Raw genomic sequence first — 53,212 nt, 5'->3', positions numbered from 1 at the left:
TCGACCTCGACCTTCCCGCCGCCACGGCCCCCATGCCGGACCCCGAGACGCACTTCCACGGCCTCCGGGTGGAGCGCACCATCGTCTCGGCCGATCCCGTCGAGCCCTACTCCCCCGTGGCTCCCACGCTGGCCCGGCGCTGGGACGACCTCGGCGAGCGCTACCAGGCCATCGTGCTGGGGCTGCGCGACTACGTCGAGAAGAACGGCTTCAGCACCGTCCTGATGGGTCTCTCCGGCGGCATCGACTCCACGCTCGTGGGTGCCATCGCCGTCGACGCGCTCGGCGCCGACCGGGTGTTCGGTGTCTCCAACCCGTCGGGCTGGTCCACCGAGCACTCCAAGACCGACGCCGCCGAGCTGGCCCGCCGCACCGGACTGCAGCTCGACACCGTGCCCATCGCCCCGGTCTTCGAGGCCTACCAGTCCCTCCTCCACCTCGACGGTCTCGCCGAGGAGAACCTGCAGGCCCGCATCCGGGCGGTCATCTGGATGGGTCTGTCCAACCAGCACGGTCACCTCGTCCTGGCGTGCGGCAACAAGTCCGAGCTGGCCACGGGCTACTCCACCATCTACGGCGACGCCGTCGGCGCCTACGCCCCCATCAAGGACCTGCCCAAGACGCTGGTCTGGGAGCTCTCGCGCTGGCGCAACGACTGGGCCGACTCGCGCGGCGAGGGGCCGCCCATCCCCGAGAACACCATCAGCAAGCCCCCGTCGGCCGAGCTCCGCCCGGGCCAGCTCGACACCGACTCCCTGCCCGACTACGGCCTGCTCGACGCCGTGCTCGACGCCTACGTGGAGCGCGACCTCGGCGTCGCCGCAGTCATCGCCGAGGGGTTCGACCCCGAGCTCGTCGAGCGCGTGGTCACCCTCGTCGACCGCGCCGAGTACAAGCGCCGCCAGTACCCGCCGGGACCCAAGGTCAGCAAGCGGAACTTCGGCCGCGACCGGCGCGTGCCCATCACCAACGCGTGGCGAGAGTCACTCTGACGTCAGGCCTCCGCATGTGACACGCTGAGGACACATCCGTGGACCCCGTCAGGGGCTGCGAGAGCGAAAGGCGCCACCATGTCCGAGCCCACCTCCGTGCCCACGACCGAGGCCGAGGAGCCCGCCCCTTACGGGGCCGGTCCCACCACCTCCCCCGACGTCCGGCGCGTCCGCACCCACCACCTCGCGCAGTGGAAGGAGCAGGGCCACAAGTGGGCCATGCTCACCGCCTACGACCAGTACATGGCGGCCACCTTCGACGAGGCCGGCATCCCGGTCTTCCTCGTCGGCGACTCCGCTGCCAACAACGTCTACGGCTACGAGTCGTCGCTCCCGGTCACGGTGGACGAGCTCCTGCCGCTCGTGAAGGGCGTCACGCGGGCCACGAAGCGCGCCCTCGTCGTGGCCGACCTCCCGTTCGGCTCGTACCAGCGCTCACCGGAGCAGGCCTTCGACACCGCCGTGCGGTTCATGAAGGAGGGGCTGGCCCACGCCGTCAAGCTCGAGGGTGGTGCCGAGATGGCTCCCCAGGTGGAGCTCCTCTCCCGGGGCGGCATCCCGGTCGTGGCCCACATCGGGTTCACCCCCCAGTCCGAGCACAGCCTCGGCGGCTATCGCGTCCAGGGCCGCGGCGACGCGGCCCAGAAGCTCCTCGACGACGCCCTCGCCCTGCAGGAGGCCGGAGCCTTCGCGGTCGTCATGGAGATGGTGCCGGCGCCCATCGCCGCGCAGGTCACGCAGGAGCTGCGCATCCCCACCATCGGCATCGGCGCCGGCCCGGGCTGCGACGCCCAGGTGCTGGTGTGGCAGGACATGCTCGGCCTCGGCACGCGCAAGGGTCCGCGCTTCGTCAAGCGCTACGCCGACCTGCACTCCATCGTGCTCGGCGCGGCCCAGGAGTTCGCCTCCGACGTCGCGGCCGGCACCTTCCCCGGTCCCGAGCACTCCTTCGACAGCTGACCCCTCCGCTGAGTGTGACGTTTCCGGGGTCAGGAGCGGCTTTGAAGCCCCGAAACGTCACACCCAGCGGTCAGAAGGACCAGCTGAAGGCGACGACGCCGAGGGCGTTGACGGCGACCCACGCCGCGAACGCCTCGAGCGGGACCCACGTGGCCCGCACGGGGCGATCGCGCGAGAGGCGGACGAGCCGCGGCACGAACGCGGCCAGCACCACGAGGTGCAGCAGGACGCCCCACCACGGGGCGTAGAGCACCGTCGAGACGACGAGCCACAGCATGACGAACAGTCCACCGGCGCCGATCCACGGACCGGAGCGCTGGAGGTCGAGGTCCACCGGGACGTCAGTCCTTGCTCGGCGGGGTGTCGTTCCAGTCCGGGTCGTTGTCCCACGACTCGTTGCGCTCCTGGACCTTCTCGAGCGCTCGCTCGGCCTCGCCGTGCGTGGCGTAGGGACCGAGGCGGTCGGCGGCCTTGCAGCCGTCCTCGCCCTCGACGGTGTGGTGCTTGAGGCAGAAGAAGAACTGGCCGTCGCTCATGAGGTCATCCTGCACCACGGGACCGTTGCCGTCGCGTCGGTAGCATCGGCCGGGTGCCTACCCTGACCGCCGGACGCCTCTCCCCCACACGCCACGTGCCTTCGCACATCGACCGTCCGGAGTACGTGGGCCAGCCTGCTCCACTGCCGTACCGAGGACCGCTCGTGCGCAGTCCGGAGATCATCGCCGCCATGCGCATCGCCGGTCGGGTCGCGGCCCAGGCCCTCGACGCCGTGGAGGCCGCCATCGCCCCGGGCGTCACCACCGACGAGCTCGACCGCGTGGGCCACGAGTTCCTCGTCTCCCACGGCGCCTATCCCTCCACGCTCGGCTACCGCGACTACCCCAAGTCCTTGTGCAGCAGCGTGAACGAGGTCATCTGCCACGGGATCCCCGACGACCGTCCGCTCGAGGACGGCGACATCGTCAACATCGACATCACCGCCTACGTCGACGACGTCCACGGCGACACCAACAAGACCTACCTCGTGGGCGACGTCGACGAGGAGTCGCGCCTCCTGGTCGAACGCACCCACGAGGCCACGATGCGGGCCATCCGGGCCGTGAAGCCCGGTCGGCAGATCAACGTGGTCGGACGGGTCATCGAGGCGTACGCCGCGCGCTTCGGCTACGGGGTCGTGCGCGACTTCACAGGCCACGGCGTGGGACCGGCCTTCCACGACGGGCTGGTCGTCCCGCACTACGACGAGCCGACGGCCACCACCCTCATCGAGCCGGGCATGACCTTCACGATCGAGCCCATGCTCACGCTCGGGAGCACGGAGTGGGACCTGTGGGAGGACGGCTGGACCGCCACCACGCAGGACAAGAGCCGCACCGCCCAGTTCGAGCACACCCTGCTCGTCACGACCGACGGCGCGGAGATCCTGACGCTGCCGTGACCGTCTAGGGCATCTGCCCGATGTCCTGAGGCACCTCAGACGACGAGTCTTGACCCATGCTGTCCGAGCTCTCGACCACAATGGGGCACATGTCGGCCTCCACCACTGCGATCGTCGGGCGCGCCGCCGAGCTCGACGAGCTGGCCACCGCCCTGGGCCTGGGCACCGGTCAGCCGCGTGAGGCGGTGCTCCTCGGCGGCGACGCCGGCATCGGCAAGACCCGCGTCCTGCTGGAGCTCACCGCACGGGCCAAGGCGTCGGGCTTCCGCCTGCTGGTCGGCCACTGCCTCGACCTGGGCGACAACGCCCCTTCGTTCCAGCCGTTCGTCCAGGCCTTCGGCACGCTCGACGACGAGACCCGCGAGGCCGTCGGCCGCGCCGCCGGGGCCGAGACCCTGCTCGAGCCCGGCCGTGTGGGGCAGGACCGCTCCGACGTCCTGCTCTCGGTGGTTCGCGCCCTCGAGGTGCTGGCCGGGGACCAGCCGGTGCTGATGGTCGTGGAGGACGCCCACTGGGCGGACGCGTCCACCCGTCAGCTCCTGCGCCTCCTGCTCTCGCACGGCTTCTCCGCCCCGGTCGCGCTCGCCGTGAGCTATCGGAGCGACGACCTCCACCGCAAGCACCCGCTCCGGCTGGCCCTCGCGGAGTGGACCCGCCTCCCCGACGTGAGGCGCCTCGAGCTGGGGCCGCTGCCCGACCGCCAGGTCGCCGAGCTCGTGCAGGCCCGCGAGGCCGGCCGCATGAGCGGCGAGCGGGTCGACGACATCGTGCGTCGCGCGGCCGGCAACGCCTTCTACGCCGAGGAGCTGCTCGAGGCAGGCACCGGCGACGCGGTGCCGGAGGAGCTCGCCGACGTGCTCCTCGTCCGGTACGACGGGCTCGGCCAGGACGCCCGCACCGTCGTGGCCGCGGCGGCCTGCGCCGGCGGGCCGGTCGACGACTCCGTGCTGGCGGGTGTCACCGGTCTCGACGACGCGCTGCTCCACACGGCGCTGCGCGAGGCCGTCGACCGACGGATCCTGGTCCCGGTCGACGACGGGTACCGCTTCCGCCACGCCCTGCTGGCCGAGGCCGTCCACGACGACCTGCTCCCGGGCGAGCGCAAGCGTCTGCACACCCGCTTCCTCGAGGTCCTCCTCGCCGACGACGGCGCCGCCGCCGAGATCTCTCTGCACGCCCACGCCGCCGGTCGTCCCGACGTCGCGTTCGACGCCGACGTCCAGGCCGCCGCCGACTCCACCCGCATCGGCGGCTACCACGAGGCGGCCGTGCACCTCACCCGCGCGCTCGAGATCGTCCCGCCCGGTCACGACGTCGCCGGGCTCGTCTCCGACGCCGCCGACGCCTACGTGAAGGCCGGCCGGCTCCGCACGGCGCGGGCGCTGCTCGAGCAGCACCTCGAGGGACCTCTCTCCGAGCTCGACCGCGCTCGGCTCGTCCTGGCGCTGGGCGAGGTCGTCTACTACACCTCCCCGGAGGCCGAGGCCGACCTCGCTGCCGCGCACGCCCTGCGCACGGTCCGCGCAGCCGACGCCCCGCAGCCACTGCTGGCCAGGGCCCTCACGCTCGCCGCGGCGGCCGCCTCGTCGCTGCGTCGCGACGACGAGGCCCTCGAGCACGCGGAGCAGGCCCTGACCATCGCCGAGGCGGCCGACGACGCCGCCATCGCGGTGGAAGCGCAGACCATCATCAACAAGATCGTGGCCCGCACCGACATCGACCTCGAGAAGCCACGGCAGCGCTACACCGAGCTCGTGGAGTCGTCCCGACGCCGCGGCGACGTCCACGGCGAGCTCCGCGGCCTGCACCACCTGGCCTTCCTCCAGCACAACGCCGGCCAGCTCCGCGGGGCCGAGGAGGCGTTCCGCGAGGGCATGCGGCGGGCCGACGAGACCGGCCGCACCTGGGCTCCGTACGGCTTCGACGGACGCTTCTTCACCGCTCTCATCTGCTACCAGACCGGGCGTTGGGACGAGGTCGGCGAGCTCCAGGTCGACGACGACCCGTGGGCCACGCGTCTCGCTGTCGCGTGCATGCAGGCCATCGGCCTCCTGGTCTCCGCCGGGCGCGGCACGCCCGTGCCCGTGGAGGTCGCCGACGGGATCCGCTCGCAGTGGGAGCGCGACGTCGCCGTGGCCATCCACAGCGGCACGGCCCTCATCGAGCTGGCCCCCGACCTCGCGGCGGCCGAGCAGGTCCACGACGACCTTCTCGAGACCCTGGCCCGCGTGTGGCGGGAGGACCGGGGTGCCGTGCGCATCCGGATGTCCAGCCTCATGATCGACCGCATGGCCCGCGCTGCGCGCACCCTGCCGTCGGCCGACCGGGCCTCTCTCGTCGCACGCGGCCAGTCCCTGCACGACGAGGGCGTCGACGCCGCCGAGCGCTTCCCGCGGCTCGGGCTGGAGGGCCAGGCCTGGCTCCAACGGTTGCGCGCCGAGCTGTTGCGTCTGCGCTGGGCCGCCGACCAGGACGCCCCTGCCCTCGACCTGCTCGTCGAGGCGTGGCGCACGGCCCTCGAGGCGTTCGACCACTACGACGAGCCCTACGAGCAGGCGCGCACGGCTGTACGCCTCGCCGAGGTGCTCCGGGCACAGGGGCGCGACGACGAGTCTGCCGCGCTGCTCGCCAGGGCCCGGGCGGTCGCCGAGTCGCTCGGCGCCGGGCCCCTCCTGGCCGACGTCAGTGAGGTTGCACCCTCGGCCCGCGTCGCGCGGGCCAAGGTCGTCGCCCTGACCCCGCGCGAGCTCGAGGTGCTTGCGCTCGTCGCGCAGGGGCGCAGCAACGGCGAGCTCGCCCGGCAGCTGTTCATCAGCACCAAGACGGCGTCGGTCCACGTGTCCAACATCCTGGCCAAGCTCGGCGCCGCGAGCCGCACCGAGGCCGCCGCCATCGCCCACCGCGACGGCCTGCTCGACACCTGACAAGTCCGGCCCCGGGCACTTCCCGCGTTCGGCCCCACCGAGGCCGGTCGGTCACCTAGCCTGAGGATTCAGCACCCGTCACCTGTCAGGAAACACCTATGCGCCACTCCGTCCTCGCCGCGGCCCTCGCCGCCGCCGTCGTCCTCGTGCCCGTCTCGGCCGAGGCCGCCACGACGTACAAGAACTGCACCGCGCTCCACAAGAAGTACCCGCACGGCGTGGGGATGCCGGGCGCCAAGGACAAGACCTCCGGCACGCCCGTCACGAGCTTCAAGCGCAGCAAGGCCCTCTACCAGGCCAACAAGAAGTCCGACCGCGACAAGGACAAGATCGCCTGCGAGAAGAAGTGACCGCGGGTCAGGCCGCGGTGCCTGCGAGGCGCCCGACTGCCTTGTCGATCACGTCGTCGAAGGTGCTGCCCTCCATGGTGCGGTCCTCGGAGCCCGCCAGCGAGACGGCCGTGACCCAGGAACCCTCGCGCACCACCACGGTCGTGCTGGTGAAGGGCGTCCCGCGCAGCGTGGCCGAGAGCTTCATCGCGATCGCCTCCTCGCCGTGGTCCTTCACGTCGACCCGCTCGACCGTGTAGACCTGCTGGGCCGCGCCCTCGTCGAGGTCGATCGAGGTGCAGTCGTCGAGCGCCTCGTCCAGGTCGTCGAGGATCTCGGCCGGGTCCTCCGCGCTCCGCAGTGCCTCGGTGACGAACGGCCCGCTCGTGCCCTGCGCGAAGGAGACCTTCAGCCCGGGTGCGTCCGAGGACGGCACGGCCACGTCGGCGACGGCCATGCAGGCCTCGCTCGTGTCCCCCGCAGGCGCCGCGACCTCGAACGGGGCGACGTCGAACCCCTTCGGCAGGTCGGCCAGCGCCAGCAGGCGCGACCGGTCCACCTTCTGGGGCCGGCCCTGGTCGTCCGAGCCGTCGCCGGTGCACCCCACGAGGGCGAGGACCAGGGCGACGGCGGCGACGAGACGCATGATCGGACCCTACGGCCGTCGGACCCGGCCCGCCCGGCGACCGAGCGCAAGACGGCCGGGTGGTGGGCCGAGCCGTGGGTGCGAATGAGCCGGCCTGTAAGCCGGATACATCCCGTACCAATCCCCTGACCTGCGGAAACATCCCGGCGCCTGATATTCCAGCGTTTGTTGCGTTGGCTGGCGTTGGTTGATCCCGGTCGCTCTAGGACGTCTTGCGGACTAGTTGCGGACTGGGACCCCATCAAACAGGTGCCCCGGCGACGAGTGGAGTCGTCCCGGGGCGTGGATCGAACCCTTGAGGAGTTCAACCATGCGTAAGTCTATTCAGTGGAACCCGTCCGACTGCCCCGAGTGGTGCAAGGCCGGATCGGAGGAGTACCCGTGCCACGGCGAGCACATGCGACTCAGCAGCTCGCACGGCTGGGTGCCGGCGACCGGCGGCGTCTTCAACAACGCCGACGCTCTCACCCGTCCCGGCACCACGGTCAGCACCGGCCTCTACTGGGCCGAGGCGTGGGGCGGCGGCATCGAGGTGAACCTCAACATCAACAGCGAGGACGTTGACGAGCAGGCGAACCTCAAGATCGGGGAGGCTATCCGGCTGACCCGTGAGCTGGTCATGGTCATCGAGGCTGTCGCCTTTGAGGGGACGCTCTTCGAGGATGGGGAAGTCCTCGAAGAGATCGCCTCGACCGCCACCGACGTCGTTGCGTTCGTGAAGGCGAGGCGAGCATGAGCGGCCTCGTGTGCCCCGAGTGGTGCGACGGACCCCAGGACAGCACCGTGCACGCTGGAGGTGGCAGCACGCATATCGCAAAGGCGGGCGGACAGGGTGGCTACGGGACGACCATCTACCAGCGCGTCGACGACGGCCAGTGGCTGATGCCTGTCTCGTACAGCCTCCTCGCCGACCTGCAGTGGCGCGGAACGATTGCCCTCGACGACCTCACGGCCGACGACTGCCGAGAGATGGCGGCGGCTCTCAACGCGGCAGCCGACAAACTCGAGTCGGCAGTCCGACCGAGGGCGAGTGGGTCGCCGATGATCGCCCTCATGCTCGAGCGGTTCCGCATCTACCGAGAGGGCCAGTCCACGCTGCTGTTTGAGGCCAGCGAGGACGCAGCGTACAAGTGGATGAGGCTCCGGGGCTTCGGGAAGGAGCGCGCCGAGGACGCCGCGGGCTCGTGCGATGCCGTGGTCGTCATCGTGCTCAACGAGGACGGCGAGGAGCAGGACTCTGTGACCATCACGAGCGATGCCACGGTCCACGACATGCAGCGTTGCATCGACGCACTCACGACGCTGCGCGATGCCGTCGAGGCTGGGCAGGCGTTCGAGCGGTCGCAGGACGGGCCGGGGTCGACATGAGTCCTGTCCGCGTGATCGAAGTCGAGGATCTCGGATGGGAGGCGGCGCTGGTCGACATCGAAGGCGAGACCATCCTGCTGCTTGACGCCTTGGCAACCGATGAACAGCGCACCGATGCCATGTTGAAAGTCATGAGCGACACGTTCTGACTAGGCGGCTCGGGCGAAGGGGGTGCGGAGTTTGCACCCCCTTCGCTACCGTCTCGCGCATGGTCGACCCACTGCTCACACCGGACCACGTCGCCGAGTTGCTCGGTCTAAAAGACGGAGCTCAGGTTCTTCGAATAGCCCGCGAGCAGGACTGGCCCCGCGTCGCCCTCACGAACAAGAACATCCGATTCACCGAGGCTGACATCGCCGAGATCATCCGGCGCTCCCGCAAGGCGCATGAGAAGCCGCGGGGACTGCCCGGCCAGACGACTCGCTCAAGGGCGCGGTCCGGGTTGTGAGCACCCACTTCGCTTTCGCGCCGGCCGTCATGGAGAAGCCGATGGCCGCCTTCTACATCAGCGTCTCGACTCGCAAGTTCGAGCAGATGATCGCGCAGGGCCGCATCACGCCGTACCGCCTGGATGGCAAAAAGGTCTACAACCGCGACGAGCTCGACGAACTAGTGGCCGAACTGCCCGAGTGGTGAAACGGTCCTTCGCGGCGAGGCCCGCCAGTGTCAGCCTTGAGCGCATGAGAGAGATCGCAGCCGGACCGGACTTCACGGTTCGCGTCGACGGAACGAACGTCATCTGGTTCGGCGGAACTCGAGAGGCTGATCCCGAGGACGCTCGGCTGTACGCGGCAGCGCTCCTCGCGGCGGCCGAGAAGGCAGAGCGACGGCTCCAAGAGCAGCGGCAGGAGCGGAAGCTTGCCCGTGCGGCAGCCATCGATGCGGGGCCAAGCGAGAAGAGCTGGCTCGACGAACGGATCTGGCACTCGACCTCCACCGCTGCCGAGTACGCAGGCATGTCCAGCACCACCATCGTCAAGGCGCTGCAGTCGGGTGAGCTCACCGGGGTCCAGCGCACCCGGAACGCCCGGTGGCGCATTCATCGGGACGAGCTTGAAGCGTGGCTGTCTGGATCAACCTCCGGGCGGGTCGCTACCGACTCCTGGGGGCGACCGAAGAAGCGACGGTGATGGGCGACCCGAACGAGCAGGGCTGACGTCGGGAAACTTCTCGGAGCCGCGCTAAGACCCCACTCAGCGGGTCAGGTAATTGAAGGCCGTCCGGAACCGGGCCAGGACTGTAAGCAAAGTGAGCAGGAGATGATAAGCGAGCGCCACTACGACAGGCGACCATCCCCACGCCGTTCCGTTCGCCGGGTCGTCGAGCAAAGTGATTAGAACCAGGGTCGCGATCAACGCGAAAGCCACAAGGATGGCCCAGGTGATGTTCGCTCTGAGGTCTTTGATCGTCGCGAGGGTCGTACTTGCCTTCTTGCCCCCGGCGTTCTTGAGCGAAACCCCTACGTTGAATGTCAGCCCTAGCATTGCGAACATCAGAGCGGTAAAGACTGAGACTGCAGGCAGCAACTTGTCCGCCGCAGTCATCTCAAACCTCACAAAGACGAATACGCCGCCGGCCAAAGTCGGCCAACCGAAGTACCAGATGTAGCCGCGGATCAGGTCCATGCGCTGTGCCGCGCCGCTAGTTGCGCTCCAAGTGTCACGGTGGTCCCTGAAGATCGTGACGAGGCCGAACTTGACCGGGGGTGAAAGCACGCTGGTCACCAACCTCCTCCGCATCCGCTCATGCTCATAGCCTAGCCCTGACCAGAGACATCATGCTCAAAAACTATGGTTCGAGAAGATGCAATACCTTGTCGGCATGTGCATCCCAGGCGGTTTTGAGCTGAGCGTCCGAAAGGACTCCCTGGGTTTCGTAGACGAACTGAGGGACAGCCTCCCGGTCGACCGCGAATGTGCGTTCCGCCCGCCCATCCTCGCCTACCGCCACGTGCCAACTCTTGTGCTCCGCGTCATCCCGCTGGTCCCCGATGATGCCGCTGAGGAGGTCGGTGAGCGCTTGGTCCTTCTCCGCCTTCGAAAGGCTACTCAGTTCGTCGCTGAGCGCCTCGATCTCCGCCTCATCCTGGACGCTGAACGAGACAGTCTTGTCAATCTTCGAACGACGTTCACGCTCAGACAGCGACGCATACTTCGACGTGGCCTGAGCCTTCTCGACGCGCTTCTCTGCCCTTCGTTCGATCAAGCCGAAGACGCTATTGCTCGCGCGTGACACGAGGTGCCCCTTCACGCCGATCTCGACGACGGTCTCGTCGGGAGTGGAACCGTCGTCTGCCGTACTTTTTACGGAGAGGATTTCGGAAACTCGCACCGCTTCCTTGCCGTTCAACTCCCGGCGCCAGTCAGAGGATTCCGCGAAGCTCTCGAGTTTGATCACGCAATCCATACCGAGCGCGATCGGTTTGACGAGATGCGAGTACAGGACATCTCGAAGGTTGCGCCTGCCTGCCTTCTCTACCATCAGCACGCCATAGAAAGAGTCTTCGGGTAGATAGAAGCAGGCTCTCAGGCCGCTGAGCAACGCTTGACGCTCAGTCGTTTCGATCGTCTTGCCGGTGTCGAGGTCGTGCACCTCGCCTTTAGACCCTGCCGGGCCCTTATTGATCCTGACCCAGATTGTTCGCTCGGCTTTTCGAGCCTTGACTGTCCTGACCTTGTATCCCTCGGCGCTGCGATCGTCGGAATGATAGTCCTTGCCAAAGGCCTCGAGGCCCTGCTTGATCAGCTTGTACAAGTCATCGCCATCTTCGCCGACTGAATTCAGGCGCTGAAGTTCACGCGGCCGGTGGGGCGCGTTCGCACGAACCAGAAAGATGAGATATCCGTGCGTAGCCACCGACAACCTCCACTGAGAGAAATTTCACGACAGGCTAGCGCAGGCCAAGGTCTTGGTGCGGAGATTTTCGTGGTCGCCGGACCCAAAGTTTGGCGCATACGATCACCGCATGGCCGAGAACGAGATCACTACAGGCATTGAGGTGGGCCTTGGCTCGCCTTCTCCGATCCATCTGAAGTGGTCGGCGCAGGTCTCGCGTCGCTGGAGCGATCGAGGGGAAGCAGTTCTAAACCAGGTCGCCAGCGAGGTCGGCGGGTCGGACAGGTTGAGCGATTTGCTCGAAGCAAACCCCGACCTCGACGCACTGCTGATGCGCGCAGCCATGGCGGGCGCGGCGACTGCCTACGAAGACAAGCGCCGGGCCCTCGCTCGAGCCGTTGCGCAAGCTGCTATCGACAGCGCTGTGATCGACGAGTCAGCGCTAACAGTCGATGTGATATCCCAACTCGAGGCAGTCCACGTCCGAGCCCTGGAGTTAATCGCAAGCGCAGAGGAGCGGGCCAGGTCAGAAGGCGACTTGGGAGCGGTCGCCTTCGGCGCCGAGAAGCCGCTCACCCAGCAGGTCAGCCAAGCGGTGGAAGGCGTCCCCGATCCGGTGCTGCGCAGACTTCAGGGCGAAGGTTTGCTCGACGCCAGCATCAATTGGGATGGCCGGGCCCACGTCTCAGGTCTCACCTCGATGGGGCAGGCCATACTCGACGAACTTCGTGAGGTATCCCCAGAGGACTAGATTCCGGGTCGCAGAACCGCGTCCGCCACACTCTGGATCCGAGTACGCGCCGGCTCGTTGTGTGGGCGACCCCACTTAGGTAGAGCGACCGACGTACCGCCAAAGTTGATCTCGTACTGGGCGTCCCAGTTGATGTCGCTGCGGTTGAATCCCACGCCTTGCTGAGTCAATGCCACGACGTCAACGGCGCAGTCTTGCCCTAGCGGGAAGGCGCGAGACCGAGTGATGGTCGGCGTTCCCTCGAATGCGTGATCGTAAGTCCAGTATTCAGAATCGGCTGCTACTTCAACTTCGACGAGGGATTTCTCGGTCACGGCCACAAGATGCCAAGTTGTCACATTCTCGTCGACCTTCATCTCGACGAATTGCGCCCGGATCGGCTCGACGCCGCCGGTAAGAGCGAACATCGCCATGAGGGCGAATTCGGGCGGGACGTAGTCGCTCTTCCAGTCACGGCATGAACGCCAGAATTCGGTCGGAGTTTCGGGCAGCTTCATTGACTCTCCATTCCTCTTTGAAAACGTACTTCAGTCTGGAGGCCGCTGGAAGCGGCGCGCCGAACTCTGTCGGTCGCGAGCCCTACTCTCGGCCCATGGAGTTCTCGCCTACAGAACGCGAACGAGTCGAACCTTTCAGATACGGCAACAGCTTTCCGCCTCGCCCGATCTACCTCCGAGCCCTGACGCTTGTCGGAGGCTCCGAGATCCTCGCCACCTACATTGAGCGAAGCGAGGCCGCAGGGAGATCTACCTACGTCGCATGGGTACTGCTTCCAAAGAGCGTCGTGCGCGTTTACGGCGAGGGGCCGGCCGGATGGGACCTAACGCCGCGTGGCAAAGACCCGGACGAAGTAGCGGGAGAAGTCCGGCCGTTGAGCGACCTGATCGGCGTGGCCATCACGGACCTCGAGCAATGGGATGGCTTCTCCAACGACGTGAGTTGGTCAGCGGGATTGACGCTCAACTTCGGGTCCAGCGCGTTCGAGTTTCCGGCACTCGGATTGCCGGGCAACGACTACCTACGCGGGACCTTCGACGCCTTCACGCATAAGCTCTTGCGTGTCGTTAGCGGCTGACTCATCGCTTGGAAGTAACTCAGGATAGGCCCAGGGGGAGGCCCCCCGCCCCTCCCCACCAGCCGCACCTCCTGGCATTGGCGCTGTCTCTCCCCGAGAAGAGAAAAACCCCCTGGAGAGCGTGAGGGGGTCTACGATCCCACCGTGGCGGCTATCTGCAAGAACGGACACTTCATCTCCAGCACCAGCGCGATCTGTCGGCAATGCGGTGAGGGCGCGATGGGTAGCCGCAGCTTCCAGAGAGCCACAGCGCCAACTCCGAAACCCGCACAGACGCCGTGGTACGCGACGAAGGCCGGGGTCATCACGATCATCGTTCTGGCCTGTTTCGCCGTAGGCACCATTTGGTCCATCCAGAGCAACCGCGCAGACAAGAGCTTCTGCGACTCCTACACGTCTACGAGCCAGATCGACACCGAATATCTCTCCAGGTGCAGCGACGACTGACCGGACTAGGCGGCTTGCGAGTGGGTCGGCTTACTCGGATCCGGGGAGTAGTCCACCCACCTCGGGCTTTGACTAGAGACTGCTCGGGGCGAGGTAGATTTTGCAGCTCTTGGTGCCCGGTGAAACCAGCAGGTCCAAGTCGTCGGCAAAGACACCGTTCGGCGCGATCAGTTCCGGGAAGGTGTAGCCGCTGCCTGAGATGTTCTCGTCGGCGTCGTAGCAAATCGCTTTCACTGCTGGGCTCTTGAGCACCTCCCCGGTGGGATTGGTCAGCTTGATGTTCGCGACGGTCCCGCCATACTCGTCCGAAGCGACCTTTGCATCGACGGGCGCGTAGCCACTTGTATCGCCATCCACCTCACTGAATGTGCTTTCGTCCTCGACGAGCAGAGTCGCCTCGACGCTTACGACCTTCTCTTTCGCTTCCGCCTCGGTGACGACCGCGAGCTCCTGGCCGGGCCATCCGAAGCTGTCGACCTGCGACTCGGTGTTGATGACCTCGCCGGCCGCGTTCTTAAGGTTGAAGGAGACCGTGACGGTTTGGCCGGCGTGGTCCGAATTGTTCTTCACGACGGCGGCCAGGCCGACGTAGTCACGGTCCTTGTTCTGCCCGAAGCCGGACGCAATCAGCGTGCCCTGCTCCTTCTCGGGCTGCTTGGTCTTCTCGGACTTCGACTCGCTCGACGTCTGCTTCTCGACGACATCGGGCTCACCTCCGCACGCCGAGAGAGCGGTGAGGGTGACGGCTAGCAGGGCGATGCGCTTCATGAGGCGCGAGCCTAGTCCCGCGACAGTTCGCCTGTCCCGGAATCGTCGGAGGTCAGACAAGGAGCGGACAGTACGAGCAAGAGCGTCGGTGAAACGCATGACAGTTCTGTGCGGCCTGGACCGCCTGACATCTAGTCTTCCGGGCATGGAAATCGTGGCGCTGATGGTCGCCGTGTTGGCTCTAGGCATCAGCCTGGTATCTCTCATCGTCGATGGCCGGACTGCGAACGAAGCGGCAAGGTCGGCCGATGCTGCCGAGACTTCAGCGACGGAAGCTGAGCGATCGGCCACGGCGGCAGAGGACTCCGTGGAACTCACGCGGATGGAACGCGACAGGGCAACCGAGCGCGCGGACATCGAGTTTGTTCTCAAGCAGGAGGTCGGTGAGATTGTGCTTCGACATGTTGGAACCACTCCGGCCGCCGGAGTTGAAGGCGTTGTCACCGTTGCCGGCGTGCGAAGGACGCTCGATCTTGGGGACATCGCGCCCAATGAGCGAGTCGTGGTCTTCGATGCCACGGCCGAACGGGACGAGATGATCGCAGCCAAGAAGGCGTCCGACGAGTCCTTCCGCGCCGCGGGGTGGGCGGTACTCCGAGGAGGCGACGGCGGCTCGCTCACCTTCAAGGGCAGATTCACCTGGGTCAGTCCGAAGGGGACTCCGAACCTCCAGATCTTCGAATGACCGTCAGTCGTGCGAGCCGAAGCAGATGAGCGCGTACCTCTCGCCGCTCTTTAGCGCCGTCACGCGATGCAGTGTCTTGGCTGTGAAGCCGACGAGGTCTCCGCGGCCTGCATCTGCGAAGGTCCCGTGCTCGGTCTCGAGGTCGGCGCCTTCGTAGTCCACTCCCTGCTGCGAGAGGTGGACCGAGAACGACACGGTCCGGTTGAGTGACTGCGACTGCTTGGGGCTGTTGTCGATGTGCCAGTCCTGGGCCGCACCGGGGAAGTATCGCAGGACGAAGACGTTCAAGTACGCGACAGGCAGGCCGTAGTGCTCGCCGAGGGCTTGCGCGTAGGACCAACTCGGGACGCGAGAGATCCACGGCTCGGTCGCAGGCACCTCGACGAGTTCGGGTGCTCCCGGTCCCTCCTGCGTAGGAGTGGACCGTCGGTGAAGTTCGATCAGCTCGTCGCAGATCTCCGGAGGCAGCGCGTCGGAGATCATCGCCGGCTCGGCCGACTCGATGACTGGACGTTGGCCTCCGCTGCCGAAGAACTCGAGATCGTCCACGGGCACGCCGCAGAGATCTGCCACCTGGTCGGCGACTGGCACCAGCCAGTGGGCCGCGGAGACCTTGACGACTCGACCGCGGTGGATGAGGCATGAGCCGAGAGCAGCAAACTCGTCGCTGTGTGGGTCGGTCTGCCAGCGCTCGCCCTTGATGACGAGCCGGAGGGCAGCGAGGCCTGTGTGCTGCTGGATGAGTTGCCGGTTATGGTCCGATCGCTCGGGATTCTCGATCCAAGCGAAGGCATTCTCGATTACCCCACCGGCGCCGATGCTGACGAGCGAGCCGCGTTCGGGCGCAGCGAGGGCGATGGGTGTCTCGAACCCGGACTCCACGACTGATCGCAAGCCATCCTCTGCGGTGTTCGCTCGGTCCCAGCCTTCTTGCGCGGTGCAGCGCTGGCTTGCAGGCTCGTAGTCGGCCGGTACGACGCGCACGTAGCGGGTGAAAGATCGAGTTCTGGTGTCTGTGGGATTCACTGCTATGCCTCCGGTCGGGTGGAAAAAAAGCGGTAGAGAGAAGGCCGCCAATGCCAGGAGGTGCGGGGTCACCTGTGGAAGGGGTGACCCCGCCCTGGGGTCACCGAGCCGGCTGGAGGTAGTCGAGTTCGGAACGAGACGACAGCATGAAGTGCATCGCGTCCTCAAGACCCGACCCGGACGTGCGGTTGCCCAGTGCCTCGATGTCCGCCCTCAGCGACGCATCCTTCTCGGAGGTCTCGTAAAGAAACTTCGCCCATGTGCCGGAGCCCCACTGGCCTGTGTTTCGCTGGGTTGCCTCGAAGAGAATGGCCCCGATCAGGGCGCGGTCTCCGTTGGCCGTCGCCCGATCAAGCATCTGTCGAGCCTCGTCTGCACTTTCGAGCTTCGAGGCCCTATCCGACGCGTCACGCTGGCTGATGGCGTCAGCTCCCGTCATCGACTGCCGGCCGGCCAGTACACGCCGAGCTGCAGCGTCGCGGTCTCTTTCGGCAGCTTCACGGATCCCTGCCCTCAACGCGTCCATCCGATCCTTCGCACTGGCGTGAGCCTCATCGATCTTGCGCCGAAGGCCGTCAGCCGAAAGATCGCTGTCCGCCTTCAGGTCCCGCACCGTCCGCACGAGCGAGTTGCGGATCGACTCGGCCTCGCTTGCCACCTTTTCGCTGACTGTCATCTCTGGTCCTCTCATGCCGCTCTCGCGGCTCTGAAGTGTTCGTAGTCCTGCCGGTCGATCACGTAGCGGCCGCCATCGTTCTGCTGGGCCCGCAGACGACCGGCTCGGATTGCCTTGCCGACCGCCTGCGGGGTGATGCCCAACCCCTTGGCAACCTGTCCACTTGTCATCCACCTCGACTCTGACGCTGGTTTCCGGTCGGCGTCATCGCCGGTTTCCGACCCGGGAAACCTCGACGCCGGGTCCCACGACATGGCGAGAAGGCGGATGGCCTCGAGCACTTGTGAGGCCTCCGGGTCGACCCCACGGAGCTGCACACGAAGCTGGCTAATGTTTGTCCGGGCTTCGATCAGCGCGGCGACCCGCTCCGGCACCACGGCACTGTCGTGCCCCACTCGAAGCACGTAGGGATTTCGACGCGCGGTCACTTGCGCACCGCTTCAGATGGGATGCGGAACCCGCCTCGCGCTGGCACTCTCGGACGGTGTCCAGACGTCCGAACCGTCAGCAGGTCCTCACGTGGATCGCTGCTGTGGTTGCGGCCGGCGTGGTGTTCGTCGCGGGCCTCGCGCTTGGCATCGAGCCCGGGCCAGGGATGAAGTTCTTCGGCCTTGCGGTGTTCGGTCTGTTCGCCGCGGTCGCGTGGTGGATCGAACTGGGGCGTGACGATGACGACGCGTGAAGTGACCTCGTGAAGTGGGTTGTCCGAATCCTCGCCGGTGTCCTGATCGGAGTGCTGCTCTCGGTTGCCCTCGTCGATGACACAGGGCCCTCCTACGTCGACGACCGAGGGTACGCAGCAGGCGTCGTGCTGATCCTGGTCTTCGCAGGTTGGTTCGAGTCGAGGAACAGACGCTGACGTCGGGCGGGCTCTCACCGACTCGCCCCAGTTCGGTTGCGTCCCCGCCGCGGTGGGTAGATGGCTGCCCAGACGCCGCCGTCCTCGGGATGCAAGGCGACGTAGCCGCGGCAGGTATCGAGAGCGGGGCAGGTGAGGCAGGCAGTGACGGCTGCGTCCTGCATCTCGTCGTCGTCAGCGAGCCACCAGTGACCGATGGTCGGTCGGACGCAGGGCACGCGCTGGCCGTCCTGCTCGAGCCGGAAGATGCTGCCCATGAGGACGGCGAGGGCGTCGGTACGGTCAGTCATCGAGCACCCCCTGGGATGGGGTGTCACAACTGTTACTTGTGTAACTTTCGGAGGGAGAGAGATCGTCGTCGGTAACACTTGTAACGGTTGTAACGCCTTTGTAGAGACCGCGACCGAGCTTCTCGATCGAGCCACGGTCCACCAGTCGCTTGAGGTAGATCCGTGCGTTATCGATGCCCAGGCCCTCCTCGACCTCGCGAGGAGAGACTGCGGTCGGCTGCTCGTTGAGCCACTGCACGATCTCGGCAGACCGATCGCCGAGCCCTGACGTTTCGCGAGTGAGCTGAGCCTTCGCAGCAGCGTCGGCGAGCTCTTGCCCATCGAGCGTCCACGAGCCGTCTCGCGTGGTGACTGCGTACTCGTTCTCGGGCACGTCGCGGCCGGTCACGCGAAGGATTCCCTCGTCGCTGTTGCGCTGGCGGCTGACGTTGAGCGTGAAGTCCGCTGCGCCGTTCAGACCGTTCGTCCCAGACGTCGAGTCCATCCAGTCCTCACCCACGGCCTTGCGGACGTGATGCACGGCCAGGAGCGTGGCGCCGGGGTACTTGTCGACGAGCCCCTTGAGCAGCGAGCCGATCCGGTAGTCCCGGCTGTACGCAGACTCACCGGCCTTCGCGTCCGGCATGACCTTGCCGAGCGTGTCGAGCACGACGAGCGGTGCATGGTGACCGTGCTCCTCAAGCCAGCCCGCGATGATGTGCGTCGGGCTGACCGTGCTCATCTGGGTCACGAAATCCAGCAGTGGAGGAATCGCCACGCCCTCACCCAGGAGGGTGCGAGAGCGGCCCTGAAGCCGCCTAGGGCCGTCCTCGAGCGCCAGGTACAGCACCGGGCGGGCGTGGTTCACGGCGATCTTCCCAAGCGCTGGCTGTCCCCCCGAGACGGCCAGCGCTAAGCCTCCGACGAGCCAGCTCTTGCCGGCCTTCGGCGGACCAGTGAGAAGGCCGAAGCCTTCGGGGATGAGCCCGTGCACCGCCCACCTAAGCGGAGGGAAGGTGGTCGCGTCGAGATCGGCTCCGTTGAGGATGAGCGAGCGCCAGGCAGGGACCTCGATCGGGGCCGCCTCCTGGTCGTAGTACGCAGCATCCGCCGCGGCCCACGTCATGCCGCACCATCCCGCGGGCGGCGGTCAAAGATCGGATCACGCCGACCGTCGGGCAGTGGAGGGAGACGAAGGGCAGCAGCGCGCCGACGTCGCATCTGAGCGAGCGGAGTGTCTGCTGACGTATCCTGAAAGAAGTCGTCGGTTGCCAGCTGAGACTCTGAGGTCGCCCCTTCGCCCGGGCGGCCTCTCTCATGTCCTGGGTAGGTCATCCGGCCTCCGCCTCCTGCAGCACCTTGGACTCAAGCCAGGAGTGGACTTCGCTCTTCGCGTAGAGGGTCCGCTTCCCGACTTGCAGCCCGCGGGGTCCCGTTCCGTGATGCCGCCAGTAGCGAACGGTGCCGGCGCTAGTCCTGCAGAGCTTGGCTACCTCTTCGGTGGTCATGTACTCGTCCATCTCGTTCCCTTCCGGCCAAGTGCGTTGGTTGCTTAGGAACATTGTTGGTCGTGGGCTCTTGCGTTGGCTAGCCCAAGCGGGTTACTCTCGTTTCCACTTAGGAATGGAGCGGGAATGCCAAGACCGAACAGACCTCGCAGCATCGCTGGCGAGAGCACCCTTGCAAGGCGCGTCGAGATGGAGCGCGAGTCCCGTGGTTGGACTTACGAGAGCCTGGCTTCACGGATGGAGGAAGCCGGCTGTCCGATTCAGGCGTCAGCCCTCTACAAGATCGAGAAGAGTGGGCGGCGGATCACTGTCGACGAGTTGCTCGGGTTCTCCGCGGCGTTCGAGCTGCGAGTCGCTGACCTCCTTCGGCCGCGTGAGGTCGTTATGAGTTCCCGCCTCACGAGCCTCTTTGAGACCTGGGAATCCCTACGCCAAGAGTCCATCGCTCTTAGCCGCCGGCAGTCCGAGGCATTCAAGAAGCTGTCTCACTTCGTGCAGGAACATCACGCCGACACTCTGGAGCCCTTCTTCCAGATGGTCACCGCGTGGTCGGAAGAGAACGGTTCCACCGAGGCAGAGACCGAGGCCATCAGGTCAATCCTCTTGGCGACCAGTGTCCCGGTTGAGCCTTTCAAGAAGATGGAGCAAGAGGCCCTCGAGGCCCTGGCACGCGAGCGCGAAGGGCGACGGGACGATGGCGAGTAAGAGCATCGCGAAGCGCCCGAACAACCGCTGGCGTGCGCGCTACCGCGACGACGCCGGCAAGGAGCACGCCAAGCACTTCGACCGCAAGGTCGACGCCCAGCGGTGGCTCGACGAGGTCACGACGTCCATCGTGAGCGGGCAGTACGTCGATCCCAATGCCGGCCGGATGACGTTCCGGACCTACGCCGAGGAGTGGCGGGCCTCCCAGCCGCACCGGGTGACGACGCAGGCTCGCACGAAGAGCGCGCTCGAGAACCAGGCGTACCCGTGGCTTGGCGACCGGATGCTGAGCGAGATCCGCCCGAGCGAGGTGCAGGCATGGGTCGCGAAGCTCTCGGCCAAGAACCTCTCCCCCGCCACGGTGCACGTCATCCACGGCGTCGTGAGCGGCATCTTTAAGGCAGCTGTACGTGACCGGCGCGTGGCGTCCAACCCGTGCGAGGCGACGAAGCTGCCGCGCAAGGAGCGCAAGCAGGTCACCCCGATCACGATGGAGCAGCTTGACCGGCTAGCCGACGAGGTGCCCGAGCACCTCCGCGCCCTCATCCTCTTCACGGCCGGCACCGGGCTGCGGCAGGGCGAAGCGTTCGGCCTCACGGTCGACCGCGTCGACTTCCTGCGGCGGACGGTGCGCGTCGATCGCCAGGTGCAGCCGCTCGAGGGCGCCGGGTGGGAGTTCCGGCCGACGAAGACGAGCTCGAGCGTGAGGACGATCCCGCTCCCCCGCACGACGCTCGAGACGCTGAGCGCGCACCTGGCCGCCCACCCAGCCGGCCAGCACGGCCTCGTGTTCGGCGACGTCGACGGCGAGCCGCTGAGGCGGTCGTCCTTCGGCCAGACGATCTGGCACCCGGCACGCAAGCGCGCCGGCCTCCCTGAGGGCGTCACGTTCCACGATCTGCGGCACCTCTACGCCTCGCTGCTGATCCGTCACGGCGAGAGCGTGAAGGTCGTGCAGGCCCGCCTCGGGCACGCCGACGCGAGCGAGACCCTCAACACCTACAGCCACCTGTGGCCCGACTCGGACGACACGACGAGGGCCGCGGTAGACGCCGCGTTCGAAGGATTCGGAGGTGGTGCCGTTGCGCTGAGCTCGTGACCGTGCGGACTGTGTGCGGACTGCACACCCCACGATCGCGCGTTTGCGCAGGTCAGAGCATGTGGTGCGAATGAGCCGGCCTGTAAGCCGGATTCTGTCGAGGGCGACCATCCATCTGGGGCGCCCATTGCTGGACGCCTCGGTGCGACCTACCCGCTGACGTCGGACGAGCAGCCCGTCAGCGCAAGCCTCCGAAGAGACTCTCTTGGTCTTGCTCCCGGTGGGGTTTACCGAGCCGGTGCCGTCGCCGACACCGCTGGTGAGCTCTTACCTCACCGTTTCACCCTTACCCGCACTCCCGCTCCGAGGAGCGAGAGCCGCTGGCGGTCTGATCTCTGTGGCACTGTCCCGCACGTCGCCGTGGGTGGCTGTTGGCCACCACCGTGCTCTGTGGAGTCCGGACTTTCCTCGACGAGACATGCTCGCCGCGGCCGCCCGGCCGACTCATTCGCCTGCTCAGTGTAGGGCTTCGCCCGATAGCCTGGGATCATGGCCGACGCGATGATCCCGGGCTCCATCCAGCCCCGCCTGCACCCCGAGCCCGTGGTCTACGCCATCGTCAGGCCGGAGTTCGACGCCACCGGCGCCCTCGCCACCGTGCTGGAGCCCGAGGGACTCACCGTCGTGGTCGAGCAGGCCGACGCCGACGACGACGGCCTCCTCTACGACTTCGTCGGTGCCTGGATCACGATCGACCTGGTCACCAAGCTCGATGCGGTGGGCGTCACCGCTCGCCTCTCCGCGGTGCTCGCGGAGGCGCAGATTCCGTGCAACGTGCTGGCCGGCTTCCACCACGACCACCTCGTCGTCCCGTGGGACCGACGTCACGATGCGCTCGCTCTTCTGGATGGACTACGCTGATCCATGAAAGGGAGTAGTCCCCAACAGGTGCGTCGACATACTGACCGCTCAGCACGATCGAGCAGTCCGGTGCACCGGGCCGATCCGGAGAGATCCGAGCGGCGGACGAGACTTTCGACCGATTGTCCTACGACGATCCCGGTCGAAGTCTGCCCTTGATGCAGAGCTCCTCGTCCGGGTGATGAGGAGCTCCTCCCATGCTCGACGCTCTGTGGCTCAGCACCGCTGTCATCTTCGTCGCCGAGCTCGGCGACAAGTCACAGCTGATGGCCATGACCTTCGCCACCCGGTACCGGGCCCGCGACGTGCTCATCGGCATCACCGCCGCCACCGCGCTCGTCCACCTCGCGTCGGTGGGCATCGGCTACTTCATCGGCAACAGCTTCGAGAAGTACCAGGGCCCGATCGCCGTCGTCGCCGGCGTCGCCTTCCTCGTCTTCGCTGCCTGGACGTTGCGCGGTGACGAGCTCACGGACGACGAGGCCGAGAAGGCCAAGAACGCCAACGGATCTGCGCTGTTCGCCGTCGGCGTCGCCTTCTTCCTCGCCGAGCTGGGCGACAAGACCATGCTGGCCACCATCACGCTCGCCGTGCGCGAGGACTGGTTCGGGACCTGGATCGGCAGCACGATCGGCATGGTCGCCGCCGATGCCCTCGCGATCCTCGTGGGCGCGGTCCTCGGACGGCACCTGCCGGAGAAGCTCATCAAGTACGGAGCAGCGGCCGCCTTCGTCGTGTTCGGAGTCCTGCTGATCGCCGAGGGTGCGGGCTGGGTCTAGCCTCGTCGGGTGAGCCACGACCTGCACGACCTCGTCGGGGTCGTCGGCTTCCTCGTCACCATCACGGTGCTGGCCCGGGCCTGCGCCGACGAGGGACTCTTCGACGCCTGGGGCGGAGCCGTCGCGCGCGCCTCGGTGGGTTCCCCCCAGCGCCGGCTCGTGCTGGCCGCGCTGCTCGCGACCGCGGTCACGGTGGCCCTCACGCTCGACGCGACCGTCGTCCTGCTGACACCGGTGCTCCTGGCGGCGGGGCTGGCCCGCCGGGGTTCCTTGCTCTCGGTGCGACTGGCCAACACGTCCTCCACCCTCCTGCCCATCTCCAACCTGACCAACCTGCTGGTCTTCACCGCCAGCGGGCTCGAGTTCGTGCGGTTCGCCTGGCTCATGCTTCCGGTCTGGCTCGTCGGCGTGGTCGCAGAGGTCCTGGTGGTGCGCTGGTGGTGTCGGCACGACCCGACGCCGGCCGAGGCCCCGCCCGAGACCGTGGCCACTCCCCTCTTCCCCGCCGCCGTCGTGCTGGTCGTCCTGCTCGGCGTGGCCAGCGGAGCGCCACCCTGGGTGTGCGGCCTCGCCGGGGCGCTGCTCGTCGGGACCTACGCCTTGGTCCGACGGACGACGACGTGGCGCGACCTCCTCGACGCGGCCAACCTGCCGCTCGCGGTCGTGGTGGTCGTGTGGGGCGGGCTGGTGCTGTGGGTCGGCACCACGTCGGTCGGTGCGTGGGCCGACGGACTCGTCCCCACGTCGACCGGCTGGGCCGCCGTCGTGGGCCTGGCGCTGCTGGCCATGGTGGCGGCCAACGTCGTGAACAACCTGCCGGCCACCCTCCTGCTTCTCCCCGCCGCCGTCGCGGTAGGGCCGGTGGCGGTGCTGGCGCTGCTCGTGGGCGTCAACGTGGGAGCCAACCTCACCGCGGTGGGATCGCTCGCCAACGTGCTGTGGAGCCGCTCGGGCGGACGGGAGCACGTGTCCTGGGCCGAGTTCCACCGCCTGGGGATCCTGACCACCCCCGTCATCGTGGTGCTGTGCGCGACCGTGCTGTGGGCCTGGACGAGCCTCGTCGGCTGACTCGGTAGGCTGCGTCGGTGCTCGTCCTGCTTCCACCGTCCGAGGGCAAGACCGCACCCGCGGCCGGCCCCGTCCTCGATCTCGAGTCGCTCTCCTTCCGGCGGCTGGACCGCACGCGTGACCAGCTGGTCCGTGCGCTCGTGAAGCTCGCGTCGGGCAACCCGAGGCGGGCCGCCGAGGTACTCGGTCTCGGACCCACCCAGTCCGACGCGATCGCGGCGGACGCCCGCCTCCTCGAGCTCCCGTGCGCGCCGGCCGGCGACGTGTACACCGGCGTCCTGTTCGGCGAGCTCGACCTGCCGTCCCTCGACCCCGAGACCCGCGCGCGTGCCGACGAGACCCTGGTCGTGGCGAGCGCACTCTTCGGGCTCGTGCGGGCCGGAGACCCCATCCCCGCCTACCGGCTCAGCGGCACCGTCTCGCTCCCCCGGCTCGGGGCGGTCGCCGGACGCTGGCGTCCGGTCCTCCCCAAGGTGCTCGACGAGGCGGTGGGCGACGGTCTTCTGGTCGACCTGCGCTCCGGGACCTACGTGCAGCTCGGCAAGCCGTCCCCGTCGCTGGCACCACGGACGGCGTCGGTGCGGGTCCTGCACGAGTCGGGCGGCGTCCGCAAGATCGTGAGCCACTTCAACAAGGCCACCAAGGGGCGCCTCGTGCGGGCTCTGATCACCGAGGGCGTCGAGGCCAGGAGCGTCGACGGGCTGGCCGACGCCTGGCGCGACCTGGGCTGGACCGTCGAGCAGGACGGCACCCGACTCGACGTCGTCGTCACCGACGTCTGACCCCACCGCTGCCCTGGCCCACCCCGGGGTCAGTCGGGGACGACGGAGAAGTTGCGCAGCGACGGGGTGCCGTCGGGCCACCAGGCGATGGTGGTGATGCTGGCCGGGGCCAGCTCCATGGCGTGGATGACCGACATGGGTGCGTCGAGGGCCAGCCGCACCATCATCTTGATGGGCGTGACATGGCTCGTGACCACGACGGTCTGCCCCGCGTAGCGCTCGAGGATGCGGTCACGGGCCGCCTGGACCCGCTCGTAGACAGCGTCGAACGTCTCACCTCCGGGAGGCGCCACGGCCGTGGAGCCGAGCCACGCCGACAGCTCGTCGGGCCAACCCTCCATGATCTCGGCGAAGCTGTGGCCGTCCCAGTCGCCGAACGCCGCCTCGGCCATGCCGGGCTCGAGCGCGACGTCGAGGCCCAGCTCGCGGGACACGAAGCCCGCGGTCTCCTGGGTGCGACGCAGGGGTGACGCCACGATGGCGTCGACCTGGTGCTTGCGGGCGATCCAGGCCGCTGCACGCACCGCCTGCGCCTCCCCGTCGGCATTGAGCCCGGGGTCCGTGCCGCCGGAGCCGCAGAACAGCTTGCGGACCGTGCTGTCGGTGACGCCGTGCCGCAGCAGCACCAGGGTGGTGGGCTCACCGTGGACCGAGCCGCGCCAGCCCAGCAACGGGTTGGAGCCCTTCTCGGACTGCGCAGGTGCGGCCGCCGTGAGGTCGTCGGCGGGAGGCGACGGGTCGGGCTCGGCCGGCGCGATCGTGCCGACGACGGCGGGTCGGCCCGTGCGCGCCTCCTCGTCCATGGCCTCGTTGGCCAAGGCGTCGGCCGCGCCGTTCTGCTCCCGCGGGACCCACGTCCAGGTGACGTCAGCCGGGGCCAGCTCGCGGGCCTGCTCGGCGAGCGGCTTCATGGAGGCGTGCTTGATCTTCCAGCGGCCTGCCATCTGCTCGATCACGAGCTTGGAGTCCATGCGGACCTCCACCACCGCGTCGGGTGCGTGGTCGCGGACGAGCTCGAGGCCGGCGATGAGCCCGCTGTACTCGGCCACGTTGTTGGTGGCGACGCCGATGGTCTCGCCACGCTGGGCGAGGACCTCGTGCGTCTCGGCGTCACGCACGAGGGCGCCGTAGGCAGCGGGGCCCGGGTTCCCCCGCGACCCGCCGTCCGCCTCGACGACGACCTTGCGGCTCACAGCCCTGACTCGGCCGTCCGGACGAGGATGCGGCTGCACTCGGGGCACCGCACGACGTCGTCGATCGGCTGCGCGGCGATGTCGCGCAGGTCGGCGCTGTTGAGCTCCAGCCGGCAGCCCTCGCAGCGACGTGCCTGGAGCGCAGCGGCTCCCGAGCCGTACTGCGCACGGAGCTTGTCGTAGAGCGCGAGGAGGTCGTCGGGGACCTCGGCGACGAGCGTCCCGCGAGCGGCCGTGGCCAGCACGGACTGCTCCTCGATGGCCGTGAGAGCAGCGTCGCGGGCGGCCTCGGCGTGGGCGATGTCGGTCTTCAACGCGTCGAGGTCGGCCGTGATGGCGTCGAGGGCCGTCTGGGCCTCCTCGAGCTGCTCCATGATCTCGATCTCCTCGTCCTCGAGCGTGCCGATGCGGCGCTCGAGAGCCGTGAGCTCGTGCTGCATGTTGGCGAGGTCCTTGGGGCTGCTGATCGCACCGCTGGCCATGCGCTCCTCGTCGCGCTGGCGACGGGCCTTGACCTGCTCCACCTCGTGGTCGGCCTTCTTCTGCGCCCGGGTGAGGTCCTGGACCTTCGTGAGCGCGGCGACGCGCTGTGAGTCCAGCTCCGCCGCCTTGGTCCCGAGCTCCTTCAGCTGCGCGAGCTCGGGCAGCGACGAACGGCGGTGCGCGAGCTGGAGCAGGGTGGCGTCCTGCGCCTGGAGGTCGAGCAGGACGAGCTGGGAGGACGGTTCGGCTTTCAGCGGGAGCTCCTGGTGCTGGGTCAGACCGTGTGGGTCCACGGGTCGGTGACGACGGTCGAGACGCGGGTCTCCACCGTATCCCCCAGCGCATCCTCCAAGGCACGTGAGGCCACGGGCAGCCACGTCCACTCCGCCGCCCAGTGCGGCACGTCGACGACAGCACAGGCGTCGGGACGCTCGCGGTGCTCGCTCACGGGGTGGTGGCGCAGGTCGGAGGTGACGTAGACGTCGGCCCCCGCCGCCTGCGCGGTGCCGAGCAGGAAGTCTCCGGAGCCCCCGCACAGCGCGACGGTGTGGACCAGGCGGTCGAGGTCCCCGGCGATGCGCGTGGCGCCATGGTGGGAGGGCAGGGACGAGGCGACGTGCTCGGCGAACCGCCCCAGGCTCATGGGGCCAGGCAGGAGCCCGATGCGTCCGCTCCCCCGCTGCGCCGACGGTGCGCCCTCGGTGGCGACGACGTCGTGGGCCACCTCCTCGTACGGGTGCGCCTCCCGCATGGCCGAGCGGATCCTCTCGCGCGCGTCCGGCTGGGCCACGAGCCGGATCATGACCTCGTCGACCCGTTCGTCGTCGCCCACGGCCCCCACGGCCGGGCGCGCACCGGACAGCGGGCGGAAGGTCCCGACGCCCGAGGCGCGGAACGAGGCACGGTCGTAGTCGCCGACCGCTCCGGCACCGGCCGTCCACATGGCCTCGGCCACCCGGTCGGCGTCGGCCTCGGGGACGTAGACGGTCCAGGCGTCGAGGGCGTCGGTGTCGGGCTCGAGCGGTCGCAGGTCGGTGAGGCCCAGCGCGAGCCCCATGGACTCCGAGACGCCCAGGCGCGGCGAGTCGGCGTTGGTGTGGCACGTGTGCAGGGCGATGCCCCGGCTGGCGAGCGTGTGGACGACGCGGCCCTTGGGGGTGGTGGCCGCCACCGACGTGACGCCCTTCAGGTGGAGGGGGTGGTGCGTGAGGACCAGCTGAGCCCCCCACTCGACGGCCTCGTCCACCACGGCCTGGACGGGATCCACGGCCAGCAGGATCCGGCGCACCTCGGCGTCAGGGTCTCCGACGACGGTGCCGACGGCGTCCCAGTCGTCGGCCCATCGGGGGTCGTACAGGCCGTCGAGGACGGCGACGACCTCACGCAGCGTGGTCATGGGCGCTCCTGTCCGGCCAGCACGGTGGCGAGGAGGTCGCCGACGAGACGCTGCAGCAGCGTTCCGTCGAGCTCGTCCGCCTCGGAGTCGAGGAAGTGGGTGCGCAGCGCCACGTCGAACGCGCCCAGCAGGAGGAACGCCGCGGACTCGGCCGGGATGGTGAGTCGCAGGTCGAGGGCCACGGCGGCCCGCTCCACGAATCCGGTGATGTCGTCGACCGTGCGCTGCCAGAGCTCGCGGTAGACCTGGGCGATCTCGGGGTGGCGCGCACCGTGGGTGATGAACTCCTGGTTGATGAGGAAGCCCATGCGGTCGTGGGGGTACCCCCGAAGGAAGCGGTCGAGGACGCGTGACACCACGGTGGGGGCGTCCTGGCCGGCCAGGAGCTCGGCGTCGAGCGCCTCCGACATCTCCTGCATGAGCAGGTCGCTCTCCCGGTGGAAGAGCGCGAGGACGAGGTCCTCCTTGGAGGCGAAGTTCGAGTAGAACGCTCCGCGGGTGAAGCCAGCGCGCTCGCAGATGGTCTCGACGGTCGCGCCCTGGATGCCGGTGTCGGCGAGGACCTGGCGAGCAGCATCGAGGATGCGCTCGCGGGTGGCCTCTCGCTTGCGCGTGGGTGCTCCTGCGGGGGCCATGGCTCGACGATACAACCTTGTATCGGGACGGAGGGCCGACTCACCCGACGGATGCGAGCGCGAACGGCAGGACGGCCTCGGCGCCGTGGCGTCGGAGCTCGAGCCCGGCGACCGTCAGGGTCCACCGGCTGTCGACGAGGTCGTCGACCAGCAGGACGGGTCCACCGACACCGGCCAAGGCCTCGGCCAGGGCAGGACCGACGCTCACCGAGCCCCACACACCGGCCAGGCGGAAGGCGCTGTTGCCGCCGGGGCTGGACGCCGGCACCCCGGAAGCCACGTCGAGCGAGCCGAGGAGCGGCAGGCGCCCGATGCGCGCGATGCCCTCGGCGAGACTCGCCACGAGCTGGGGCCGGGAGCGCGACGGCATGGCCACGACGCCGACGGGGCGCTCCGACCAGCCCCATCCGGCCAGCACCCGCACGACGCCCTTGAGCAGCTCGTCGGAGACCGGGCCGTCGGGTCGGCCCGGGGCGAAGAGCTCACGCAGGACGCCGCCCCATCCGAGGTCGGTCAGGCGGGCCACGACGCGGCCGGGCTGCAGCTGCAGCTCGGGCCCGATCTTGCCCTTGAGGGGCTTGCCCTCCAGCTCGACGCCGAGCGACGCGGCGCCCGTGGGCCACTGGGCCCGCGGATCGATGGGGACACCCACCCGGTCGAGCGCCTGGACCGCGGCCGAACCGGCCTCGGACCCGACATCTGTGGGGTACCACGGGCCTGCGCACACGTCGCACTTGCCGCACGGCGCCGCGGAGGGGTCGTCGAGCGCTGCCTGCAGGAGCTCCATGCGACACGTGGTGGCTGCCTCGTAGGCCAGCATGGAGGCTTCCTCGTTCTCCCGAGCCGCCGCGATGCGCTCGTAGCGCTCGGCGTCGTAGTCCCAGGGCCGGCCGGTGGCCACCCAGCCACCGGCCACGCGCTGCACCGCTCCGTCGACGTCGAGCACCTTGAGCAACAGCTCGAGCGGCGTGCGGCGGATGTCGACCCGCGCCTCCAGCGCCACGGTGGACAGCGGCTCCGGGCCGAGGGCGTTGATGACGGCAGCCGCCTTCTCCGGCCGGGGCATGGACGCCGTGGCGAAGTAGCGCCAGATGTCACGGTCCTCGTGACCCGGGAGCAGCAGGACGTCGGCGTGGTCGGTGGCTCGGCCGGCGCGGCCGACCTGCTGGTAGTACGCGACCGGCGAGGAAGGAGCGCCGAGGTGCACCACGAAGCCGAGGTCGGGCTTGTCGAAGCCCATCCCCAGCGCGCTGGTGGCGACGAGCGCCTTGACCTGGTTGTCCTTGAGGGCCTGCTCCAGGACCACACGCTCGTCGACGTCGGTGCGCCCGGTGTACGCCTTGACCGGGTAGCCGGCATCGGCGAGCAGCCGGGCGGTGTCCTCGGCGGCCGAGACCGTGAGGGCGTAGACGATGCCGCTGCCCGGCAGCTCTCGGAGGTGCTCGACGAGCCAGGCCAGCCGCTCGCGTGAGCTCGCGAGGGTGAGGCAGCCGAGCCGCAGGGACTGCCGGGCGAGCGAGCCCCGCAGCGTGAGGACGTCGGAGCCCAGCTGCTCGGAGACGTCGGTGACGACGCGCTCGTTGGCCGTGGCCGTGGTGGCGAGCACCGGCACGCCGGCGGGCAGGGACTCGATGAGCCGGGCCAGGCGCCGGTAGTCGGGGCGGAAGTCGTGGCCCCAGTCGGAGATGCAGTGCGCCTCGTCGACCACGAGCAGACCCATGCGCTCCACGAGCGTGGGCAGCTGCTCCTCGCGGAAGCGCGGGTTGGTGAGGCGCTCAGGGCTCACCAGCAGCACGTCGACGTCGTCGGCGGCGAGCCTGGCCCGCACCTCGTCCCACTCATGGGCGTTGGCCGAGCTGATGGCCACGGCCCGCACGCCCGCCCGCTCGGCCGCGGCCACCTGGTCGCGCATGAGGGCGATGAGGGGCGAGACGAGCAGCGTGGGACCGGTCCCCCGGGCCCGCAGCAGCGAGGTGGCCACGAAGTACACCGCCGACTTGCCCCAGCCCGTGCGCTGGACAACGAGCGCGCGTCGGTGGTCGTCGACGAGGGCGGTGATGGCCTCGAGCTGACCGTCGTGGAACTGCGCGTCCTCGCGTCCGGTGAGGCGGCGCAGGGCGAGCAGGGCGTCTTCGGCGGTGGAGGTCACGCCGCCATCCTGTCAACGTCCACCGACACCCGCTCCCACCCGTCCACAGCGCTCCGCGCGCGGGAGCCGGTCGGGCACTGCCCGCCGCAGGACCAGGATGGTCACGCAGGTGAGGACGACGTCTGCTCCACGGCCGGGAACGCGGTCCTGACTGAGCCCTGGATCATCGCGGCCGCCTCGACCATCCGCTCGCCCAGGTAGCTTCCCGGAACGCGCTTGCGCGTCAGCGGCGACCGGAACGCGTTGCCGCCGTAGAACGTGGGACGGCCGGACTCCGCCACGGCGACGAGCGACGCCACGGCCGAACGGCGCTGGGAGGACAGGTGGGAGACGATCACGACGGCGGACGGTGAGGCGGCGGCCGCCTCCGTGGTCAGGACGGAGACCGGAGTGCTGGCAGGAAGGATCCGGCACGACGTGCCCTGGTTCACCAGCACGGCCGCGAGCGCCTCCAGGCCGAGCGTGTGCACGTCGTGCGGACCCGTGGCCAGCAGCACCTGTCGGTCCGGCTCCGGGGAGGGGGCAAGCGTCGTGATCCTTGCGAGCCAGGCCCGGACGGCCGCCGTCGTGAGCTGCTCCTGACCGGGGTCGCAACGACCGGACGCCCACCAGGTGCCGATCTGACGCATGACCGGCAGGACCACCTGGTCGAGCGTCTCGGCGAGCCCGAGATCCGCGAACGAGTCCTCCAGGGCTGCTCGGATCTCGGTGGCGTCGCGCCGCTCCGAGCCAGCCAGGACGGCGTCGATCCTCGGTCGAGCAGGGCTCATCTCGTCGAGGAGGGCCCGGACCCTCCGTGCCGCGTCGGAGGCCTTCTGCCCCGACGCGACCTCGTCGCGCATCAGGCCCAGCTGGGTGAGTGCCGCCTGCGTGTAGCGCCGATGTCCTCCTGCGCTGCGCGAGGTCACGGGCAGCCCGTACCGGTGCTCCCACGACCGGAGCGTCGCGGCGGGCACACCCAGGAGCTCGCTCGCCTCGCGGATGCGCAGGCCGGTGCCGACGTCGGGGTCGGTCTCCTCGCGATGCTTCACATGACCTCGTTCGGTAGGACCAGCCGAATTCCGGAGTCGGCGCCGCCACGCTCCCCCGGGCACGGGCACCGACTCGTCCTGAGACTTGCCACCGCAAGGTAGCAGGGCCACTCGGCGCGCGCTGTCGCCGAGACCGGGGCGGGTCCCGGCCGAGTCGGCCCATCATCGGTGCCCTCGGCGACGAACCACCAGCATGAGGCCCACCCGATGCGGAGCCGGAGCCGACGGCCCCGTCGGGCGCCGCGCATCGTCGAGGGCAGTCGTCCGGGATGGGTGACCTCCACGACCTGATGGGCGCCTATGTCCTGGACGCCCTCGGCGAGCTCGAGCGCACGCGCTTCAGGACACACCTGCGCGAGTGCCCCCGCTGCCGGGCCGAGCTGTCGACCCTGGAGGACGCGTCGTCGGCGCTGGACGATCCGCACGCCTGACTCCTGCGACGTCGAGCCCCTAGGCGGCCGACGTCGGCTCGGCGTCCTGCGCGGCCGCGCTCCCCAGCGTCCAGAGCGCTTCGCTGAGCAGCTGGGCGACGCGTTCGGCCGACAGACCCATGACGACGGCAGCCCGCCGATAGTCGTGGTCGCCGTACTTGCACAGCGCCAGTGCCGCGCGATGGTTGGCGGCGAGTCGGTGGACCTGCCCGACGATGTCGGCTCGCGGCCGATCGATCGGCTCGGCCTGCGACGACCGGTCCCGGCGGTCCGCCCAGCTCCGGTAGACCACGGCCGACAACGCCTGGACCTCCGACGGCCCGCGGCCTCCCACGACCGCCCCCACGACGAGCTGGTCGGCGAGCTCGACGTCGTCGGTCAGCATGCGGGCCAGCAGGTGGAGACGTTGACCCTGCTCGTCGTACGTCGCCAAGGCCGACGAGGCCTGCGACGCGACCGTCGTGCCTCTCGGGCGGGGACCGGTGGGGGGCGACCGTCGGGGACGGCTCGGGGCCGACCACCGTCTCGACCGCGCGCTCGCGTGCTTCATGACCATGCTCCCGTCCGGACCCCCGTCTGGCTCCACCATGACTCATGGGACAGGAGGGGCGACAGACCCAAACCTCTGCAGTCCTCCCCGGCCCGACGGGAGTGCGACCGCCGACCGGGCGCTCCGGCCGGCCGACGGCCGTCCGAGAAGTGCCGCCCGCGGCCCGACGGGAGCGCGACCGCCATGACCTCGAGGGTGGGCGAAGAGGGTTTCGAACCCCCGACCTTCCGGGTGTAAACCGGATGCTCTGACCAGCTGAGCTATTCGCCCCACGTGTCCGGGCGGGCGCTCGGACACCGCAGGATATCGCGGGTCAGCGGCTGCGCGACAACCGTGCTTTCAGCCCGCGGACCAGCCGACCCAGGCAGGACCGCAGCCCCGACGGACGAGCGACCTGCGCGGCGACCGGGACCGGGACCCGGCCGGTCGCCACCACGACGGGGGCGTAGGCGCCGTCGTCGGTGAGCGACCGCACCTGTGCGTCGAAGATCTCTCCCCCGCCCTGCGGACCGTACGAGTGCTGCAGGCCGTGCTGCTCCAGGTACTCGACGTAGTGGCGGAACCGGGCGGCGTGGCCGTCGGTGAAGCCCGAGAAGTCAGCCGCGTCGTACAACGCCTCTGCCGTGGCCTCCTGCGGCGAGAGCTCGCTGATCTGGCGGTGCGGGATCTGGTGGTAGCGGGCCAGCTCGAGCGTCCGGGAGTCATGGGCCAGCACGACGGCCGGCGTGCCGGCCAGGAGCGACACGATGTTGCCGTGGATGCGCGTCCCGAAGCTCATCTGGCGCTGTCCCAGCTCCGACATCCAGACCGGCATGCTGAGCGGGAACACCGTGCGTCCGGCCGCGAACGCGGGATGGTCCGGGCGCAGCGGGAGCTGCGTGTCGTCGCCGGGCAGGGACTTGCCCTCCACGAGGAGCCGCAGCGTGCGGATGTCCTGCCCGAAGTACGTGAGCCCCGGGTAGCGGCGCAGGTTGTCCAGCAGGATCGGGCCCATGGCCGTCACGTACGGCGACACGTTGATCGCGAGGGGTCCCTCGGGGTCGATCGCGTCGGGCAGCTCGAGGGGCACGGAGTCGCCGTGCAGGTAGAGCGAAGGACAGCCGATGACGTCGACCCGGTCGGCGTCGAAGCCCAGGTCGACGAGGTAGGACTTGGTGAAATCACCGCGCACGCCGATGGACGGACCGCGCTCCAACACGGCCCGCACGAAGCGGCGGGTGGCCTTCTCGACGGCCTCACGCTCGTCGGCGGGGACCTCTCCCTCGAGGCTCGCCTGCCCGCCGACGCCGAGGACGGTCACGGGGATCGTGAACTGCTCCATGGCCTTGGCCTGGCGCTCGAGTGCCTTGATGTTGGACGCGCGGAAGTGGTTCGCGAGGGGCATGACCACGTGGTCGTACTCGCGGTTCACCGCCTCGGGCGTGGCGAACAGCGCTCCAGTGGCCACGGCGGTGACGTCGTTGCCGGGGGCGCTCAGTGCCCTCTCGGCGGCGTAGCTGAAGGCGAAGTTGCCCACGTTGTTGCCGATGGCGTTGTGCGCGAGGACCTCGTCGACCCCGACCGGCGAGAGCGACGGGTGGTGGACCTTCAGCAAGACACGTGACACAGGACGAGCCTAGTGCCGCGTCGCCGGTGCTCCGCACGAAGAAAAGCTGCGGCCGCCAGGGTCTCGGGTCCCGGGCGGCCGCAGCACCTCCATCAAAGCGCATCCGGCGGGTCGTGCGCCGGTTTTTACGTAAACCTGTCGAGGTATTTCGCCTCGGCCGAATTCCCTCGCACACCAGCCGTCACGAACTATTCGTTCCATGACCGCATCGGGGCGGACCGCACGACCTCAGAGTGCGTCGATGGCCGCCTCGAGGCGCTCCAGCTTGCCGTCGAGCTCTCCCTCGAAGCCGGGACGGATGTCGGCCTTCAGCACGAGTGACACGCGCGACCCGAACGGGGCCACCGCCTCGGTGGCCCGCTTCACGACGTCCATCACGGTGTCCCAGTCGGGTCCCTCGATGGTGGTGAACATGGCGTCCGTGCGGTGATCCAGTCCCGACTCCCGCACCACCGTGACCGCCGCGGCCACGGCGTCGTGGACCGAGCCGTCCTCGCGTCCGGTGCCGCTGGGTGCGACCGAGAACGCGACGAGCATCAGCCCGCGAGCTCCGCGAGCGCGGCGCGGTACGCCTCGAAGTCGCGGGCCTCGCCGATGCCGTGGTGGACGCTCCAGCGCAGGACGCCCTCGCCGTCGACGAGGAAGGTGCCGCGCTCGGGCGCGCCGGCGCCCTCGTTGAAGATGCCGTAGGCGCGCGACACCTCGCCGTGGGGCCAGAAGTCGCTCAGCACGGGGAACTCGAGGTTCTGCTCGTGCGCGAAGGCCTTGTTGGAGAAGAAGTGGTCGCACGAGATCGCCAGGACCTGCACGTCGCCCTCGGCGAAGACCTCGATCTTGTCGCGGATCTCGCACAGCTCACCCGTGCAGATGCCGCTGAAGGCGAACGGGAAGAACACGACCGCCACGGTGCGACCGCGGTAGTCCGACAGCGAGATGTCCTCGCCGTGCTGGCTCTTGAGCGTGAAGTCTGGCGCGACGGTGCCGATCTCGAGGGTCATGGCCTCAGCGTAGCCACGACACGCCCGGGCCGACGAGCGCCCTGAACCAGATCAGCGCTTGTGCGTGGAGAGCTTCGTGGCCGACCAGTCGGCGGAGGCCGACGACGTGGTGGTGGTGGACAGCCCGGCGATGGGTGCGGCCTCGACGATGTCGGCGCCCTGGACGTATCCCGGCCGTCCGACCTTGGGGGTCAGCAACCACACGGAGCCACCCTCGACGAGGTCCTGGAGCGAGTCGACGAGCGCGTCGATCAGGTCGCCGTCCCCGTCGCGCCACCAGAGCACGACACCGTCAACGACATCTCCGACATCACCGTCGACCAGCGCATGACCGGTGAGTTCTTCGACAGCCACTCGTAGCGCGTCGTCGACGTCCTCGTCCCAGCCCAGCTCCTGGATGACGGTGTCGGGGGAAAATCCCAACCTCGCGGCGTCCACAACATGCTCCTTCGGGTGGTGGTGTTACTCGGTAGTTCTACTGAAAAGTAGGAACTTTCGGCGTGCTGCCGCTCTCACACTAGCGAATGCGGCGTGGAAAGATGACAACGTCCACAAGACATCGAGAGAAGGTCACATGCCTACCGGCTCGCCCACCCCCACCTCCGGACCCGACAACACCGACCGCCCCCCGGTCATCCACGAGGGTCTTCCCACCCAGCTCCCCGACATCGATCCCGAGGAGACCGCGGAGTGGGTCAGCTCCCTCGACGACATGGTCGACGAGCGGGGCCGGGCGCGGGCGCGGTACGTCATGCTCCGCCTCCTCGAGCGCGCCCGCGAGCAGAACGTCGGCGTGCCCGCCCTGCGCAGCACCGACTTCATCAACACCATCCCGCCCGAGCGCGAGCCGTGGTTCCCCGGCAACGAGGCCATCGAGCGTCGGATCCGTTCCTACATCCGCTGGAACGCAGCCGTCATGGTGTCGCGCGCCAACCGTCCGGGCCTCGGCGTCGGCGGTCACATCGCCACGTACCAGTCGGCGGCGAGCCTCTACGAGGTCGGCTTCAACCACTTCTTCCGCGGCAAGAACCACCCCGGGGGCGGCGACCACATCTACATCCAGGGTCACGCCGCGCCGGGCATCTATGCCCGCTCCTACCTCGAGGGCCGTCTCAGCGAGGACCAGCTCGACAACTTCCGGCAGGAGCACTCGCACGGCTTCGGCAAGGGACTCTCGTCCTACCCCCACCCGCGCCTCATGCCCGACTACTGGGAGTTCCCCACGGTCTCCATGGGTCTCGCGGCCATCAACTCGATCTACCAGGCGCGGTTCAACCGCTACCTGCACCACCGCGGCATCAAGGACACCAGCCAGCAGCACGTCTGGACGTTCCTCGGCGACGGCGAGATGGGCGAGGTGGAGTCGCTCGGCGCCATCGGGGTGGCAGCACGCGAGGAGCTCGACAACCTCACCTTCGTCATCAACTGCAACCTGCAGCAGCTCGACGGCCCCGTGCGCGGCAACGGCAAGATCATCCAGGAGCTGGAGTCCACGTTCCGCGGCGCCGGCTGGAACGTCATCAAGGTCGTGTGGGGCCGTCAGTGGGACGACCTGCTCGCGCGCGACACCGACGGCGTGCTCGTCAACCAGATGAACCGCACCCCCGACGGCGAGTTCCAGACGCTCTCGGTGGAGTCGGGCGACTACAACCGCGAGAACTTCTTCGGTCCCGACCCGCGCCTGCGCGCGATGGTCGAGCACCTCACCGACGGCGACATCGAGCGGCTCCCCCGCGGCGGCCACGACTACCGCAAGGTCTACGCGGCCTTCGAGGCAGCCACCAAGCACACGGGCCAGCCCACGGTGATCCTCGCTCACACGGTGAAGGGCTGGCTCCTGGAGTCCTTCCAGGGCCGCAACGCCACGCACCAGATGAAGAAGCTCACCAAGGAGGACCTCAAGGGCTTCCGCGACCGTCTCAACATCCCGGTCAGCGACGAGCAGATCGACGGCGCCGACATCGCGCCGTACTACCACCCCGGTCCGGACAGCGAGGAGATCCAGTACATGAAGGCCCGGCGCGACGCGCTGGGCGGATCCCTCCCCCAGCGCAAGGTCGACCCCGTCGAGCTCAAGCTGCCGGAGGACAAGGTCTACGCCCCGCTCAAGCAGGGCTCGGGCAAGCAGCAGATCGCCACCACCATGGCGTTCGTGCGGCTCCTGCGCGACCTCATGAAGGACCCTGAGATCGGGTCGCGCATCGTCCCCATCGCTCCGGACGAGTACCGCACCTTCGGCATGGACTCCATGTTCCCGTCGGCCAAGATCTACAGCCCGCACGGCCAGACCTACGAGTCGGTCGACCGCAAGCTGCTCCTGGCCTACAAGGAGTCCGACAAGGGCCAGCTGCTCCACGAGGGCATCAGCGAGGCCGGCGCCATGGCCTCCACCATCGCGGCCGGCAGCGCGTACTCCACGCACGGCCAGCCGATGATCCCGGTCTACCTCTTCTACTCGATGTTCGGGTTCCAGCGCACCGCCGACTCCATCTGGGCCATGGCCGACCAGATGTCGCGCGGGTTCCTCATCGGCGCCACCGCGGGCCGCACCACGCTCACGGGCGAGGGCCTGCAGCACGCCGACGGGCACTCCCCGCTCATCGCCCAGACCAACCCGGCCGTGGTGCACTACGACCCCGCGTGGGGCTTCGAGATCGCGCACATCGTCAAGGACGGCCTGCGCCGCATGTACGGCACGAGCGAGGAGCACCCCCGCGGCGAGGACGTCATCTACTACCTGACGGTCTACAACGAGCCCCTCAACCAGCCGGCCGAGCCCGAGGAGGTCGACGTCGAGGGGATCCTGCGCGGCGCCTACCTGTTCCGCAAGGCCACCCAGGGCGCCTTCCGCTCGCGCATCATGGCCTCGGGCGTGGCCCTGCCCTGGGCGCTCAAGGCCCAGCAGATCCTGGCCGAGAAGTACGACGTGGCCGCCGATGTGTGGTCCGTCACGTCCTGGAACGAGATCGCCCGCGACGCCGTGAGCGCCGAGCAGTGGAACCTGAACCACCCGGGCGACTACTCGCGGGTCCCGTGGATCACGTCCAAGCTCATGGACTCCGCCGCCCTCACCGTGGCCGTCTCGGACTACATGAGGGCCGTCCCCGACCAGATCTCGCGATGGGTCCCCGGACCCTGGCAGTCCCTGGGAACAGACGGTTTCGGCTTCGCCGACACCCGGGCCGCCGCACGTCGGACCTTCCAGGTCGACGCGGAGTCCATCGTGGTGGCCACGCTCGCCGGTCTCGCCGATCGCGGGCTCGTCGACCGGTCCGTCGTGAGGGACGCCTTCACCGAGCTGCGCATCGACGACCCCACCGCCACCCGGGGCGTCGCGCAGGAGGGTGGCGACGCCTGAGCCGACTCTCAGGCACCTCCCAGGATCCTGCCCCTAGGATGTTCGTCATGCGTCGTTGGCCCTACACCTTTGCTGTGTGTCTGGCCGTGGCCGTGACCGGCACCGCCATCGGGTTCTCGCTGTACCTCGGGCTGCCGATGAAGGATCCCGAGGGCTTCCTGGGACCGGCCTACGTGCGGCTTCCGCTGCTCGGCCTGCTCTTCTTCGCCGCCGGCATCGTGCCGGCGGCGATCAAGCGGTCGGGCGTGCGGCGCATCGGCACCGGTGTGCGCGAGATCGTGCGCGACGAGTGGTCCCTCAAGCGCGTGGCGTACATCGCCACCGGCCTGATCACCTTCTACGCGTGCTACGTCAGCTACCGCAACCTCAAGAGCTACCTCCCGGTCGTGCGCGAGGGCGTGCTGTTCGACAAGGACCTGCTCGACCTCGACCACTTCCTGATGTTCGGCCACAACCCGGCCGACCTCCTGCACCAGCTCCTGGGCACGGGCATCGCGGCCGAGATCCTCGCAGCGGCCTACGTCAGCTACCTCCCCCTCGTGCCCATCACGCTGGGCGCGTTCCTCGTGCTCAACCGCGACTTCTCCATCGGCGCCTGGTACGCCACGGCCCTCGGCCTCAACTGGGTGCTCGGCGTCATCAGCTACTACAGCCTCCCCACGCTCGGCCCGGCGTTCGCCCAGCCGCAGACCTTCTGGGAGCTGCGGGACACCAGCGTCACGGAGCTACAGCAGAGCCTGTTCAGAGCCAGGGTCGACGTCCTGACCGACCCCTGGGAGAGCGAGAAGATCCACGGCGTGGCCGGGTTCGCCTCGCTGCACGTCTCGGTCGTCGTCACGGCCTGCCTCTTCATGGAGCGCACGGGCCAGAAAGCCATCCTGCGTGCCATCGTGTGGTCGTTCCTGGTCCTCACGGTCACCGCCACCATCTACTTCGGCTGGCACTACATCGCCGACGACATCGCGGGCGCCTTCATCGGCTGGCTCTCGGTCTCCATCGGCGCGTGGGCCTCGGGCAACCAGGGCAGACGAAGGCGAAGGCGCCGCAAGGACCTGCCGGAAGCCACCGACGAGGCAGCCGTCCCCACCCCCGCCTGAGGGCCCGGCTGCGGGTCCCTCACGGCCGGTCGGCAGGCCCAGGTCGGTCCGAGGTCGGATGCCTCAGCCGGCGACGGTGACGGACTCGCCCGAGGCTGCTGGCTCGACCGGCGCGATGTCGATCTTGTCGCCCCGGCGCAGCATGGCGCGCCACTTGCCGCGGTGGTAGGCGGCCGGCGCGTTGTCGGCCACGAAGTCGGAGACCAGCGAGACGAAGACCTCGGGATGGTCGCGGTGCGGGAAGTGGCCCGAGTCGGCCAGCACGTGGACGTCGGACATGGCCTGGCGGCGGGCGATCTCGGCGTGGGCCACGGGGATCACCCGGTCGTCGACGCCCCAGACCACCATGACCGGGACGATGCTGGCCAGGTACGTGCGGTCCGTCATGGTGACGAACTGCCCTCGCCAGTTGAGGACGTGGCTCGTGAGGCGCTGGACGGCCTTGCGCGCGGCCGGGTCGGCGAAGCTCTCGTAGATGTCGGCCACCTCGTCGAGGTCGCGCGTGGTCTTCCAGCCGGTGCGCGCGAGGCCGCGCATCGTGGAGGCCACGAGGCCCCGCCACGGACGCATCGTGGCCACGGAGATGGCCGTTCCGGCGCCGGGCAGCGTGAGCATGCGGATGGCGGGGGTGACCTCGCGTCCCAGGCCGCCGGTGGAGACCAGGACGATGCGCTCGACCCGGTCGGGGAACTGGTAGGCGAACTGCATCGCGACGCCGCCACCGAAGCTGTGGCCCACGACCGTCACCTTGTCGATCCCCAGGATCGTGATGAGGTCGCGCATCCCGTTGGCATAGGCACCGAGCGAGTAGTCGGCGTCGGGCTTGTCGGACTCGCCGTGGCCGAGCAGGTCGGGCGCGATGACGGTGAAGTGCTCGGCCAGCGGTGCCATGACCGTGTCCCACGTGGACGAGTCGCAGGCGAGCCCGTGGAGCAGCAGGAGCGCGGGGCCGGAGCCGGCCTTGCGGTACGCCCGGCGGTAGCCGTGCACCACGACGTACTCGATGTCATCGGCCCTGGTCATCCGGTCATCGTAGGGCGCGAGGGGATCGCCGCGACGGTGAACCCGGAACTGGAAACATGATCGTTAGAATCAAAGAGTGCCCACGCCCCCCGAGGTCCGCGAGCAGCTCGCCGACATCCTCGCCTCCGTCGTCGAAGCAGACCCCTCCGACGTCCGGGACGAGGCCGTCCTGAAGGACCTCGGCGTCGACTCGCTCGCGCTCGTGGAGGTGGGAGACGAGCTGGGCCGCCGCTTCGGGGTCTACCTCACCGACGAGACCGTCGACTCGCTGGTCACCGTTGGCGACGCCGTCAAGGCCGTCACGCAGCACGACGGCAGCCCCGCCCGTGGTGCAGCACGCACGCCCGACGCCATGACCACCATCATGGCTGCGCCGCCCGCAGCGCCGGCCGAGGCACCCCGCGTGGCCACCACGACCCGTCAGGACGCTCCGCCGCAGCGGTCGCGCGGCACGGCCTCGAGCGCCGGCGTGCGCCTCGCGCTGTGGTTCGTGGCGGCCGGCGGCGCCATCGGCCTCGTGCTCGGGCTCGGCGGGTCGGCCGTCGTGCAGGCCCTGGGCCTGGGCGACGTCAACCTGCCTCCCATCGTGGCGCCCACCACCCCCACGCCGTCGGCCACACCCTCGGCCACACCCGCGCCCTCACCCACGCCCGACGAGCAGTCGGAGGAGCCGAGCCTCTTCATCGATCCGGCCCAGGTGTCCCCGGGCCAGCGCTTCACGATCAGCGGCCGGTTCCCCGGCCTCAAGTCCGGCGCCGAGCTCTCGGTCGAGGTGCGCGACGAGGAGAACCCCGAGTGGGACAGCTTCGCCGGCGTGCGGCTCAAGAGCGAGGGCGACGGCCGGTTCGAGACCAAGCTCTACACCTCGCGCACGGGCGAGCGGGAGTTCCGCATCAAGGTCGTCGACACCGGCAAGACCACACCCACCGCCAAGGTCAGGATCGGCTGAGCCGGCCCTGACTGAGTCACGACCCCACGGCGCGTCGCTCAGATGACCTGGTGGAGCCAGCGGACGGGTGCACCGTCGCCGGCGTGACGGAACGGCTCCAGCTCGGCGTCCCACGCCGATCCCAGGAGCCCGTCGAGCGCCTGCTCCATCGAGATCTCGCCGAGGGCGGCCTTCACGCGGAACGCCTTGATGCGGTCCTCCGGGATCAGGATGTCGCCGTGCAGACCCACGAGGGCGTGGAAGATCCCGAGGTCGGGCGTGTAGCTGTACCGGGCGCCCTCGCTCGTCGCGGTGGGCTCCTCGGTGACCTCGAAGCGCAGCCGCTCCCAGCCGCGCAGGGCGGACGCGATGGCCGCTCCCGAGCCCACGGGCGCCTGCCACGAGATCTCGGTGCGGTACGTGCCGGCCTCGGCCGACTGGGGCACCCAGTCGACCTCGAGGGTTCCTCCGAGCACGCCGATCGCCGCCCACTCCACGTGAGGACACATGGCAGAGGGCGCAGAGTGGACGTACAGAACTCCACGGGTGGGGACGCTCATGATGCCTCCTGTTCGAGAATCCGCCTTCCCCAGCGTCCTCTTCGAGGCATCGCGACCACGATCGCTTGGTCCCATCGTAGCCACACCCACCCCACAGGCACCAGCGGTTCCCGCGCAGCGCCTGCGGGGGCGTCCCGGGGCGTCCCGTGTGACCATGGCGTCATGACCACCGTGGTGACTGACAACCCCCGTTCCCACCGCTTCGAGATCACCGTCGACGACGAGCTGGCCGGCTACGTCGACTACCGCGCCGACGGCTCCGAGTACGCGCTCCCCCACACCCGGGTCCTTCCGGCGTTCGAGGGTCGTGGCATCGGGTCCGAGCTCGTCGTGGGCGCCCTCGAGCAGATCCGCGAGCGCGGCGGCAGCGTGCTGCCCTACTGTCCGTTCGTCCCCAAGGTCATCCGCGACCACCCCGAGTACACCGACCTCGTGCCGGCCGATCGACGTGCGGAGTTCGGCGTCTGAGCCCCACGCCCTGAGGTCATGAGGGTCGACCGTCAGGCTCAGACGCGGTGGACCTCGATGCCGCGGGAGCTCCAGAGCTCGGCGACGTCGTCGGTGTCCTCCCACGCCTCGACCACGGTGAAACCGTCGGCCTCGATGCCGTCGAGGATGTCGGCCTTGACCTTGACGTCGGGCCGGTAGTCGGCCACGACGCGCATGAGGAGCTGGTCGTACGGGACGTCGTGCTTCACGAGCCAGTCGAGGGTGAGGTCGCGCCACACGAACTCGCGTGACGTGACCACGAGGACGGCCCGTCCGGCCTCGTGCGCGCCGCGCACGGCGTCGGCCACCTCGGCGTTGACCGGAGCGTCGGCCGAGGCCTGATGGAACGCCCAGAAGTCCTTCTCGTCGCCCTCCACGTGGTGGGCGATCCCGGACGTGTCGCACAGGGTGCCGTCGAGGTCGACGATCACGGCTTCGGTCATGGCGACAGTGTGCCGCAGCGCCGGGGCCGAAGCACGGCTTCCGGTCCTGGTAGGGAGGGCGGGGCTCGAACCCGCGACCCAGGGATTATGAGTCCCCTGCTCTGACCAGCTGAGCTACCTCCCCTGGATGGGTCAAACCTAGCGGGGACAGGGCGGGACGGTCCGTGCAGGCGGCGCGCCGACGGTCGGGTGGTGGGACGACCCCGCGCACCGTGATAGGTTTAAGAACGTTGTAGGCGTTTGTTTGTCCAGTGGTATCGAGTGACGGACCTTCGGGTCCGATGCTTCTCGCTCGGGTTGATGTACGTCGCGACTTAGTCGCTCGTCAATCCGTACGAGCACGTCACCACAGCAAGGAGAAACATCATGGCTACCGGAACCGTCAAGTGGTTTAACGCTGACAAGGGCTTCGGCTTCATCGCCCCCGACGACGGCAGCGAGGACGTGTTCGCGCACTTCAGCGCGATCCAGTCCAACGGCTACCGCTCGCTCGACGAGAACCAGAAGGTCGAGTTCGACGTCGAGCAGGGCCAGAAGGGCCTGCAGGCGGCGAACATCCGCCCGCTCTGACCTGAGCTTCCAAGAGCCCCTCACGCCTCGGCGTGAGGGGCTCTTGTCATGTCACGACGGGTTCTCCTGGCGGAACCACGCCACCAGGGCGTTGGCATGACCGTGACCGAGGCCGTGCTCGGTCTTGAGCCAGCCCACGGTGTCCATGTGCTTGGCGTGCGGCGACGCGGCGATGACGTCCATCCACGCGGCGATGGGTTTTCCGTAGGTCTTCTCGATGGACGGGAAGTACGACGCGGGCCCGTGCTTGGGCCATTCCTCTGACATCCCGGCAGCCTAGTGTGGCCCCATGAGTGACGAGAACCCTTCACTGGAGCACGTCGACGAGAGCTGGGAGCGCGCCCTCGTGGTGGTCGCCCATCCCGACGACGTCGAGTTCGGCACCGCTGCGGCGGTCGCGCGCTGGACCGAGCAGGGCAAGGACGTCACCTACGTCATGGTCACGAGCGGCGAGGCCGGCATCGACTCCATGGAGCCCGAGGAGTGCCGCCGGGTCCGGATGGGCGAGGAGATCGCGTCTGCCGCCGTCGTGGGCGTGGAGACGGTCGAGTTCCTCGGCTTCCCCGACGGCGTCGTGGAGGTGGGGCTCCCCCTGCGCCGCGCCATCGCGGAGCAGGTTCGCCGTCACCGACCCGACGTGGTCATCACCGGCAACTTCCGCGAGACCTGGGGCGGGTCCACGCCCAACCAGGCCGACCACGTGGCCGTGGGCCGAGCTGTCCTCTACGCCTGCGCCGACGCCGGCAACCGCTGGATCTTCTCCGAGCAGCTCGTCGACGGCCTCGAGCCGTGGGGCGACGTCCGGCAGGTCTGGGCCGCGGGCTCACCCCGGTCAGGGCACGGCGTCGACACCACCGACACCTTCGACCGCGGTGTGGCCTCGCTCGCGGAGCACCGCGCCTACATCGAGGGCCTGGGCTGGGAGAACTTCGATCCCGCCGAGTTCCTCGAGGGCATGTCCCGCCCCACCGGCGGCCGCCTCGGCGTCACCCACGGGGCCGCCTTCGAGGTCTTCTCCATGACGTGGGGCGAGTGAGGCCCGTGCCGGGTGCCCGGCTGGGCGTCGTCCTGGCGTCGGCGGTGCTGGTCCTCGTGGCCTGCACCGACCAGGACGAGCCACGGACGGAGCCCTCGACCGCTCCGGCGGCGAGCGGGCGCGTGCCGAGCGAGCCCTGCGAGGTCACCGAGCCCGCGGTGGTGGCCGACGTGTTCGGTGGCACCGTGTCCGAGGAGAGCCTCGGGACCTCCCGCAACTGCTCCTACCGGGTGAAGGACGGCGCCGCCGCAGACGTGGAGGTCTACTACTTCGGCACGGCCGACCAGTGGAGGACGATCCGTGCCAACTACGCGGTGAACCGCGGGCCCGTCACGGACCTGCCTGATGTGGGCGAGGCGGCCTTCAGCCCGGGCGACTTCAAGCAGAACGAGGTCGTCGTCCGCCAGGGAGGCGTCATCTTCGCCGTCGGCCTCGGCGGCGTGCCCACCTCCACGATCGTCCCCGAGGTCCGAGAGCTGGCCCAGCGCATCGCCACCGACCTCGGCTGAGCCTCGGCCACCCTCGCCGACCCCGCGAGCGGTGCCTCAGCGTCCGTCTGGAGCGTTGCGACGGGTGGGAGGTGCCTCAGCGTCCGTCCTGCTCCATCGGAGCGGTCAGGACGGACGCCACCCCACCGCCCCGAGGCGTGGAATGAGCCGTCAGACGTCGGGAAGGTGAACCCCCGGTGTCCCGAATCCATGGAAGTGGTTCGGAGGTACCGCAGAAAGATGGGAAGGTGGGGTGGTGAAGTCGAACGCGAAGAATCGCATCATGATGTGGCGCTCCCCCGTGGTCTCGGAGGTGAAGGCGTCCGCGACGGACCGTCGCGCCTGGATCACGCTGTCCCGCGAGGAGGACCAGATCGTGATGGTCGAGTTCGAGCACGTGAAGACGCTCCGCAGTGGCCAGCACATCGACCCCGACGAGGTGCTCGACCGGCGCGTCTCGCGCTTCGCCACCCTTCCCGAGGCCATCGACGCGCTCACGGCGCGCGGCATCGACACCGACCGTTTCGACGCCCCCGCCAAGGTGGGCTACCCCCTCTGACGACAGAACGCCCGCTGACGATGTCAGCGGGCGTTCCAGGTCACGCAGGTCTGTAGGTTCTGCGCTCCCCCACTTGGACTCGAACCAAGAACCCTCCGATTAACAGTCGAATGCTCTGCCAATTGAGCTATAGGGGATCGGCTTCTCGCGAACGTGAAGCACGGTCGCCAACTGTAGCAAGTCTGCGGCGGAGGTGTTGCACCGCCCGGTCCTCGAGCCGGCGTGCAGCGGGCTCCGAGACACCGAGGGCCTGGGCCACCTCGCGCCGGGTCAGCGGAGCGGCGTCGTGGTCGCCGAGGCCGAAGCGCAGCCGCACCGCCCGGGCCTGCGCGGGAGGCAGCTCGTCGAGCGCGTGGGAGACGTCCAGACCTGCCGTGGAGCCTGGTCCGGGGTCGGCCTCCGCGACGGCAGGGAGGTCGACGCGACGGACGCGCGCACCCTTGAGGATGGCGCCGGTGATCCAGGGCCAGGCGAAGGTCGCGAGCGCTGCGCCCCGGTCGGGGTCGAAGCGGTCGACTGCCTTCAGGAGTCCCTCCGTGCCGTCCTGCAGCGCATCGTCGAACGCCGGCCCCACGAAGCCGAGCGAGAGCGCCCTGAGGGCCACGAGGCGCAGGCCGGAGCGCACCAGGGCGTCGCGGGCCTCCACGTCGCCCGAGCGGACGGCTCGGGCCAGGTCACGCTCCACGACGGGGTCGAGAGGTGGCTGACGAGTCAGGCTGCGCGGGTCCACCCGATCAGCCTGCTGGGCACGGGTCCTGCGCGGAACCACCCGGCCTTGGGCCTGTGGACGGCCTGGCTCAGATGCCGATGGCGCGGTCGCGCAGGGCGCGGTGCTGCTGCTCGAGGGCGATGAGCTCGCCGAAGAGACGGTTGTAGGTCTCGGCCTCGTCGATGGGGTTGGTGCGCTGCAGCTTGCTCTTGATCTCGGCGACGCGGCGTCCCGAGGTGAGCAGCTGGAGGTGCGCGATGACCGAGCCCACCACGGCGGGCGCCCCGCCCTCGGTGGAGCTGAGCGGCTCGGACGACGCGATCATGAGGACCCGCCGGAGGTCGTCGGACGGAAGGGTGTCGGCCACGGAGGGGACGAAGGACGAGTCGGCGCGGTCGGGCAGGCCGTGCGCCACCAGGTGCTTCCAGACCTCGCGACCCACGGGGTGCGTGAAGTCGTTCTCGTGGACGTCGTCGAGGTGGGCCTTGGCCAGGTGCGGGTACTGCGCGATGGCCTTGAGCGCCTCGCGCTCGGGGGCGAACTGCGGGGCTCCGAAGCTGACGAAGGGCTCGGGGGCGGGCGCGGGAGCGGCCGCCGCGGCCGCGTCGGCCCGGGCCGGCGTGATGCGCTGGGGCTTGGTGGCCGGCTTGTGGCGGCGGTGCTCCTCGCGGACCTGGTCGACGTCGACGCCCACCCGCGTGGCGATCTCGCGCAGGAACTCCTCGGTCTTGCTCTTGTCGCGGATGGCGGTGGCCAGACCCACGGACTCCCGGACCGCGTCGATGCGCTGGTCGCCGCGGTCGAGGTCGTACTTGGTGAGGGTGTTCTCGAGGACGAACCGGTACAGCGGGATGCGGGACGCCACGAGCTCGCGCACCGCGGCGTCGCCGTCGGCGAGGCGCAGGTCGCACGGGTCCATGCCCCGGGGCTCGACGGCCACGTAGGTCTGGGCGGTGAACTGCTGGTCGCCCTCGAACGCCTTCATGGCGGCGCGCTGGCCGGCCTCGTCGCCGTCGAAGGTGAAGATGACCTCGCCGCGGAAGGCGTCGTGGTCGAGCAGGATGCGGCGCAGGATGCGGGCGTGCTCCTCGCCGAACGCCGTGCCGCAGGTGGCCACGGCGGTGCGGACGCCGGCCTGGTGGCACGCCATGACGTCGGTGTAGCCCTCGACGACGACGGCCTGGCTGGAGCTGGAGATCTGCCGCCTGGCCATGTCGATGCCGTAGAGCACCTGGCTCTTCTTGTAGATGGGCGTCTCGGAGGTGTTGAGGTACTTGGCCTCGATGCGGTCGTCGTCGAACATGCGGCGGGCGCCGAAGCCGATGACCTCACCGGTCATCTCCCGGATGGGCCACATGAGGCGGCCGCGGAACCGGTCGTAGAGACCGCGCTGGCCGCGCGAGGCGAGACCACCGACGGTGAGCTCCTCGTCGGTGAAGCCCTTGCCCTTGAGGTGGGCCACGAGCTCCTCGCCGCCGCGCGGGGCGAAGCCCATGCCGAAGGTGCCGGCGGCGGACTGGTCGAAGCCGCGGTCGGTGACGAACTGGCGACCCGCCTGCCCGTCGGGCGAGCTCTGCAGGACCGTGGAGTAGAACTCGGCCGCCAGGCGGTGCGCCTCGAGGAGCCGCTGACGCTGCTGGGGGTCGCGGCGCGGACCGCGCTGCTGCACGGACTCGTCGTAGCGCAGCTGCAGGCCGTACTTGGCCGCGAGGCGCTCGACGGACTCCACGAAGGTGAGGCCCTCGATCTGCTGGAGGAACTTGATGGCGTCGCCGCCCTCGCCGCAGCCGAAGCAGTGATAGGTGCCGCGCGAGGGGCTCACGTTGAACGACGGAGTCTTCTCGTCGTGGAACGGGCACAGGCCCTTGCGGGACCCGCCGCCGGCGTTGCGCAGCGTGACGTACTGCTCGACCACCTCGTCGATGCGGACGCGCTCGCGGACGAGCTGGATGTCCTCGTCCTTGATGAGCCCCGCCACACCTGCATCCTAGGGGGCGGCACCGACCGTGCGGACCGCGATCCGGGACGGTCGTCGGTTCAGCCGAGGAGCTGGTCGGCCCAGAGCCGGGCGGAGACGTCGGTGAGGCTCGCGACCTGGTCGATCACGACCCGGAGGGCGGCAGCGTCACCGTCGGCGCGCTCCAGGTCGGCCGCGAACTCCGGCTCGAGGTGGCGGCCGCCACCGAGCACGAGGTGCGAGACGAGCGAGCGCAGCAGGTCGCGCTGGTCGCTGAGCTGCGCCACGCGGTCGTCGGCCCGCATGACGTAGTGCGCGGCGATGGACTTGAGCACCGTGATCTCGTCGCGCGTGCCCTCGGGGACCTCCAGGTCGGCGCGGTAGCGCGTGAGCGGGCCGCTCCCCCAGCGGTGGACCGTGGCGTTCTGCGCGGCGATCGCGAACCGGCCGATGAGGCCGCTCGTGAGGCTCTTGAGCTCGGCGCGGGCACGGCGGCCACCGTCGAACGTGCCGTGCGGCCACTCCGGGAGGGCCTGGAGGCGCTCGAGGGCTCCGTCGAGGCGGTCGTCGGTGGCGTCGGGGTCGTACCAGTCGCGGGCCACGTGGTGGATGCTCGCGAGGTCGAGGCTGCCCGGGGTGAGCGAGAACCAGCCGCCGAAGACGCCGTCCTCGACGTCGTGCACGGAGTAGGCGATGTCGTCGGCCAGGTCCATGACCTGTGCCTCGATGGGGCGGCGGCGTCCGGGAGCGCCGTCGCGGAGCCAGTCGAAGACCCACAGGTCGTCGTCGTAGGCCCCGAACTTGTTGCTGCCCATCGGTGCGTCCTCGCGTGGCCACGGGTACTTCACGCAGGCCGAGAGCGTGGCCCGGGTGAGGTTGAGGCCGACACTGCGGCCGTCGGGCGCGAAGGTCTTGGACTCGAGCCGGCTCAGGATCCGCAGGGTCTGCGCGTTGCCCTCGAAGCCGCCGCACGGCTGGGCCGCCTCGTCGAGCGCGACCTCGCCGTTGTGGCCGAACGGCGGGTGGCCGAGGTCGTGGGACAGGGCCGCGGAGTCGACGACGTCGGGGTCGCACCCCAGGGACTGGCCGAGCTCGCGGGCCACCTGGGCCACCTCGAGCGAGTGCGTGAGGCGGTTGCGCACGAAGTCGTCGGTGCCGGCGTGCATGACCTGGGTCTTGGCGCTGAGTCGGCGCAGGGCCGCGGAGTGCAGCACGCGTGCGCGGTCTCGCTCGAAGGAGCTGCGCCCGGCGCGCTTGGGCGGCTCGGGGACGATGCGGGCACGCGCCTCGATGCCGTACTGCTCGCCGTCCACGCCGCGAGCCTAGTGGTTCCAGCCCACCGCCCCCGGAGCGGTGGATCCTCCACCGAATGCGGACGACCTCCGCCGGGCGGTGGATCTTCCACCGTCTGGGCCTCCATACGGTGGAAGATCCACCGCCCACCGGGTGGCCGATCTTTCAGTGGAGGATCCACCGCTCAGACGGGAGGGTTCACCACTTGCCGTGGCGGGGGCGGGGCTGGCACGTGGGGCAGGAGAACGACGAGCGGTTCATGAAGGAGTCGCGGCGGATGGGGGTGCCGCAGCGGGGGCACGGCTCGCCCTCCTGGCCGTAGGCCGCGAGCGAACGGTCGAAGTACCCGCTCTGGCCGTTCACGTTGACGTAGAGAGCGTCGAACGACGTTCCGCCCTGGGCCAGCGCCTCGGTCATCACGGCGCGCACGTGGCCGAGCAGCGAGACGACCTCGGGGCGGCGCAGGTTCTTGGTGTTCCGCGCGTAGTGCAGCGGCGTGCGCCACAGCGACTCGTCGGCATAGATGTTGCCGACGCCGGAGATGAGGGTCTGGTCGAGCAGCGCGCGCTTGACCCCGGTCTCGCGCTTGGTGATCCGCGCACGGAACTCCTCGTCGTCGAAGAGCGGGTCGAGCGGGTCGCGGGCGATGTGGGCGATCTCGACCGGCAGCTCGGCGCCACCGTCGCTCACGGCCAGACCGCCGAAGATGCGCTGGTCGGCGAACTGCAGGACCGTGCCGTCGTCGAGGTGCAGGCTCACCCGGAGGTGGCGCGGGTCGGGGCGCCCCTGCTCGCTGATGAGCATCTGGCCGCTCATCCCGAGGTGGGCCAGGAGGGCGTCGCCGTCGTCGAGCGGCAGCCAGAGGTACTTGCCGCGCCGGCGCGCGTCCACGACCGTGCGGCCCTCGAGACGTCCGACGAAGTCGGCCGGGCCCTGGACGTGGCGACGCAGCGAGCGCGTCTCGTGGACGTCGACTCCGGTGATGCGGTGCCCGACCACGTGGGAGGCCAGTCCCAGCCGGACGACCTCGACCTCGGGAAGCTCAGGCATCGACGGCGTCGGCGACCGCGGCCTTGGCCGCGTGGGCCGAGATGGCACGCCAGGCGATCTCGGCGACCATCTGCTCGGCCTCCTTCTTGGAGCGGCCGGTGCCGCCGTCGAAGACCTGCTCGCCGAGGTGGACCTCGGCGGTGAACGTCTTGTCGTGGTCGGGGCCGGTGCCCTCGAGCACGTAGCGCGGCACGCCCAGGCCGTGGTCGGCGGCGATCTCCTGGAGGGAGGTCTTCCAGTCCAGGCCGGCGCCCATCTCGGCGGCGCGGGCGATGAACGGGTCGAACACGCGGTGGACGACCTCCGAGGCCCGCTCGATGCCGAACTGGAGGTAGATCGCACCGATGATGGCCTCGACCGTGTCGGAGAGGATGGAGGCCTTCCGGCGTCCACCCGTGGTCTCCTCCCCGCGGCCGAGCAGCAGGTGCTGACCGAGCTGGAGCTCGATGGCCACCTCGGCCAGGGCCTTGGCACTCACGACCGCCGCGCGCAGCTTGGCCAGCTGGCCCTCAGGGAGGTCGGGATGGGTGCGGAACAACGCCGCCGTGACCACCACGCCGAGCACCGAGTCGCCGAGGAACTCCAGGCGCTCGTTGTTGGGGATGTTGCCGTTCTCGTACGCGTACGAGCGGTGCGTCAGGGCATGCGTCAAGAGGGCGGTGTCGAGGTCAGGGACCCCGAGCACCTCCCTCAGTGAGTCAAGAGGCGTGGACACGCCGACTCGGCTGTCAGAGAACCTGACGTCGCTCGCCACGGGCGCCGTACTGGCCGCACTCGGCGCAGGCGCGGTGCGACACGACGCGACCGTTGCACGCAGGGTTGGCGCACTTGGACGTCTGGACGACCGTGGCCTTCCATGCCGAACGACGGTGGCGCGTGTTGCTGCGCGACATCTTCCGCTTCGGAACTGCCACGATCTACTCCTTGCTCGTGTCGGGCGCGGGATCCGCGTCCGACGAGTTGTCAGTCAGTTTGGTCAGCGATGCCCACCGGGGGTCGATCGCCGGTCCATGTGTGTGGTCTGGATCATCCGCGAGTCGCGCCCCGCAGTCGGGGCACAGTCCCGGACAGTCCGGATCACACACGGGGTTGAGCGGCAGTGCGAGCACCACCGCGTCCCGCAGGACAGGTTCGAGGTCGAGCATGTCTTCCTCGAGGGCCAGGATCTCGTCGTCGGCATCCTCACCGACGACCGGCTCGAACACGTACAGCTCCTGGAAGTCGAACTCGAGATCGTCCTCGAGGTCGTCCAGGCACCGTACGCACTCACCCACGACGTGAGTCATGGCCGAGCCGGTGACCAGCACGCCGTCCATGATGATCTCGAGCCGGAGCTCGAGGTTCACCGGCGACCCTTCCGGGACGCCGTAGACGTCGTGACCCAGATCTGCCGGGGCCTCGATGGTCCGGGTGTACGCCTTCTCCGCTCCGGGACGACGACCCAGCTCGTGGGTGTCGAAGACCATCGGGGAGGACACGGGCAACCATTTCATCGAGAGCACGACAGATCATGGCCTGCAAGCAGACCGTGGACCATCGTAGCCTGCGACTCCCCCAGGACACCAATCGTGTCCGAGGGCCCTGGCACCATCGGGTGCATGGACGAGATCGACGGCGCGGACCAGGGAACCGTCCTGCACGCCGACCTCGACTCGTTCTACGCCGCGGTGGAGCAGCGCGACCACCCTGAGCTGCGCGGAAGGCCCGTCATCGTGGGCGGCGGAGTGGTGCTCGCGGCCAGCTACGAGGCCCGCGCCCGCGGGGTCAAGGGCGCCATGGGCGGGCGTCAGGCCATGCGCCTGTGCCCCGACGCCGTGGTGGTGCCGCCCCGCATGGACGTCTACCTCCAGGCCAGCCGCGACGTCTTCGCCGAGTTCGCCGACACCACTCCCCTGGTCGAGGGGATCAGCGTCGACGAGGCCTTCCTCGAGGTGGGTGGGCTGCGCAAGATCCGCGGCACGCCTGCTTCCATCGCCACCGAGCTGCGCTCGCGCGTCCGGGCGCGGGTCGGCCTGCCCATCTCGGTGGGTGTGGCCCGCACCAAGCACCTGGCCAAGGTCGCCAGTGCCATGGCCAAGCCCGACGGCCTTCTCGTCGTGCCGCTGTCCACGGAGCGCACGTTCCTGCTCGCGCTGCCGGTCGAGCGGCTGTGGGGCGTCGGGCCGGTCACGTCGGCGGCGCTGCACGAGGCGCGGATCCGGACCGTGGGCGACGTCGCCGAGCTGCAGCCCGCGGAGCTGTCGCGCATCGTCGGCGGCGCGGCGGGGCGGCACCTGCACGCGCTGGCCACGGGCCACGACCCGCGTCTCGTGGCCGCTGGTTTCTCCTCC

At 69.1% G+C, this 53,212-nt stretch carries 67 protein-coding genes, 3 tRNA genes and 1 other RNA gene (2 of these 71 cut by a window edge); 32 read left to right on the top strand and 39 right to left on the bottom strand.

The genetic code is table 11. From position 1 onward, the window contains the following. Both ASD11_RS04615 and panB read left to right on the top strand, forming a co-directional pair. Nucleotides 1-992, top strand: partial view of an NAD+ synthase gene (locus ASD11_RS04615; protein WP_056283927.1) — the 3' portion only. It extends 775 nt beyond the left edge of the window; the window shows 992 of its 1,767 coding nt (coding positions 776-1,767); its start codon lies off the left edge, out of view; the stop codon is at nt 990-992. Between the two features lie 78 nt (nt 993-1,070). After that, on the top strand, nt 1,071-1,952 hold the full coding sequence (panB, locus tag ASD11_RS04610; RefSeq protein WP_082554168.1) for a 3-methyl-2-oxobutanoate hydroxymethyltransferase: 882 nt from the start codon (nt 1,071-1,073) through the stop codon (nt 1,950-1,952). 70 nt (nt 1,953-2,022) lie between these two features. Here panB and ASD11_RS04605 read toward each other — a convergent pair whose 3' ends face one another. Together ASD11_RS04605 and ASD11_RS04600 are read right to left on the bottom strand one after the other, a co-directional pair. After that, the gene (locus ASD11_RS04605; RefSeq protein ID WP_056283924.1) at nt 2,023-2,286 is read right to left on the bottom strand and encodes a hypothetical protein; all 264 of its coding nucleotides are present in this window, start codon (nt 2,284-2,286) and stop codon (nt 2,023-2,025) included. A 7-nt stretch (nt 2,287-2,293) separates the two neighbouring features. Continuing rightward, entirely contained in the window at nt 2,294-2,488 is a 195-nt protein-coding gene (locus ASD11_RS04600) for a hypothetical protein (RefSeq protein WP_056283922.1), read from the bottom strand. A gap of 53 nt (nt 2,489-2,541) precedes the next feature. On the opposite strand from ASD11_RS04600, the gene map reads away from it, so the two are divergent. The 3 genes from map to ASD11_RS04585 all read left to right on the top strand — a co-directional run bounded on the left by map (nt 2,542) and on the right by ASD11_RS04585 (nt 6,664). Beyond that, nucleotides 2,542-3,390, top strand: a complete 849-nt coding sequence (gene map / locus ASD11_RS04595; protein WP_156464592.1) for a type I methionyl aminopeptidase — start codon at nt 2,542-2,544, stop codon at nt 3,388-3,390. An 89-nt stretch (nt 3,391-3,479) separates the two neighbouring features. Beyond that, nucleotides 3,480-6,314, top strand: coding sequence for a helix-turn-helix transcriptional regulator (locus ASD11_RS04590; RefSeq protein ID WP_056283919.1), 2,835 nt, complete (start codon nt 3,480-3,482; stop codon nt 6,312-6,314). 98 nt (nt 6,315-6,412) lie between these two features. Beyond that, a complete protein-coding gene (locus ASD11_RS04585; protein ID WP_056283916.1) occupies nt 6,413-6,664 on the top strand; it encodes an excalibur calcium-binding domain-containing protein in 252 nt (83 codons plus the stop codon). A 7-nt stretch (nt 6,665-6,671) separates the two neighbouring features. Here the strand turns inward: ASD11_RS04585 and ASD11_RS04580 are convergent, their stop codons facing one another. Beyond that, nucleotides 6,672-7,289, bottom strand: coding sequence for a hypothetical protein (locus tag ASD11_RS04580; RefSeq protein WP_056283913.1), 618 nt, complete (start codon nt 7,287-7,289; stop codon nt 6,672-6,674). A gap of 397 nt (nt 7,290-7,686) precedes the next feature. Between ASD11_RS04580 and ASD11_RS04575 the strand changes: the two genes are divergently transcribed. The 6 genes from ASD11_RS04575 to ASD11_RS18355 are packed head-to-tail and all read left to right on the top strand — an operon-like array spanning nt 7,687 to nt 9,787. Next, nucleotides 7,687-8,025, top strand: coding sequence for a hypothetical protein (locus tag ASD11_RS04575; protein ID WP_056283910.1), 339 nt, complete (start codon nt 7,687-7,689; stop codon nt 8,023-8,025). Beyond that, nucleotides 8,022-8,657, top strand: a complete 636-nt coding sequence (locus tag ASD11_RS04570; RefSeq protein ID WP_056283908.1) for a hypothetical protein — start codon at nt 8,022-8,024, stop codon at nt 8,655-8,657. Before ASD11_RS04575 ends, ASD11_RS04570 begins: the two co-directional genes overlap by 4 nt. A gap of 11 nt (nt 8,658-8,668) precedes the next feature. Next, the gene (locus tag ASD11_RS18035) at nt 8,669-8,806 is read left to right on the top strand and encodes a hypothetical protein (protein ID WP_156464591.1); all 138 of its coding nucleotides are present in this window, start codon (nt 8,669-8,671) and stop codon (nt 8,804-8,806) included. Nucleotides 8,807-8,865: 59 nt separating this feature from the next. Beyond that, on the top strand, nt 8,866-9,105 hold the full coding sequence (locus tag ASD11_RS18365) for a hypothetical protein (RefSeq protein ID WP_056283906.1): 240 nt from the start codon (nt 8,866-8,868) through the stop codon (nt 9,103-9,105). Beyond that, entirely contained in the window at nt 9,102-9,293 is a 192-nt protein-coding gene (locus tag ASD11_RS18360; protein ID WP_056283903.1) for a DNA-binding protein, read from the top strand. The genes ASD11_RS18365 and ASD11_RS18360 overlap by 4 nt, the downstream gene beginning before the upstream one ends. A 44-nt stretch (nt 9,294-9,337) precedes the next feature. After that, nucleotides 9,338-9,787 (top strand): helix-turn-helix domain-containing protein, encoded by a 450-nt coding sequence (locus tag ASD11_RS18355; protein WP_162246459.1) that lies wholly within the window; start codon nt 9,338-9,340, stop codon nt 9,785-9,787. Nucleotides 9,788-9,850: 63 nt separating this feature from the next. Here the strand turns inward: ASD11_RS18355 and ASD11_RS04550 are convergent, their stop codons facing one another. Further along, entirely contained in the window at nt 9,851-10,381 is a 531-nt protein-coding gene (locus ASD11_RS04550; RefSeq protein ID WP_156464590.1) for a hypothetical protein, read from the bottom strand. Nucleotides 10,382-10,445: 64 nt separating this feature from the next. Continuing rightward, a complete protein-coding gene (locus ASD11_RS04545; RefSeq protein WP_156464589.1) occupies nt 10,446-11,513 on the bottom strand; it encodes a hypothetical protein in 1,068 nt (355 codons plus the stop codon). A 109-nt stretch (nt 11,514-11,622) separates the two neighbouring features. Between ASD11_RS04545 and ASD11_RS04540 the strand changes: the two genes are divergently transcribed. Beyond that, entirely contained in the window at nt 11,623-12,243 is a 621-nt protein-coding gene (locus ASD11_RS04540; RefSeq protein WP_056283890.1) for a hypothetical protein, read from the top strand. On the opposite strand, the gene ASD11_RS04535 is transcribed toward ASD11_RS04540, so the two are convergent. Then, a complete protein-coding gene (locus tag ASD11_RS04535) occupies nt 12,240-12,740 on the bottom strand; it encodes a hypothetical protein (protein ID WP_056283889.1) in 501 nt (166 codons plus the stop codon). The genes ASD11_RS04540 and ASD11_RS04535 overlap by 4 nt on opposite strands. Before the next feature lie 95 nt (nt 12,741-12,835). Between ASD11_RS04535 and ASD11_RS18030 the strand changes: the two genes are divergently transcribed. Then, complete coding sequence (locus ASD11_RS18030) at nt 12,836-13,318, top strand: hypothetical protein (protein WP_156464588.1); 483 nt, start codon at nt 12,836-12,838, stop codon at nt 13,316-13,318. A gap of 144 nt (nt 13,319-13,462) precedes the next feature. After that, nucleotides 13,463-13,765: a hypothetical protein gene (locus ASD11_RS04525; protein ID WP_056283885.1), complete on the top strand. Its 303-nt coding sequence runs from the start codon at nt 13,463-13,465 to the stop codon at nt 13,763-13,765. A gap of 72 nt (nt 13,766-13,837) precedes the next feature. Here ASD11_RS04525 and ASD11_RS04520 read toward each other — a convergent pair whose 3' ends face one another. Next, nucleotides 13,838-14,533, bottom strand: coding sequence for a hypothetical protein (locus tag ASD11_RS04520; protein ID WP_056283884.1), 696 nt, complete (start codon nt 14,531-14,533; stop codon nt 13,838-13,840). Nucleotides 14,534-14,678: 145 nt separating this feature from the next. On the opposite strand from ASD11_RS04520, the gene ASD11_RS04515 reads away from it, so the two are divergent. Next, on the top strand, nt 14,679-15,218 hold the full coding sequence (locus ASD11_RS04515) for a hypothetical protein (protein ID WP_056283881.1): 540 nt from the start codon (nt 14,679-14,681) through the stop codon (nt 15,216-15,218). 3 nt (nt 15,219-15,221) lie between these two features. Here ASD11_RS04515 and ASD11_RS04510 read toward each other — a convergent pair whose 3' ends face one another. From ASD11_RS04510 to ASD11_RS04500, 3 genes are all read right to left on the bottom strand, one after another. Continuing rightward, on the bottom strand, nt 15,222-16,202 hold the full coding sequence (locus ASD11_RS04510) for a 2OG-Fe(II) oxygenase (RefSeq protein ID WP_156464587.1): 981 nt from the start codon (nt 16,200-16,202) through the stop codon (nt 15,222-15,224). Between the two features lie 142 nt (nt 16,203-16,344). Next, nucleotides 16,345-16,920, bottom strand: a complete 576-nt coding sequence (locus tag ASD11_RS04505; RefSeq protein WP_056283876.1) for a hypothetical protein — start codon at nt 16,918-16,920, stop codon at nt 16,345-16,347. Nucleotides 16,921-16,931: 11 nt separating this feature from the next. Beyond that, a complete protein-coding gene (locus ASD11_RS04500) occupies nt 16,932-17,294 on the bottom strand; it encodes a helix-turn-helix domain-containing protein (RefSeq protein WP_156464586.1) in 363 nt (120 codons plus the stop codon). A 110-nt stretch (nt 17,295-17,404) separates the two neighbouring features. Here ASD11_RS04500 and ASD11_RS18025 point away from each other — a divergent pair, with 110 nt between their 5' ends. After that, nucleotides 17,405-17,602, top strand: coding sequence for a hypothetical protein (locus ASD11_RS18025; RefSeq protein ID WP_156464585.1), 198 nt, complete (start codon nt 17,405-17,407; stop codon nt 17,600-17,602). Between the two features lie 191 nt (nt 17,603-17,793). On the opposite strand, the gene ASD11_RS04495 is transcribed toward ASD11_RS18025, so the two are convergent. The 3 genes from ASD11_RS04495 to ASD11_RS18905 all read right to left on the bottom strand — a co-directional run bounded on the left by ASD11_RS04495 (nt 17,794) and on the right by ASD11_RS18905 (nt 19,556). Beyond that, a complete protein-coding gene (locus tag ASD11_RS04495; RefSeq protein WP_056283870.1) occupies nt 17,794-18,069 on the bottom strand; it encodes a hypothetical protein in 276 nt (91 codons plus the stop codon). Further along, nucleotides 18,062-19,174, bottom strand: a complete 1,113-nt coding sequence (locus tag ASD11_RS04490) for an AAA family ATPase (protein ID WP_056283867.1) — start codon at nt 19,172-19,174, stop codon at nt 18,062-18,064. Before ASD11_RS04490 ends, ASD11_RS04495 begins: the two co-directional genes overlap by 8 nt. Nucleotides 19,175-19,379: 205 nt before the next feature. Continuing rightward, nucleotides 19,380-19,556: a helix-turn-helix domain-containing protein gene (locus tag ASD11_RS18905; RefSeq protein ID WP_442854192.1), complete on the bottom strand. Its 177-nt coding sequence runs from the start codon at nt 19,554-19,556 to the stop codon at nt 19,380-19,382. A 189-nt stretch (nt 19,557-19,745) separates the two neighbouring features. Between ASD11_RS18905 and ASD11_RS04480 the strand changes: the two genes are divergently transcribed. Further along, on the top strand, nt 19,746-20,261 hold the full coding sequence (locus ASD11_RS04480; protein ID WP_156464584.1) for a helix-turn-helix domain-containing protein: 516 nt from the start codon (nt 19,746-19,748) through the stop codon (nt 20,259-20,261). Next, on the top strand, nt 20,251-21,360 hold the full coding sequence (locus ASD11_RS04475; RefSeq protein ID WP_056283860.1) for a tyrosine-type recombinase/integrase: 1,110 nt from the start codon (nt 20,251-20,253) through the stop codon (nt 21,358-21,360). Before ASD11_RS04480 ends, ASD11_RS04475 begins: the two co-directional genes overlap by 11 nt. A 67-nt stretch (nt 21,361-21,427) precedes the next feature. Here the strand turns inward: ASD11_RS04475 and rnpB are convergent. After that, nucleotides 21,428-21,807, bottom strand: an RNA gene (gene rnpB / locus ASD11_RS14110) — RNase P RNA component class A. A gap of 42 nt (nt 21,808-21,849) precedes the next feature. Between rnpB and ASD11_RS04470 the strand changes: the two genes are divergently transcribed. The 4 genes from ASD11_RS04470 (at nt 21,850) to ASD11_RS04455 (ending at nt 24,850) form a co-directional block, all read left to right on the top strand. Beyond that, complete coding sequence (locus tag ASD11_RS04470; protein WP_082554164.1) at nt 21,850-22,221, top strand: ACT domain-containing protein; 372 nt, start codon at nt 21,850-21,852, stop codon at nt 22,219-22,221. A 197-nt stretch (nt 22,222-22,418) separates the two neighbouring features. Then, nucleotides 22,419-23,000, top strand: coding sequence for a TMEM165/GDT1 family protein (locus tag ASD11_RS04465; protein WP_056283857.1), 582 nt, complete (start codon nt 22,419-22,421; stop codon nt 22,998-23,000). A gap of 9 nt (nt 23,001-23,009) precedes the next feature. Continuing rightward, nucleotides 23,010-24,068, top strand: coding sequence for an SLC13 family permease (locus ASD11_RS04460; RefSeq protein ID WP_056283854.1), 1,059 nt, complete (start codon nt 23,010-23,012; stop codon nt 24,066-24,068). Nucleotides 24,069-24,085: 17 nt separating this feature from the next. After that, entirely contained in the window at nt 24,086-24,850 is a 765-nt protein-coding gene (locus tag ASD11_RS04455; protein ID WP_056283851.1) for a YaaA family protein, read from the top strand. 29 nt (nt 24,851-24,879) lie between these two features. Here ASD11_RS04455 and ASD11_RS18020 read toward each other — a convergent pair whose 3' ends face one another. The 6 genes from ASD11_RS18020 to ASD11_RS04425 form a co-directional block, all read right to left on the bottom strand. Further along, on the bottom strand, nt 24,880-26,043 hold the full coding sequence (locus ASD11_RS18020) for a bifunctional RNase H/acid phosphatase (protein WP_056283848.1): 1,164 nt from the start codon (nt 26,041-26,043) through the stop codon (nt 24,880-24,882). Next, entirely contained in the window at nt 26,040-26,819 is a 780-nt protein-coding gene (locus ASD11_RS18015) for a zinc ribbon domain-containing protein (RefSeq protein WP_156464583.1), read from the bottom strand. Before ASD11_RS18015 ends, ASD11_RS18020 begins: the two co-directional genes overlap by 4 nt. Further along, on the bottom strand, nt 26,801-27,922 hold the full coding sequence (locus ASD11_RS04440) for a Nif3-like dinuclear metal center hexameric protein (protein ID WP_056283843.1): 1,122 nt from the start codon (nt 27,920-27,922) through the stop codon (nt 26,801-26,803). The genes ASD11_RS18015 and ASD11_RS04440 overlap by 19 nt, the downstream gene beginning before the upstream one ends. Then, nucleotides 27,919-28,557, bottom strand: a complete 639-nt coding sequence (locus tag ASD11_RS04435) for a TetR/AcrR family transcriptional regulator (protein ID WP_056283841.1) — start codon at nt 28,555-28,557, stop codon at nt 27,919-27,921. The genes ASD11_RS04440 and ASD11_RS04435 overlap by 4 nt, the downstream gene beginning before the upstream one ends. A gap of 40 nt (nt 28,558-28,597) precedes the next feature. Beyond that, the gene (locus ASD11_RS04430) at nt 28,598-30,706 is read right to left on the bottom strand and encodes a RecQ family ATP-dependent DNA helicase (protein WP_056283838.1); all 2,109 of its coding nucleotides are present in this window, start codon (nt 30,704-30,706) and stop codon (nt 28,598-28,600) included. Nucleotides 30,707-30,807: 101 nt separating this feature from the next. Further along, nucleotides 30,808-31,737 carry a MerR family transcriptional regulator gene (locus ASD11_RS04425; protein WP_056283834.1) on the bottom strand — a complete coding sequence of 310 codons (930 nt, stop codon included), beginning with the start codon at nt 31,735-31,737 and terminating at the stop codon, nt 30,808-30,810. Nucleotides 31,738-32,006: 269 nt separating this feature from the next. Here ASD11_RS04425 and ASD11_RS17705 point away from each other — a divergent pair, with 269 nt between their 5' ends. Next, entirely contained in the window at nt 32,007-32,168 is a 162-nt protein-coding gene (locus ASD11_RS17705; protein WP_082554162.1) for a zf-HC2 domain-containing protein, read from the top strand. Nucleotides 32,169-32,187: 19 nt separating this feature from the next. Here the strand turns inward: ASD11_RS17705 and ASD11_RS04420 are convergent, their stop codons facing one another. The 6 genes from ASD11_RS04420 to ASD11_RS04395 form a co-directional block, all read right to left on the bottom strand. Beyond that, a complete protein-coding gene (locus ASD11_RS04420; RefSeq protein ID WP_056283831.1) occupies nt 32,188-32,601 on the bottom strand; it encodes a hypothetical protein in 414 nt (137 codons plus the stop codon). Nucleotides 32,602-32,914: 313 nt separating this feature from the next. Then, nucleotides 32,915-32,988, bottom strand: a tRNA-Val gene (locus tag ASD11_RS04415). 43 nt (nt 32,989-33,031) lie between these two features. After that, complete coding sequence (locus ASD11_RS04410) at nt 33,032-34,324, bottom strand: polysaccharide pyruvyl transferase family protein (protein ID WP_056283827.1); 1,293 nt, start codon at nt 34,322-34,324, stop codon at nt 33,032-33,034. A gap of 228 nt (nt 34,325-34,552) precedes the next feature. After that, nucleotides 34,553-34,861 (bottom strand): thiamine-binding protein, encoded by a 309-nt coding sequence (locus ASD11_RS04405; RefSeq protein WP_056283823.1) that lies wholly within the window; start codon nt 34,859-34,861, stop codon nt 34,553-34,555. Further along, nucleotides 34,861-35,322 carry a peroxiredoxin gene (locus ASD11_RS04400; protein ID WP_056283821.1) on the bottom strand — a complete coding sequence of 154 codons (462 nt, stop codon included), beginning with the start codon at nt 35,320-35,322 and terminating at the stop codon, nt 34,861-34,863. Before ASD11_RS04400 ends, ASD11_RS04405 begins: the two co-directional genes overlap by 1 nt. A 51-nt stretch (nt 35,323-35,373) precedes the next feature. Then, the gene (locus tag ASD11_RS04395; RefSeq protein WP_056283819.1) at nt 35,374-35,760 is read right to left on the bottom strand and encodes a DUF3052 domain-containing protein; all 387 of its coding nucleotides are present in this window, start codon (nt 35,758-35,760) and stop codon (nt 35,374-35,376) included. Nucleotides 35,761-35,896: 136 nt separating this feature from the next. Here ASD11_RS04395 and aceE point away from each other — a divergent pair, with 136 nt between their 5' ends. After that, the gene (aceE, locus tag ASD11_RS04390) at nt 35,897-38,680 is read left to right on the top strand and encodes a pyruvate dehydrogenase (acetyl-transferring), homodimeric type (RefSeq protein ID WP_056283816.1); all 2,784 of its coding nucleotides are present in this window, start codon (nt 35,897-35,899) and stop codon (nt 38,678-38,680) included. 47 nt (nt 38,681-38,727) lie between these two features. Beyond that, nucleotides 38,728-39,777, top strand: a complete 1,050-nt coding sequence (locus ASD11_RS04385) for a phosphatase PAP2 family protein (protein ID WP_082554391.1) — start codon at nt 38,728-38,730, stop codon at nt 39,775-39,777. A 63-nt stretch (nt 39,778-39,840) separates the two neighbouring features. On the opposite strand, the gene ASD11_RS04380 is transcribed toward ASD11_RS04385, so the two are convergent. Further along, on the bottom strand, nt 39,841-40,800 hold the full coding sequence (locus tag ASD11_RS04380) for an alpha/beta fold hydrolase (RefSeq protein WP_056283809.1): 960 nt from the start codon (nt 40,798-40,800) through the stop codon (nt 39,841-39,843). A 76-nt stretch (nt 40,801-40,876) separates the two neighbouring features. Here ASD11_RS04380 and ASD11_RS04375 point away from each other — a divergent pair, with 76 nt between their 5' ends. Further along, on the top strand, nt 40,877-41,749 hold the full coding sequence (locus tag ASD11_RS04375) for an acyl carrier protein (protein ID WP_056283805.1): 873 nt from the start codon (nt 40,877-40,879) through the stop codon (nt 41,747-41,749). 38 nt (nt 41,750-41,787) lie between these two features. On the opposite strand, the gene ASD11_RS04370 is transcribed toward ASD11_RS04375, so the two are convergent. Continuing rightward, nucleotides 41,788-42,288 (bottom strand): DUF3145 domain-containing protein, encoded by a 501-nt coding sequence (locus tag ASD11_RS04370; protein ID WP_056283800.1) that lies wholly within the window; start codon nt 42,286-42,288, stop codon nt 41,788-41,790. Nucleotides 42,289-42,450: 162 nt separating this feature from the next. Here ASD11_RS04370 and ASD11_RS04365 point away from each other — a divergent pair, with 162 nt between their 5' ends. Then, nucleotides 42,451-42,756 (top strand): GNAT family N-acetyltransferase, encoded by a 306-nt coding sequence (locus ASD11_RS04365; RefSeq protein ID WP_056283797.1) that lies wholly within the window; start codon nt 42,451-42,453, stop codon nt 42,754-42,756. A gap of 38 nt (nt 42,757-42,794) precedes the next feature. Here the strand turns inward: ASD11_RS04365 and ASD11_RS04360 are convergent, their stop codons facing one another. Together ASD11_RS04360 and ASD11_RS04355 are read right to left on the bottom strand one after the other, a co-directional pair. Further along, complete coding sequence (locus ASD11_RS04360) at nt 42,795-43,220, bottom strand: phosphatase domain-containing protein (RefSeq protein ID WP_156464581.1); 426 nt, start codon at nt 43,218-43,220, stop codon at nt 42,795-42,797. Between the two features lie 47 nt (nt 43,221-43,267). After that, nucleotides 43,268-43,344: transfer RNA gene (locus tag ASD11_RS04355), tRNA-Met, on the bottom strand. Nucleotides 43,345-43,586: 242 nt separating this feature from the next. On the opposite strand from ASD11_RS04355, the gene cspE reads away from it, so the two are divergent. Beyond that, nucleotides 43,587-43,790, top strand: a complete 204-nt coding sequence (gene cspE, locus ASD11_RS04350; RefSeq protein ID WP_056283791.1) for a transcription antiterminator/RNA stability regulator CspE — start codon at nt 43,587-43,589, stop codon at nt 43,788-43,790. 51 nt (nt 43,791-43,841) lie between these two features. On the opposite strand, the gene ASD11_RS04345 is transcribed toward cspE, so the two are convergent. Continuing rightward, entirely contained in the window at nt 43,842-44,057 is a 216-nt protein-coding gene (locus ASD11_RS04345; RefSeq protein ID WP_056283786.1) for a DUF4287 domain-containing protein, read from the bottom strand. 22 nt (nt 44,058-44,079) lie between these two features. On the opposite strand from ASD11_RS04345, the gene ASD11_RS04340 reads away from it, so the two are divergent. From ASD11_RS04340 to ASD11_RS04330, 3 genes are all read left to right on the top strand, one after another. Next, a complete protein-coding gene (locus ASD11_RS04340; protein ID WP_056283784.1) occupies nt 44,080-44,826 on the top strand; it encodes a PIG-L deacetylase family protein in 747 nt (248 codons plus the stop codon). Beyond that, nucleotides 44,823-45,335, top strand: coding sequence for a hypothetical protein (locus ASD11_RS04335; RefSeq protein WP_156464580.1), 513 nt, complete (start codon nt 44,823-44,825; stop codon nt 45,333-45,335). Before ASD11_RS04340 ends, ASD11_RS04335 begins: the two co-directional genes overlap by 4 nt. 262 nt (nt 45,336-45,597) lie before the next feature. Next, nucleotides 45,598-45,873, top strand: a complete 276-nt coding sequence (locus ASD11_RS04330; RefSeq protein ID WP_156464579.1) for a hypothetical protein — start codon at nt 45,598-45,600, stop codon at nt 45,871-45,873. A gap of 64 nt (nt 45,874-45,937) precedes the next feature. On the opposite strand, the gene ASD11_RS04325 is transcribed toward ASD11_RS04330, so the two are convergent. The 8 genes from ASD11_RS04325 to ASD11_RS04290 all read right to left on the bottom strand — a co-directional run bounded on the left by ASD11_RS04325 (nt 45,938) and on the right by ASD11_RS04290 (nt 52,360). Next, nucleotides 45,938-46,010, bottom strand: a tRNA-Asn gene (locus tag ASD11_RS04325). After that, entirely contained in the window at nt 46,001-46,603 is a 603-nt protein-coding gene (locus ASD11_RS17700; protein WP_162246458.1) for a sigma-70 family RNA polymerase sigma factor, read from the bottom strand. The genes ASD11_RS04325 and ASD11_RS17700 overlap by 10 nt, the downstream gene beginning before the upstream one ends. Nucleotides 46,604-46,670: 67 nt before the next feature. Next, nucleotides 46,671-48,560, bottom strand: a complete 1,890-nt coding sequence (gene dnaG / locus ASD11_RS04315) for a DNA primase (RefSeq protein WP_056283772.1) — start codon at nt 48,558-48,560, stop codon at nt 46,671-46,673. Between the two features lie 59 nt (nt 48,561-48,619). Next, nucleotides 48,620-49,852, bottom strand: a complete 1,233-nt coding sequence (locus ASD11_RS04310; RefSeq protein WP_056283770.1) for a deoxyguanosinetriphosphate triphosphohydrolase — start codon at nt 49,850-49,852, stop codon at nt 48,620-48,622. Between the two features lie 178 nt (nt 49,853-50,030). Next, on the bottom strand, nt 50,031-50,882 hold the full coding sequence (mutM, locus tag ASD11_RS04305) for a bifunctional DNA-formamidopyrimidine glycosylase/DNA-(apurinic or apyrimidinic site) lyase (RefSeq protein ID WP_056283767.1): 852 nt from the start codon (nt 50,880-50,882) through the stop codon (nt 50,031-50,033). Beyond that, the gene (gene rnc / locus ASD11_RS04300) at nt 50,875-51,534 is read right to left on the bottom strand and encodes a ribonuclease III (protein ID WP_327019515.1); all 660 of its coding nucleotides are present in this window, start codon (nt 51,532-51,534) and stop codon (nt 50,875-50,877) included. The genes mutM and rnc overlap by 8 nt, the downstream gene beginning before the upstream one ends. Before the next feature lie 76 nt (nt 51,535-51,610). Continuing rightward, complete coding sequence (gene rpmF, locus ASD11_RS04295; protein ID WP_056283761.1) at nt 51,611-51,796, bottom strand: 50S ribosomal protein L32; 186 nt, start codon at nt 51,794-51,796, stop codon at nt 51,611-51,613. Nucleotides 51,797-51,799: 3 nt separating this feature from the next. After that, nucleotides 51,800-52,360 carry a YceD family protein gene (locus ASD11_RS04290; protein WP_327019514.1) on the bottom strand — a complete coding sequence of 187 codons (561 nt, stop codon included), beginning with the start codon at nt 52,358-52,360 and terminating at the stop codon, nt 51,800-51,802. A 120-nt stretch (nt 52,361-52,480) separates the two neighbouring features. Between ASD11_RS04290 and dinB the strand changes: the two genes are divergently transcribed. Next, nucleotides 52,481-53,212: the 5' portion of a DNA polymerase IV gene (gene dinB, locus ASD11_RS04285; protein ID WP_056288351.1), read on the top strand. 486 nt of this gene lie beyond the right edge of the window; only the first 732 of its 1,218 coding nucleotides appear in the window; the start codon lies at nt 52,481-52,483; its stop codon lies off the right edge, out of view.

It is taken from the genome of Aeromicrobium sp. Root495 (genome assembly GCF_001426755.1).
Classification (GTDB): domain Bacteria; phylum Actinomycetota; class Actinomycetes; order Propionibacteriales; family Nocardioidaceae; genus Aeromicrobium.
The sequence above is the reverse complement of the archived record's forward strand: the minus strand, read 5'-3'. Positions and strand labels throughout refer to the sequence as shown.

What these genes read in the sequence shown, in the direction of transcription:
- panB (WP_082554168.1), top strand. Translation starts at nt 1,071, where the DNA reads ATGTCCGAGCCCACCTCCGTGCCCACGACCGAGGCCGAGGAGCCCGCC.
- ASD11_RS04600 (WP_056283922.1), bottom strand. Translation starts at nt 2,488, where the DNA reads ATGAGCGACGGCCAGTTCTTCTTCTGCCTCAAGCACCACACCGTCGAG.
- ASD11_RS04590 (WP_056283919.1), top strand. Translation starts at nt 3,480, where the DNA reads ATGTCGGCCTCCACCACTGCGATCGTCGGGCGCGCCGCCGAGCTCGAC.
- ASD11_RS04585 (WP_056283916.1), top strand. Translation starts at nt 6,413, where the DNA reads ATGCGCCACTCCGTCCTCGCCGCGGCCCTCGCCGCCGCCGTCGTCCTC.
- ASD11_RS04580 (WP_056283913.1), bottom strand. Translation starts at nt 7,289, where the DNA reads ATGCGTCTCGTCGCCGCCGTCGCCCTGGTCCTCGCCCTCGTGGGGTGC.
- ASD11_RS04575 (WP_056283910.1), top strand. Translation starts at nt 7,687, where the DNA reads ATGCGACTCAGCAGCTCGCACGGCTGGGTGCCGGCGACCGGCGGCGTC.
- ASD11_RS04570 (WP_056283908.1), top strand. Translation starts at nt 8,022, where the DNA reads ATGAGCGGCCTCGTGTGCCCCGAGTGGTGCGACGGACCCCAGGACAGC.
- ASD11_RS18365 (WP_056283906.1), top strand. Translation starts at nt 8,866, where the DNA reads ATGGTCGACCCACTGCTCACACCGGACCACGTCGCCGAGTTGCTCGGT.
- ASD11_RS18355 (WP_162246459.1), top strand. Translation starts at nt 9,338, where the DNA reads ATGAGAGAGATCGCAGCCGGACCGGACTTCACGGTTCGCGTCGACGGA.
- ASD11_RS04540 (WP_056283890.1), top strand. Translation starts at nt 11,623, where the DNA reads ATGGCCGAGAACGAGATCACTACAGGCATTGAGGTGGGCCTTGGCTCG.
- ASD11_RS04535 (WP_056283889.1), bottom strand. Translation starts at nt 12,740, where the DNA reads ATGAAGCTGCCCGAAACTCCGACCGAATTCTGGCGTTCATGCCGTGAC.
- ASD11_RS18030 (WP_156464588.1), top strand. Translation starts at nt 12,836, where the DNA reads ATGGAGTTCTCGCCTACAGAACGCGAACGAGTCGAACCTTTCAGATAC.
- ASD11_RS04520 (WP_056283884.1), bottom strand. Translation starts at nt 14,533, where the DNA reads ATGAAGCGCATCGCCCTGCTAGCCGTCACCCTCACCGCTCTCTCGGCG.
- ASD11_RS04515 (WP_056283881.1), top strand. Translation starts at nt 14,679, where the DNA reads ATGGAAATCGTGGCGCTGATGGTCGCCGTGTTGGCTCTAGGCATCAGC.
- ASD11_RS04505 (WP_056283876.1), bottom strand. Translation starts at nt 16,920, where the DNA reads ATGACAGTCAGCGAAAAGGTGGCAAGCGAGGCCGAGTCGATCCGCAAC.
- ASD11_RS04495 (WP_056283870.1), bottom strand. Translation starts at nt 18,069, where the DNA reads ATGACTGACCGTACCGACGCCCTCGCCGTCCTCATGGGCAGCATCTTC.
- ASD11_RS04490 (WP_056283867.1), bottom strand. Translation starts at nt 19,174, where the DNA reads ATGACGTGGGCCGCGGCGGATGCTGCGTACTACGACCAGGAGGCGGCC.
- ASD11_RS18905 (WP_442854192.1), bottom strand. Translation starts at nt 19,556, where the DNA reads ATGACCACCGAAGAGGTAGCCAAGCTCTGCAGGACTAGCGCCGGCACC.
- ASD11_RS04480 (WP_156464584.1), top strand. Translation starts at nt 19,746, where the DNA reads ATGGAGCGCGAGTCCCGTGGTTGGACTTACGAGAGCCTGGCTTCACGG.
- ASD11_RS04475 (WP_056283860.1), top strand. Translation starts at nt 20,251, where the DNA reads ATGGCGAGTAAGAGCATCGCGAAGCGCCCGAACAACCGCTGGCGTGCG.
- ASD11_RS04470 (WP_082554164.1), top strand. Translation starts at nt 21,850, where the DNA reads ATGGCCGACGCGATGATCCCGGGCTCCATCCAGCCCCGCCTGCACCCC.
- ASD11_RS04465 (WP_056283857.1), top strand. Translation starts at nt 22,419, where the DNA reads ATGCTCGACGCTCTGTGGCTCAGCACCGCTGTCATCTTCGTCGCCGAG.
- ASD11_RS04440 (WP_056283843.1), bottom strand. Translation starts at nt 27,922, where the DNA reads ATGACCACGCTGCGTGAGGTCGTCGCCGTCCTCGACGGCCTGTACGAC.
- ASD11_RS04435 (WP_056283841.1), bottom strand. Translation starts at nt 28,557, where the DNA reads ATGGCCCCCGCAGGAGCACCCACGCGCAAGCGAGAGGCCACCCGCGAG.
- ASD11_RS17705 (WP_082554162.1), top strand. Translation starts at nt 32,007, where the DNA reads ATGGGTGACCTCCACGACCTGATGGGCGCCTATGTCCTGGACGCCCTC.
- ASD11_RS04405 (WP_056283823.1), bottom strand. Translation starts at nt 34,861, where the DNA reads ATGCTCGTCGCGTTCTCGGTCGCACCCAGCGGCACCGGACGCGAGGAC.
- ASD11_RS04400 (WP_056283821.1), bottom strand. Translation starts at nt 35,322, where the DNA reads ATGACCCTCGAGATCGGCACCGTCGCGCCAGACTTCACGCTCAAGAGC.
- aceE (WP_056283816.1), top strand. Translation starts at nt 35,897, where the DNA reads ATGCCTACCGGCTCGCCCACCCCCACCTCCGGACCCGACAACACCGAC.
- ASD11_RS04385 (WP_082554391.1), top strand. Translation starts at nt 38,728, where the DNA reads ATGCGTCGTTGGCCCTACACCTTTGCTGTGTGTCTGGCCGTGGCCGTG.
- ASD11_RS04380 (WP_056283809.1), bottom strand. Translation starts at nt 40,800, where the DNA reads ATGACCAGGGCCGATGACATCGAGTACGTCGTGGTGCACGGCTACCGC.
- ASD11_RS04370 (WP_056283800.1), bottom strand. Translation starts at nt 42,288, where the DNA reads ATGAGCGTCCCCACCCGTGGAGTTCTGTACGTCCACTCTGCGCCCTCT.
- ASD11_RS04365 (WP_056283797.1), top strand. Translation starts at nt 42,451, where the DNA reads ATGACCACCGTGGTGACTGACAACCCCCGTTCCCACCGCTTCGAGATC.
- ASD11_RS04360 (WP_156464581.1), bottom strand. Translation starts at nt 43,220, where the DNA reads ATGACCGAAGCCGTGATCGTCGACCTCGACGGCACCCTGTGCGACACG.
- cspE (WP_056283791.1), top strand. Translation starts at nt 43,587, where the DNA reads ATGGCTACCGGAACCGTCAAGTGGTTTAACGCTGACAAGGGCTTCGGC.
- ASD11_RS04345 (WP_056283786.1), bottom strand. Translation starts at nt 44,057, where the DNA reads ATGTCAGAGGAATGGCCCAAGCACGGGCCCGCGTCGTACTTCCCGTCC.
- ASD11_RS04340 (WP_056283784.1), top strand. Translation starts at nt 44,080, where the DNA reads ATGAGTGACGAGAACCCTTCACTGGAGCACGTCGACGAGAGCTGGGAG.
- ASD11_RS04330 (WP_156464579.1), top strand. Translation starts at nt 45,598, where the DNA reads ATGATGTGGCGCTCCCCCGTGGTCTCGGAGGTGAAGGCGTCCGCGACG.
- mutM (WP_056283767.1), bottom strand. Translation starts at nt 50,882, where the DNA reads ATGCCTGAGCTTCCCGAGGTCGAGGTCGTCCGGCTGGGACTGGCCTCC.